Origin of the sequence: Pseudomonas sp. R45(2017) (genome assembly GCF_002112305.1) — a bacterium.
Lineage (GTDB): Bacteria > Pseudomonadota > Gammaproteobacteria > Pseudomonadales > Pseudomonadaceae > Aquipseudomonas > Aquipseudomonas paraglycinae.
On sequence record NZ_NEHH01000004.1, the window covers coordinates 226,439 to 284,109 of the forward strand.

Consider the following 57,671-nt stretch of genomic DNA (forward strand, 5'->3'; position numbering starts at 1 on the left):
AAGATCGAAGTCAAAAACGTCTTCAAGATTTTCGGCAACCGCGCCAAGGACGCCCTGGCGATGGTCGGCCAGGGCAAGACCAAGGATCAGGTGCTGAACGAAACCGGTTGCGTGGTCGGGGTCAACGACTTGTCCCTGAGCATCGGTACCGGCGAGATCTTCGTGATCATGGGCCTGTCCGGCTCCGGAAAATCGACGCTGGTGCGCCACTTCAACCGCCTGATCGACCCGACCAGCGGCGCGATCCTGGTGGACGGCGTGGACATCCTGCAATACGACATGGAAGCCCTGCGCGAATTTCGCCGGCACAAGATCAGCATGGTGTTCCAGAGCTTCGGCCTGCTGCCGCACAAGACCGTCCTCGACAACGTCGCCTACGGCCTGAAAGTGCGCGGCGAGAGCAAGCAGCTGTGCGCCGAACGTGCGTTGCACTGGATCAACACCGTGGGCCTCAAGGGCTACGAAAACAAATACCCGCACCAGCTCTCCGGCGGCATGCGCCAGCGTGTGGGTCTGGCCCGGGCATTGGCGGCGGATACCGACATCATCCTGATGGACGAAGCCTTCAGTGCGCTGGATCCGCTGATCCGCGCCGAGATGCAGGACCAGTTGCTGGAGCTGCAAAAGACCCTGCACAAGACCATCGTCTTCATCACCCACGACCTCGACGAGGCCGTGCGCATCGGCAACCGCATCGCGATCCTCAAGGACGGCCGCCTGATCCAGGTCGGCACGCCGAAAGAGATCCTGCATTCGCCGGCGGACGAGTATGTCGACCGTTTCGTGCAGCGGCGGGCGGCGGTGGTCTGATCTGAGTTTTGCAGTGCACAGACTGGCCTCATCGCGGGCAAGCCCGCTCCCACAGGGATTGTGTGAGCAGCGGAGATTCTGTGGGAGCTGGCTTGCCAGCGATGAGGCCGGTGAAGCTGCATCAAAATTATGGTTGAGGTAAGTGATGTCCCAGGCTGAAAAAGTCGTTATCGCCGACGCTACGATGCGTTGGCAGGATGTGGTCGCAGTCGCCCGTCACGGAGCGCAGCTCGAGCTGTCGGCGCAGACCTGGGCGCGCATTGAAAACGCGCAGGGCATCGTCCAGCGTATCGTTGCCAGCGGCGAGCGCGCCTATGGTGTGAACACCGGTCTCGGTGCGCTGTGCAACGTTTCGCTGAAAGACGAGCAGCTCAGTCAGCTGTCGCGCAACACCTTGCTCAGCCATGCCTGCGGCGTCGGTCCGGTACTGGCCGACGAGCAGACCCGGGCAATCATGTGCGCTGCGATCCGCAACTACAGCCACGGCAAATCCGGCATTCATCGCCGGGTGGTCGAAGCGCTGCTGGCGCTGCTCAATCGCGGCATCACCCCGCAAGTGCCGTCGCAGGGTTCGGTGGGTTACCTGACCCACATGGCGCACATCGGCATCGCGCTGCTGGGCGTGGGCAATGTCAGTTATCGCGGGCAAGTGGTTTCCGCGCAGCAGGCGCTGGCCGAAGAGGGCCTGCAACCGGTGCAGCTCGGGGCGAAGGACGGTCTGTGTCTGGTCAACGGCACGCCGTGCATGACCGGCCTCGGTTGCCTGGCGATTGCCGACGCCACGCGTCTGCTGCAATGGGCCGACGTGATCGGCGCCATGAGCTTTGAAGCACAACGCGGCCAGATCGCCGCTTTCGATGCCGAGATCATCGCGCTCAAGCCGCATCCGGGCATGCAGCAGGTCGGCGTCAACCTGCGCGCCTTGCTCGATGGCAGTGAAGTGATTGAGTCGAGCAAAGGCATTCGCACTCAGGATGCCTTGAGCATCCGCTCGATCCCGCAGGTGCACGGTGCTGCGCGCGATCAACTGGAACACGCGATCAAACAGATCGAAACCGAGCTCAACGGCTGCACCGACAACCCGTTGCTGCTGGGCACGCCGGATGACTTCCGGGTGATGTCCCAGGCCAACCCGCACGGACAATCGGTGGCGCTGGCGGCGGATCTGCTGGCGATTGCGATGGCTGAAATCGGCTCGATTGCCGAGCGGCGTCTGGATCGCCTGATCAACCCGCACGTCAGCGGTCTGCCGGCGTTTCTGGTGGCCAATCCGGGGGTGAACTCCGGGATGATGATCGTGCAATACGTCGCCGCGTCGCTGTGCGCGGAAAACCGCCAGTTGGCGCAACCGGCGGTGCTCGACAACTACGTCACCTCGGGCCTGCAGGAAGACCATCTGAGCATGGGCACCAACGCCGCGCTGAAGCTGCATCGCGCGCTGGAAAACTGCACGCAGATCCTCGCCATCGAGTACCTGCTGGCGGCCCAGGCGTTTGAATTCCTCAAGGAACAGCGCTTCGGCGCGGGCACCGATACCGCCTGGCGACTGCTGCGCGAAAAAGTCCCGGCCTACGATCAGGACCGCTGGCTGGCGCCGGACATCGCCGCTGCTGCAGGCGTTCTGAAAGACCCGGATCTGCTGCACAACGCATTACCCAATCTGCACTGACAACTACCCATACCAGCGTGCCAAGGCGCGGATCGTCCAAAAGACGAGAGGCGACGGATAACGGAATGCTCCGGAGCGACTGGTAGTTAATAACAATGCCTCAAAAGGAGCATTTAAATGACTGCGCTGAACCTGATCCCCGGCCAACTGAGCCTGGCCCAACTGCGTGACGTTTATCAGAACCCGGTCAAGCTGACCCTCGACAACAGCGCCAGCGCGCAGATCGAAGCCAGCGTGGCCTGCGTCGAGCAGATCCTCGCGGAAAACCGCACCGCCTACGGCATCAATACCGGTTTCGGCCTGCTGGCCTCGACCCGCATCGCCAGCGAAGACCTGGAAAACCTCCAGCGCTCGCTGGTGCTGTCCCACGCCGCGGGTGTCGGCCAGCCGATCAGCGATGAGCTGGTGCGCCTGATCATGGTGCTCAAGGTCAACAGCCTCAGCCGTGGTTTCTCCGGGATCCGTCGGGTGGTGATCGATGCGCTGATCGCCCTGATCAACGCCGAGGTTTACCCACACATTCCGCTGAAAGGTTCGGTCGGTGCCTCCGGCGACCTCGCGCCATTGGCGCACATGTCGCTGGTGCTGCTGGGCGAGGGCAAGGCGCGTTACAAGGGCGAGTGGATGGAAGCGACCGAAGCGCTGAAAGTCGCCGGTCTGACCCCGCTGACCCTGGCGGCGAAAGAGGGTCTGGCGCTGCTCAACGGCACTCAGGTGTCCACCGCATTCGCGTTGCGCGGTCTGTTCGAAGGTGAAGACCTGTTCGCCGGCGCGCTGGCGCTGGGCGGTCTGACGGTGGAAGCGGTGCTCGGCTCGCGTTCGCCGTTCGATGCGCGCATCCACGCCGCCCGTGGCCAGAAAGGCCAGATCGACGCCGCTGCCGCTTACCGCGATCTGCTGGGCGAGCGTAGCGAAGTCTCCGACTCGCACCAGAACTGCGAAAAGGTGCAGGACCCGTACTCGCTGCGTTGCCAGCCGCAAGTCATGGGCGCGTGCCTGACCCAGTTCCGTCAGGCCGCCGAAGTGCTGGCTGTCGAGGCCAACGCCGTATCCGACAACCCGCTGGTATTCGCGGCCGAAGGCGACGTGATTTCCGGCGGCAACTTCCACGCCGAGCCGGTGGCCATGGCCGCTGACAACATGGCGTTGGCCATTGCCGAAATCGGTTCCCTGAGTGAGCGTCGCATCTCGTTGATGATGGACAAGCACATGTCGCAGCTGCCGCCGTTCCTGGTGGCCAATGGCGGCGTAAATTCCGGCTTCATGATCGCCCAGGTGACCGCTGCGGCCTTGGCCAGCGAAAACAAGGCACTGTCGCATCCACATTCGGTGGACAGCCTGCCGACTTCCGCCAACCAGGAAGACCACGTGTCGATGGCCCCGGCCGCTGGCAAGCGCCTGTGGGAAATGGCTGAGAATACCCGCGGGATTCTTGCGGTGGAGTGGCTGGCGGCGGTGCAGGGGCTTGATCTGCGCAACGGCCTGAAAACTTCGGCCAAACTGGAACTGGCCCGAGGGATTCTGCGTCGCGAAGTGCCGTTCTACGAGAAGGACCGCTTCTTCGCGCCGGATATCAACGCGGCGACCGAACTGTTGGCTTCGCGGGTCCTGACTGAACTGGTTCCGGCGAAGTTGCTGCCTAGTTTGTAAGCGTTTTTTCAGGGGGATTTTTGTCGTCCGGGAAACCGATCCCCCTCACCCCAGCCCTCTCCCCCAAGGGGGAGAGGGGGAAAGGGAGCAGATCTTCATCGTTTTCAGAACCTGAGTTCGACTCAAGAATTTCAGGTCGATGTACCTCGAAAGAGCAACCCGGTCAGTCCCCTCTCCCTCCGGGAGAGGGTTAGGGTGAGGGGGCTTTTGAAGGCTGCCCACCAAACAGAATCCAACGGAGGCTCACAGTGAAAACCCTCTGGCAACACTGCCACGTCGCAACCATGGCGCAAGGCGTCTACTCGATCATCGAGGATGCGGCCATCGTGACGTCCGGTGCACTCATCGAGTGGATTGGCCCGCGCAGCCAATTGCCGTCAGGCGAATACCCGGCGGTCAATGACCTGCAAGGCGCGTGGGTCACCCCCGGCCTGATCGATTGCCACACTCACACCGTGTTCGGCGGCAACCGCAGCGGCGAGTTCGAGAAGCGCCTGCAAGGCGTCAGCTATGCCGAAATCGCAGCGGCCGGCGGCGGCATCGCCAGCACCGTGCGTGCCACGCGTGAGGCCTCGGAAGACGAGCTGTTCGCCAGCGCCGCCAAACGTCTGAAAAGCCTGATGCGAGACGGCGTGACCACGGTCGAAATGAAGTCTGGCTACGGCCTCGATCTGGCCAGCGAGCGCAAGATCCTGCGGGTCATCCGTCGCCTCGCCGCCGAACTGCCGATCAGCGTGCGCAGCACCTGTCTGGCCGCCCATGCATTGCCGCCGGAGTACAAGGATCGCGCCGACGACTACATCGATCACATCTGCGCCGAGATGCTCCCGGCGCTGGCCGCCGAAGGCCTGGTGGATGCGGTGGATGCGTTCTGCGAATACCTGGCGTTCTCCCCGGAGCAGGTCGAGCGGGTGTTCATCGCCGCGCAAGAACTCGGTCTGCCGGTGAAGCTGCACGCCGAACAATTGTCGTCGCTGCATGGCTCCAGCCTGGCCGCGCGCTATCACGCATTGTCCGCCGATCACCTGGAGTTCATGGACGAAGCCGACGCCATCGCCATGGCCGAATCCGACACCGTCGCAGTGCTGTTGCCGGGCGCGTTCTACTTCCTGCGCGAAACCCAGTTGCCGCCGATGGACGCCCTGCGCAAACACAAAGTGAAAATCGCCATCGCCAGCGACCTCAACCCCGGCACCTCGCCGGCGCTGTCGTTGCGCCTGATGCTGAACATGGCCTGCACTTGTTTCCGCATGACCCCGGAAGAAGCCCTGGCCGGCGCCACGATTCACGCGGCGCAAGCCTTGGGCATGGCCGATACCCACGGTTCGCTGGAAGTCGGCAAGGTCGCGGATTTTGTCGCCTGGCAGATCGACCGCCCGGCGGATCTGGCGTACTGGCTGGGTGGTGAACTGGATAAACGCGTCGTCCGTCACGGCGTTGAATCAAGTCTGTAGGAGAGCGGTTGTGGATAAGGTTCTGAACTTCAAACAAGGTCGCGTGCCGCTGCTGATCAGCATGCCCCACGCCGGTGTGCGCCTGACTCCGGCGGTCGAGGCCGGGTTGATCCCGGACGCGAAAAGCCTGCCGGACACCGACTGGCACATTCCGCAGCTCTACGACTTCGCCGCCGAACTGGGCGCCAGCACCCTGGCGGCCGAGTACTCGCGGTTCGTCATCGACCTCAACCGGCCGTCCGACGACAAACCGCTGTACGCCGGCGCCACCACCGGTCTGTTCCCGGCGACGCTGTTCGATGGCATTCCGTTGTTCAAGGAAGGCAAAGAGCCGTCGAAAGAAGAGCGTGCGACGTACCTGGAGCAGATCTGGACGCCGTACCACCGCACCTTGCAGGAAGAGCTGGCGCGGCTGAAGGCCGAGTTCGGTTACGCGCTGCTGTTCGATGCACACTCGATCCGTTCGATCATCCCGCACCTGTTCGACGGCAAGCTGCCGGATTTCAACCTTGGCACCTTCAATGGCGCCAGTTGCGATCCACAACTGGCCACACAACTGGAAGCGATCTGCGCCCGCCACGACGCTTACAGCCATGTGCTGAACGGACGCTTCAAGGGCGGCCACATCACCCGTCACTACGGCAACCCGGCCGAGAACATCCACGCCGTGCAACTGGAGCTGGGCCAGTGCACGTATATGGAAGAGTTCGAACCGTTCCGCTACCGCGCCGATCTGGCGGAGCCGACGCGGGTGGTGTTGAAGGAGTTGCTGCAAGGGCTGCTCGCCTGGGGCACAAAGCACTACAGCTGAGTCTGCTCTGATCGTTCCCACGTCGAGGCGTCGAACCGTCCGCGTGGGAATGCAGCCCGTGACGCTCTGCGTCACTGGACGCGGAGCGTCCCTTGAGGCATTCCCACGCAGAGCGTGGGAACGATCTGCGGTGAGTGAGCAATCTGGGGGGGCGTCCTCAAACAGTCGCCACCGTGCAAATCCCGGTCGCCACAGGTCGCTTTTCCGTCTCGCCTGCTGCGTAATGTTTCGGCCACGGTGCAAGAAGACACCGATCCGAACAATAACCCGCTGCCGCACGAGACGATCCCTCATGAAAAAACTGTTCACTCGTTGTGCGTTAATCCTCACCGGCAGTGCGCTGCTCAGCGCCGGCGCCCTGGCTTCCGACGATGCATCCTGCAAAACCGTGCGCATGGGCGTGGTCAACTGGACCGACGTGATCGCCACCAGCGGCATGGCCGACGTGCTGCTCAACGGCCTCGGCTACGAAAGCAAACAGACCAGCGCCGTGCAGCAAATCATCTTCGCCGGCATCCGCGACAAGCGTCTGGACATCTTCCTCGGCTACTGGAAACCGGCGATGGACAAGAACATCGCGCCGTTCCTCGCCGCCAATCAGGTCAAAGTCATGGACAAACCAAGCCTGGCCGACGCCCAGGCGACGCTGGCGGTTCCGGATTACGTGGCGGCGGCGGGGCTGAAGACCTTTGGCGACATCGCGAAATTCAAGGATCAACTCGGCGCCAAAATCTACGGCATCGAGCCCGGCAGCGGCGCCAACACCACGATCAAGACCATGATCGAAACCAACCACTTCGGCCTGAAGGATTTCAAGATCATCGAATCCGGTGAGGCCGGCATGCTCGCCGCCGTGCAGCGAGCGGTGAACCGCAAGGAATTCGTGGTATTCGTCGGCTGGACGCCGCACCCGATGAACATCAACATGAAAATCACCTACCTGACCGGCAGCGAAGACGTCTACGGCCCGAACGAAGGCGCCGCCACCGTTTCCACCGTCACCGCGCCGGACTACGCCGAGCGCTGCCCGAACGTCCATCGACTGCTGGAAAACCTGACCTTCACCGCCGCCCAGGAAAGCCAGTTGATGGTGCCGATCATGGAGCGCAAGACCCCTCAGGAAGTGGCGAAGACCTGGCTGCGTGAGCATCCCGAAGATCTGCAACGCTGGCTGGCGGGTGTCAGCAGTTTTGACGGCAAGGACGGCGTGGCCACGGTTCAGGCCAGCCTGAAAAACTGATGGGCACTTATCCACTCTCGCCGTCGATGGCGGCGTTCGTCGCCAGAACCGAAAGCTTCGCCAGCGATGACAGCAGCCTCGGCGGATTGCGCAAATCCTATGACGCCATGTGCCGCGCGTTCACGCCCGAACGGCCGACGGGTCTGGAGGTGGTGGATTTCCAGTTGAGCGGGGTGGCGGTGCGTTCGTATCGCCCGCCTGTCCGGCCATCGGCCAGTGGCTGGCCGTGCGTGTTGTATCTGCACGGCGGCGGTTGGGTGGTCGGCGGGCTGGATTCCCATGACTTCATCTGCTGCGAGCTGGCGATGGCGCTCGGGGCAATGGTGGTGGCGGTGGATTACCGGCTGGCGCCGGAGCATCCGTTCCCGGCCGGTTTCGAGGATTGCCTGAGCGTCTGGCGCGCGTTGCGCAGCGGACCGTTCTGGTTCGATCCCGGACGGATGCTGGTGGCGGGCGACAGCGCCGGCGGCAATCTGGCGGCGGCGCTGTGCCTGGCGCTGCGCGATGCCGGCGAGCCGCTGCCGGGCGCGCAGGTCTTGATCTATCCGGGGCTGGGAGGCGACGCACAGTTAGCGTCACGCAGCGAATGCGCCGATGCGCCGTTGCTCGCCAGCAGCGATGTCGATTGTTATCACGCCTTGTACCTGCGCGGCACCGCGAATCCTAACGCCTATGCGATGCCGTTGCTGGCCGGGGACTTCAGCGGTTTGCCACCGGCCTGGATCGCCGTGGCGCAGTTCGATCCGCTGCGTGACGACGGCGTGTGCTACGCCGAACGGCTGAACGCGGCGGGCGTCGACGCGGCGCTGTATTACGGCGAAGGGCTGGTTCATGGTTGCCTGCGGGCGCGACATCAGGTCGCCGAGGTCGATCGTCTCTTTGAGAACCTGCTGGGGTTCATGGCTGACAAAATGTGACAGCGCACGGGCATGCTCATTGACGTAAATCGGGTTTATGATGCCGGACGGCAGAATAATAGAAGTCCCCCCAGGGATGACCTCGACCCCTTACGGAGCGCGCAATGCAGACTTTGTTTCCGCAGATCAAACCTCACGCACGGCACGATCTGGCCGTCGATGACACCCATACACTGTACGTCGACGAAAGCGGTTCACCGGAAGGTTTGCCGGTGGTGTTCATCCACGGAGGTCCCGGCGCCGGGTGCGACGCCCAGAGTCGCCGCTATTTTGATCCGAACCTGTATCGCATTGTCACCTTCGACCAGCGCGGTTGCGGTCGCTCCACGCCCCACGCCAGTCTGGAAAACAACACCACCTGGGATCTGGTCGAAGACCTCGAGCGTATTCGTAAACACCTGGGCATCGACAAATGGGTGCTGTTCGGCGGCTCCTGGGGTTCGACCCTGGCGCTGGCCTACGCGCAGACCCACCCGGAACGCGTGCATGGGCTGATCCTGCGCGGGATCTTTCTCTGCCGTCCGCAGGAAATCGAATGGTTCTACCAGGCCGGCGCCAGCCGTCTGTTCCCCGATTACTGGCAGGACTACCTCGCGCCGATTCCGCTGGACGAGCGCGACGACCTGCTCAGCGCGTTCCACAAACGCCTGACCGGCAACGACCAGATCGCCCAGATGCACGCGGCCAAGGCCTGGTCGACCTGGGAAGGGCGCACCGCGACCCTGCGTCCGAATCCGCTGGTGGTCGACCGCTTCTCCGAGCCGCAGCGCGCCTTGTCGATTGCGCGGATCGAATGCCACTACTTCACCAACAACGCGTTCCTTGAGCCAAACCAGCTGATCCGCGACATGGGCAAGATCGCCCATCTGCCGGGCGTGATCATCCACGGCCGCTACGACGTGATCTGCCCGCTCGACAACGCCTGGGAACTGCATCAGGCCTGGCCGAACAGCGAGCTGCAGGTGATCCGCGATGCCGGCCACGCCGCGTCCGAACCGGGCATCACCGATGCACTGGTGCGCGCCGCCAGCAAAATGGCCCGTCGTCTGCTCGACCTGCCGCCCGAAGAAGCATGAAGGGACTGTTGCAGCGCGTGAATGGCGCGCGGGTCGAAGTGGCGGGCGAGGTGGTCGGCAGTGTCGATCAGGGTTTATTGGTGCTGGTGGCGGTCGAACCCGACGACACGCCGGCCAGCGCCGACAAACTTCTGCATAAGCTGCTTAACTATCGAGTGTTCAGTGACGCCGAGGGCAAGATGAATCTGTCCCTGGCGGATGTGGGCGGCGGGTTGCTGCTGGTCTCTCAGTTCACCCTCGCTGCCGACACCAAAAGCGGGTTGCGCCCGAGTTTTTCGACCGCCGCCCCTCCGGCGCTGGGCGAAGAATTATTCGACTATCTATTAAGCAGAGCGAAACAGATGCATGGCACAGTGGCATCAGGTAGATTCGGCGCGGATATGCAGGTGCACCTGGTCAATGATGGCCCGGTAACCTTCCTGTTACAGACATGAAAGCGCTTGAAACATCTTTTTAAGGGCTTTTCGACTGAAAACAGGGAATTTTCGCGATAAATACTTTGTTACCCCTGATGCGTTGTCACGCGGGCTACTAGATAATCGCGCGCTACGGGGATCAGCGTTCGTTGGTCCATTTTGACTTAGGTAGAGACTTGTCCGGATCCGATTGGGGAATCATTTTGACCCAGCGGAGTCGGAACAATGCTCGCCAACTTGGCAAGGGTGCCCTGAAAGGTCGGTTTTTTTGTACCGAATCCCTCACAGGCACTTCATCTGGCCGTTGGTTTATTGATCTGTTTTCGGCGAGGGTTGCTCGTGATTGTTAGTCCCTGTAATGCAGCAAAATTGTCTGCCAAACGCTTGCGCAGCGCTCTGGTAGCGGGCTCGGCAGTACTCTGCCTGCTCAGCGCCGGCCAGCTTTGGGCATTCAATCTTGACGATGTGTCGGCCAAGGCCAAAGAGCTGGCCGGGCAGAAGTTCGAAGCCCCGCGCAGCAACCTGCCAAACGAATTCCGTGAAATGAAATTCGCGGACTATCAAAAGATTCGTTTCCGCACCGAAAAAGCCGAATGGGCCGACCAGAAGACCCCGTTCAAGCTGTCCTTCTATCATCAGGGCATGCACTTCGATACGCCGGTGAAAATCAACGAAATCACCGCGAACACCGTCGAAGAGATCAAATACGATCCTAGCCGTTTCGATTTCGGCGACCTGCAGTTCGATCCTAAGGCCACCGAACAACTGGGCTACGCCGGTTTCCGTGTCCTGTACCCGATCAACAAGGCTGACAAGCAAGACGAAATCATGACCATGCTGGGCGCGAGCTACTTCCGCGTTGTCGGCAAGGGTCACACCTACGGTCTGTCGGCCCGTGGTCTGGCGATCGATACCGCTTTGCCGTCCGGCGAAGAATTCCCGCGTTTTCGCGAGTTCTGGATTCAGCAGCCGAAGCCGGGCGACAAGCACCTGGTGATCTTCGCCCTGCTGGATTCGCCACGTGCGACCGGCGCCTACCGTCTGATCCTGCGTCCGGGCAGCGACACCATCGTCGACGTCAAGGGCCAGATGTACCTGCGTGACAAGGTCGGCAAGCTCGGCATCGCGCCGCTGACCAGCATGTTCCTGTTCGGCGCCAACCAGCCGTCGAAAGTGCTCAACTACCGTCGTGAACTGCACGACTCCAGCGGTCTGTCGATCCATGCCGGCAACGGCGAGTGGATCTGGCGCCCACTGAACAACCCGAAACATTTGGCTGTCAGCCAGTTCAGCGTCGAAAACCCGCGTGGTTTCGGTCTGCTGCAACGTGGCCGTGACTTCAGCCACTACGAAGACCTCGACGACCGCTACGACAAGCGCCCAAGCGCCTGGATCGAGCCGAAGGGCGACTGGGGCAAAGGCACCGTCGATCTGGTCGAGATCCCGACCGCCGACGAAACCAACGACAACATCGTTGCGTTCTGGAACCCGGAAAAACTGCCGGAGCCAGGCCAGCCGCTGGACTTCGCCTACCGCATGCACTGGACCATCGACGAAGCCGCGCTGCACGCGCCGGACAGCGCCTGGGTCAACCAGACCCTGCGTTCGACCGGTGACGTCAAGCAATCGAACCTGATCCGTCAGCCGGATGGCAGCGTTGCCTACCTGGTCGACTTCGAGGGCCCGTCCCTGGCCGCCCTGGCCCCGGATGCAGACGTTCGCAGCCAGGTCAGCGTCGGCGACAACGCCGAACTGGTCGAGAACAGCGTGCGCTACAACCCGGAAACCAAGGGCTGGCGCCTGACCCTGCGGATGAAGATCAAGGACGCGAGCAAGTCCACCGAGATGCGCGCAGCCCTGGTGCAGCCAGTGGTCACCGCTGATCTGGCCAAGTCTTCGGTACCGACGTCCAATTCGTCGGTAGCCAAGGCCGACAAGGTTGCCGCCAAGCAACAAGAGAAAGCCGACAAGGAAGCCAAGGCCGCCGAGGCCAAACAGGCCGACGCCAAGCCGGTTGCAGATGCCAAGGACAAGGCCAACAAAGACGCCAAGCAGCCAGCCGCTGCGGACGCGGCCCCAGCCACACCGGAATCGGCACCGACTGAAGAAGTCCTGACCGAGACCTGGAGCTATCAGTTGCCTGCCGATGAGTAACTCTCAAGTACAGCCAGAGACTCTGTCCGAGTACCTGGCGCATCTGCCGATGACCGACGAGCAGCGCGCGGAACTCGCGGGCTGCCAGTCCTTCAGCGAATTGCATGAACGCCTGTCGTCCAAGACCTTTGACGCGCCGACCGAAGCCGCCCAGGCTTCGGTCGGCCAGCGCCTGATCCTGAGCACCGCCGAAGAGCTTCAAGACGCGGAAATGCTGGTGCTCGACGCCAGCGGCCGGGTCAGCATGAAGGCCACGCCGCCGATCCGTCGGACCAAGGTCGTGCCGGAGCCGTGGCGCACCAACATTCTGGTGCGTGGCTGGCGCCGCCTGACCGGCCGGACCAACCCGCCGCAACCGCCGAAGGACGCCAATGTGCTGCCGGCGGCGCGGTGGCGCACGGTCGGTTCGATCCGTCGCTACATTCTGCTGGTGCTGATGCTGGGTCAGACCATCGTCGCCGGCTGGTACATGAAAGGCATCATGCCGTACCAGGGCTGGTCGTTCGTCGATCTGGAAGAGGTCCTGCATCAACCGCTGCTGCAAACCGCCACGCAAGTGCTGCCATATGCGCTGCAGACCAGCATCCTGATCATGTTCGGGATTCTGTTCTGCTGGGTGTCGGCCGGTTTCTGGACCGCGCTGATGGGCTTCCTCGAATTGCTTACCGGCCACGATAAATACCGGATCTCCGGTAAAAGTGCCGGCAACGAGCCGATTCCGAAAGACGCGCGCACCGCACTGGTGATGCCGATCTGCAACGAAGACGTGCCTCGGGTGTTCGCCGGTCTGCGCGCGACCTTCGAGTCGGTCGCCGCTACCGGCGACCTGGACCGTTTCGACTTCTTCGTCCTCAGTGACAGTAACGACACCGACATCTGCGTTGCCGAGCAGCAGGCCTGGCTGGACGTCTGCCGTGAAGCGAAGGGCTTCGGCAAGATCTTCTATCGCCGCCGTCGCCGTCGCGTCAAACGCAAGAGCGGTAACCTCGACGACTTCTGCCGTCGCTGGGGCGGTGACTATAAGTACATGGTCGTACTCGACGCCGACTCGGTCATGAGCGGCGAGTGCCTGACCAGTCTGGTGCGCCTGATGGAGGCCACTCCGGACGCCGGCATCATCCAGACCGCGCCGCGCGCTTCGGGCATGGACACGTTGTATGCACGCATGCAGCAGTTCGCCACTCGCGTGTACGGTCCGCTGTTCACCGCCGGCCTGCACTTCTGGCAGCTGGGTGAATCCCACTACTGGGGTCACAACGCGATCATCCGCATGAAGCCGTTCATCGACCACTGCGCTCTGGCGCCGTTGCCGGGCAAGGGTGCGTTCTCCGGTGCGATCCTCTCTCACGACTTCGTTGAAGCGGCGCTGATGCGCCGTGCCGGCTGGGGCGTGTGGATTGCCTACGATCTGCCGGGCAGCTACGAAGAACTGCCGCCGAACCTGCTCGATGAACTCAAGCGTGACCGTCGCTGGTGCCACGGCAACCTGATGAACTTCCGTCTGTTCCTGGTAAAAGGCATGCACCCGGTGCACCGCGCGGTGTTTCTTACTGGCGTGATGTCTTACCTGTCGGCGCCGCTGTGGTTCTTCTTCCTGGTGTTGTCGACCGCGCTGCTGGCGGTGAACACGCTGATGGAGCCGCAGTACTTCCTCGAACCGCGTCAGCTCTATCCGCTGTGGCCACAATGGCACCCGGACAAGGCGATCGCGCTGTTCTCGACGACCATCGTGCTGCTGTTCCTGCCGAAGCTGTTGAGCATCATCCTGATCTGGGCCAAGGGCGCGAAAGAGTTCGGCGGCAAGTTCAAGGTGACCCTGTCGATGCTGCTGGAGATGCTGTTCTCCATGCTGCTGGCGCCGGTGCGGATGATTTTCCACACCCGTTTCGTTCTGGCCGCGTTCCTCGGCTGGGCCGCGACCTGGAATTCTCCGCAGCGTGACGACGACTCGACGCCATGGAGCGAAGCGGTCAAGCGTCACGGTCCGCAGACCCTGCTGGGCTTCTTCTGGGCGCTGCTGGTGATCTGGCTGAACCCGAGCTTCCTGTGGTGGCTGGTGCCGATCGTCGGTTCGCTGATGCTGTCGATTCCGGTGTCGGTGATTTCCAGCCGCGTCGGTCTGGGCCTCAAATCCCGTGACGAGAGCCTGTTCCTCATCCCCGAGGAATACAATCCGCCACAGGAGCTGCTGGCCACCGATCAGTACACCCACGAAAACCGCTGGCACGCGCTGAACGACGGCTTCGTCCGCGCCGTGGTCGATCCACAGCAGAACGCCCTGGCGTGCTCGCTGGCGACCTCGCGTCACGGTCAGGCCGAGCCGATCGAATGGCTGCGCCAGGAACGTGTGCGTCACGCGATCAAGGTCGGCCCGGCCGGGCTGAACAACCATGATCGTCTGCAACTGCTGAGCGATCCGGTGGCCCTGGCCCGTCTGCACGAGCAGGTGTGGGCCGAAGGTCATGCCGAGTGGCTGGACGCATGGCGGGCTTCGGTGAAAGCTGATCCTCATGCACCGCTGCTGCCGCTCAAGCCTGTGAGCTTGCAGGCGCAACCGGCCTGATGAAGAAACCCCGCTAACTGGCGGGGTTTTTTTATGCTCGCTGAAAAGCCCCCCTCACCCTAACCCTCTCCCGGAGGGAGAGGGGACTGACCGGGTTGAATGTTCGAGTTACGCCGACGTGAGATACCGAGTTGAACTCTGGTCTGGAAAACGACGGAGATCGGCTCCCTTTCCCCCTCGCCCCCTTGGGGGAGAGGGTTGGGGTGAGGGGGTAAATCTTGAATGTTAAACAAATCGTCCATTAAACCTTGTGCAAAAAATCGAGTGCGTTAGCATCCGTCCCCGAATTGGCGCACCCGGACAATCTTGTCCATTTCTGTCGGTTTTCGCGCCGCAAACGCAATGGTTTTGGGGACTTGAAGATGAAGAAGTATCTGTCGATGCTGCTGGTCGGCGTCACGGCACTGGTTGCAGTCAATGCGGCGCAGGCCGGCGCAATCGATGACGCGGTCAAGCGCGGCTCGTTGAAAGTCGGCATGGATCCGACCTACATGCCGTTCGAAATGACCAACAAGCGCGGCGAAATCATCGGTTTCGAAGTCGACATCCTCAAAGCCATGACCAAGGCGATGGGCGTCAAGCTGGAGCTGGTCTCCACCGGCTACGACGGGATCATCCCGGCGCTGATGACCGACAAGTTCGACATGATCGGCAGCGGCATGACCCTGACCCAGGAGCGCAACCTGCGCCTGAACTTCAGCGAACCGTTCATCGTGGTCGGCCAGACCCTGCTGATCCGTAAAGAGCTGGAAGGCACCATCAAGTCCTACAAAGACCTGAACACCGCCGACTACCGCATCACTTCCAAGCTCGGCACCACCGGCGAGATGGTCGCCAAGAAGCTGATCTCCAAGGCCAAGTACCACGGTTACGACAACGAGCAGGAAGCCGTGCTCGACGTGGTCAACGGCAAGGCTGACGCCTTCATCTACGACGCCCCGTACAATGTGGTCGCGGTGAACAAGGTCGGCGCCGGCAAGCTGGTGTTCCTCGACAAGCCGTTCACCTACGAGCCACTGGCCTTCGGTCTGAAGAAGGGTGACTACGACAGCATCAACTTCATCAACAACTTCCTGCACCAGATCCACGAAGACGGCACCTACGATCGCATCCATGACAAGTGGTTCAAGAGCACCGAGTGGCTCAAGGACATGGAATAAGGCCCGCCCGCTGATCGTTCCCACGCTTTGCGTGGGAACGCCGCCCGGGACGCTCCGCGTCCCTTAGCAAGCGTGACGCAGAGCGTCACAGGATGCATTCCCACGCAGAGCGTGGGAACGAGCGAATCAGAGAAACATTCAATGAAACAGAAAAAAGCCCAATGGCCCTGGCACGTCCTGACTGTGCTGGTGCTGGTCGGCCTGGCTGGCGCGTTGTATTACGCCACGTCGCTGATGTCCTACGAATGGCGCTGGAACCGTGTGCCGCAGTACTTCGCCTATCAGGCCGAGGAAACCCAGCGCGCGACCGACATTTCCACCGTCAGCGAACTGGTGCGCAAGGGCGGCAGCGCGCAGGTCACCCTGCGCAACGATGCCGGTGACGAGCAGCACCTGACCGTCGACGAAAACAGCCTGCAATTCGCCCAGGGCGACGATGTGGCCGAAGGCGACGTCGTGGGTGTGACGCGGCATTGGGCGGCGGGTCCGCTGTTGTGGGGCCTGTGGACCACGCTTTGGCTGTCGGTGGTGTCCGGCGTGCTGGGCCTGCTGATCGGTCTGGCGACCGGGCTGTGCCGGCTGTCGAGCAACCCGACCCTGCGCGACCTGTCGACGATCTATGTCGAACTGGTGCGCGGCACGCCGCTGCTGGTGCAGATCTTCATTTTCTATTTCTTCATCGGCACGGTAATGAACCTGTCCCGGGAGTTCGCCGGGATCGCCGCGCTGTCGCTGTTCACCGGTGCCTATGTGGCGGAAATCATCCGTTCCGGCGTGCAGTCGATTGCCCGCGGCCAGAACGAAGCAGCGCGTTCGCTGGGTCTGAGCGCCGGCCAGTCGATGCGTCATGTGGTGCTGCCGCAGGCGTTCAAGCGCGTGCTGCCGCCGCTGGCCGGGCAGTTCATCAGTCTGGTCAAAGACACTTCGCTGGTGTCGGTGATCGCAATCACCGAGCTGCTGAAAAGCGGTCGTGAAGTCATCACCACGTCGTTCTCGCCGTTCGAGATCCTGTTCTGCGTCGCCGGCCTGTACCTGTTGATCAACCTGCCGCTGTCGAAAATCGCCAGCCGGCTTGAGCGGAGGCTCGCGCAAAGTGATTGAAGTCCGCGATCTGGTAAAAGTCTTCGACACCCGTGGGCAAGTGGTGCGCGCGGTGGATAACGTCAGCACCAGTGTCGCCAAGGGTGAAGTGCTGGTGGTGATCGGCCCGTCCGGTTCCGGCAAGTCGACGTTCCTGCGTTGCCTCAACGGTCTGGAAGAGTTCGATTCCGGCTCGGTGAGCATCGACGGCCTGCAACTGGCCGACCCGAAAACCGACGTCAACGCCTACCGCCGCGAAGTCGGCATGGTGTTCCAGCATTTCAATCTGTTTCCGCACATGACCGTGCTGGAAAACCTGTGCCTGGCGCAGAAAGTCGTGCGCAAACGCGGCCAGAAAGAAAGCGAGGCCAAGGCTCTGGCATTGCTGGAGAAGGTCGGCATCGCCCAGAAGGCCCGCGAATATCCGTCGCGCCTGTCCGGCGGTCAGCAGCAGCGCGTGGCGATTGCCCGGGCGCTGGCGATGGATCCGAAGGTCATGCTGTTCGACGAACCGACCTCGGCCCTCGACCCGGAAATGGTCGGCGAAGTGCTGGACGTGATGAAGAACCTGGCCGTGGAAGGCATGACCATGGTCTGCGTGACCCACGAAATGGGCTTTGCCCGGGAAGTGGCGGATCGGGTGCTGTTCTTCGATCACGGCAAACTGCTGGAAGACGCCTCGCCGGCGGAGTTCTTCGATGCACCGAAGGATCCGCGAGCTCAGGCGTTCCTTCGACAGGTTCTGTAACTGCGGCGTCCGCTCGGACGTCATCGCTGGCAAGCCAGCTCCCACAGTTAATGGGGCTGAACACAAACTTCGTGGTCGACTACAAACCCTGTGGGAGCTGGCTTGCCAGCGATAGCATCACCTCGGTCCCAAGCGAACCGAGGTGGGTGAATCACCTCAAACCTTGAACCGGCCCACCAGCGTTTGCAGGTGAGTGCCCAGGCGCGCCAGCTCGACGCTGGAGGCCGCCGTCTCTTCACTGGCCGCCGAGGTCTGGTCCGAGACATCACGCACGTTCAGCACGCTGCGGTTGATCTCTTCGGCCACGGCGCTCTGCTGCTCGGCCGCTGCAGCGATCTGCTGGTTCATCGCCTGAATCGCCGAGACGGTGCGGGTGATGCTTTCCAGCGAGCCACCGGCACGCCGGGTCAGCTCGACACTGCTGTCGGTCAGGGTGCGGCTGTTGTCCATGATCGTCGCCACTTGCTGGGTGCCGTTCTGCAGACCGACGATCAGCTCTTCAATCTCTTCCGTGGACTTCTGAGTGCGCTGGGCGAGGCTGCGGACTTCGTCGGCAACCACCGCAAAACCACGTCCGGCTTCACCGGCACGGGCGGCTTCGATGGCGGCGTTGAGGGCCAGCAGGTTGGTTTGTTGGGCCACGGACTTGATCACGTCGAGCACGCTGCCGATCTTGTCGCTTTCGCGCTTGAGCTCGCCCATGGCTTCGGTGGAGTGGCCGACTTCGGCAGCCAGACGTTCGATCTGGGCAATGGCCTCGCCAACCACCTTGTCGCCTTCACGGGCCTGCTGGTCGGCGGCGACCGCTGCTTCCGAAGCTTCCTCGGCGTTGCGCGCGACTTCCTGCACGGTGGCGGCCATTTCGTTCATGGCGGTCGCGACCTGGTCGGTCTCGATTTTCTGATTGTTCACCCCGGCGCTGGTCTGCTCGGTCACGGCCGACAGTTCTTCGGCGGCGCTGGCGATCTGGGTCACGCCGTCGCTGATGCCGCCGATCAATTCGCGCAGGCCCTGGGTCATGCTCTGCATCGAGCGTTGCAGTTGACCCAGTTCGTCGCGGCGCAGGGACACCAGGTTGTGGGTCAGATCACCAGCGGCGACGCGCTCGGCAACTTTCAGGGTTTGCTCCAGCGGAATGATGATCTGGCGGGTGATCGCCCAGGCGGCGAGCAGACCGAAAGCCACAGCCAGCAGAGTGGCGATCAGCAGCTGATTCTTGGCGCTGGCGGCATCGGTGTCGCGGACGATGGTCTGGGACACCGTGAGCTTCTTGCTGACGTCGAGCAGGATGTCACCCTGGGCCGACATGCGAGCCAAGGCCTTGGCGTTGTTCACCTGGGAGTCGCGGAACTGGCTGACGGCAGCGCGGTAAGCCTTCAGCGATTCGGTGGCCTGCTGCAGGTTGGCGATGTGTTGCTCGGGCAGTTTGCTCGGCAGGCTTTCCAGATTGTTCAGGGCGGCGGCGATGGCATCCAGCGCCGGCTGTTCGGCCTCGGCCTTGCCGCTGTAAGTGTAGCCGCGCACCTGATAGCGCGCCTGCTGCAGCAGTTTGCTCAGTTCGATCACGCTGTTGAATTGCGCGACGCTGTCGCCTTGCAGCAGGGATTTCTCGACTTCACTGACCTTGGCCACGGCATTGTCGGCGCTGGCGCCGAGTTTGCTGCGGGCGTCTTCACGCTGCACGGTTGCCTGGGTCATGTCGCCAAAGGCGCGTTTGTACTCGGCGACCGCCGCCAGTTGTTGATCGATCATGGCCACGTCGGACGGTTGCTCGATCATGTTGCGGGCGCTTTGCAGGCCGCTGTCGAGTTTGCCGAGCAGGTCGTTGACCGCGCCAGGACCCTGTTCGCCACGGCGGGCTTCATAGTCCAGGCGCGCAAGGCGCAGGTCTTTGGTCAGCTCGTTGAGGCCGGAGATGAACCCGAGCTTGTCGCCCCGGCTGATGATGCCGCTCATGCCGGTCCAGCCGGTGAAGGTGATCAACAGGGTCAGCAGCAGCACCAGGCCGAAACCGATTCCAAGCTTACGTTTAACGCTGACGTTTCCAAGACTCTCGGCTAACCAACGGTACATGCGACGACTCCCTCGGACCACTAATTGGACTTATGGGGAGGGTATCGGCCGAATGATGGCAATCTGTAACGCCTTTTGTCTGGCGAAGACTTCAGAACAGCCGGGCGAGCAGCGCGGTGACGGCGGTTTCGACCCGCAGGATTCGCTCGCCAAGCTGCACGGGTTGCAGCCCGGCCTTGGCCAGCAGATCGATTTCGTAGGGAATCCAGCCACCCTCGGGGCCGATGGCCAGGGTCACCGGTTCGTTCAGAGCGCGGGGGCAGGGCGGGAAATTGCCCGGATGGCCGACCAGGCCGAGGGTGCTGTCGGTGATGGCCGGCAGGCGATCTTCGACGAACGGCTTGAAGCGCTTCTCGATGATGATTTCCGGCAGCACGGTATCGCGGGCCTGTTCGAGGCCGAGGATCAGCTGTTCGCGAATCGCTTCCGGCTCCAGGAATGGCGTCTGCCAGAAGCTTTTCTCGACCCGGTAGCTGTTGACCAGAATCACCTTCGACACGCCCATGGTCGCCACGGTCTGGAACACCCGGCGCAGCATTTTCGGGCGGGGCAGGGCGAGTACCAGGGTCAACGGCAGTTTGGCCGGCGGCGGTTGATCGAGGGTGACCCGCAGCTCTGCTTCGCCCGCGTCCAGGCGCAGCAGCTCGGCCGAGCCCATCAGCCCGTTGATGCGCCCGACCCGCAGGCTGTCGCCGACTTCCGAGCGGTGGACTTCCTGCATGTGGGTCAGGCGCCGATCACGCAGCACGACGCGGTCGGCCGCGATGAAGTCGGCCTCTTCGAGCAGCAGCAGGTTCATGGCTGAGTCGCTGGCGGCTGGTCGTTGTGATCGTCGGCGGTTTCTTCCGGGCGCTCGCGTTTGCTGACCAGACTGCCGAACAGGATGCCGACTTCGAACAGCATCCACATCGGCACGGCCAGCAGGGTCTGGGAGAAGATGTCCGGCGGGGTCAGGATCATGCCGACCACGAAGCAGCCGATGATCACGTACGGACGGATCTTCTTCAGGTATTTGACGTCGACCACGCCGATCCACACCAGCAGCACCACGGCCACCGGGATTTCGAACGCCACGCCGAAGGCGAAAAACAGCGTCATGACGAAGTCGAGGTAGCTGGTGATGTCGGTCATCATTTCCACGCCGGCCGGGGTGGCCGAGGCGAAGAACTTGAAGATCAGCGGGAACACGAAGAAGTAGGCGAACGCCATGCCGGTGTAGAACAGCAGGATGCTGGAAATCAGCAACGGCACTGCGACACGCTTCTCGTGCTTGTACAGGCCCGGTGCGATGAAGCCCCAGATCTGATGCAGGATTACCGGAATCGCCAGGAACAGCGAGACCATCATCGTCAGCTTCAACGGTGTCAGGAACGGCGACGACACGTCGGTGGCGATCATCGTCGCGCCGGCTGGCAGGTATTCGCGCAACGGCGTCGAGACGAAGGTGTAGATCTGCTGGGTGAAGGCAAACAGCCCGGCGAAGATGATGAAGATCGCCGCCACGCAACGCAGCAGGCGGGTGCGCAACTCGGTGAGGTGCGAAACCAGCGGCATGTGCTGGTCGTTTTCGGGGAGATCGCTCATGGGGCTCGCGGCGGCAATGTTGGGTCTTGAGGCGCTGGTGTGGTCGGCGCGGCGGTTGGTGTTACGTGTTCAACCGAGGCTGGCGCGACGACAGGCGCTGGTTCGATTGGCGCTACAGCAGGTGCCGCTGGCGTTGGAGCGGCAGGGCTGTGAATCGTCTGCTCACCCACATGCTCGACCGGCGTCGGCTCCTGCTGAACCGGCGTGAAAATCTTTCGCGCCTCCTGTTCCAGCGACAGGATGTGCTCGTTGTGCAGTTGCCGACGGATTTCGTCGGCACCGATTTCACGCTCAACTTCCTGTTTGATCGCGTTGAAGCTGCGCTTCAGCCGTCCGACCCACAGGCCGGCGGTGCGTGCAGCGCCCGGCAGACGCTCGGGACCCAGCACCAGCAGGGCAACGAGGCCGACGAGCAGCAGTTCAGAGAAGCTGATACCAAACATTAGTCAGTGCTCACACGTCTTTGCGGATCGGCTCTTCGACTTTCTGCGCCTGCACGTCGATGGTGTGCGGCGGGTTGGCCTGAGCGGTGGCTTGCGGCTGGACCGGCGGTACCGGTTGCGCAGGCGTGACGGTCGGATCGGCCGGTTTCTCGTCGTCGTTCATGGCTTTACGGAAGCCCTTGATCGACTCGCCGACGTCGGTGCCGAGGTTTTTCAGTTTCTTGGTACCGAACACCAGTACCACGACCACCAGGATGACGATCCAGTGTTTCCAGTCAAAAATGCCCATGTTGCTGTTCCTCTCTAATAGTTGTTCAGGCGGACGGGCGCGAGGCTTTCTCGACGTGTCCGGACAGGCCGAAACGGCGATCCAGTTCATCCAGCACCGCCTGCGGATGCTGCCCCAGCTGGGCAAGCATGACCATGCTGTGGAACCACAGGTCGGCGGTCTCGTAGATCACGTCGCTGCAGTCGCCGCTGACGGCGGCGTCCTTGGCGGCAATGATCGTTTCAACCGACTCTTCGCCGACCTTCTCCAGAATCTTGTTCAGACCCTTGTGGTACAGACTGGCGACATACGAGCTGTCGGCGGCTGCGCCTTTGCGCTCTTCCAGCACCTGAGCAAGGCGGGTCAGAGTGTCACTCATGTTTGTGTCCTGCGGAATAGATGGCGTGCGGGTCTTTCAGGACCGGGTCGACCGTTTTCCAGTCGCCGTTTTCGAAGACGCGGTAGAAGCAGCTTTGACGGCCGGTATGGCAAGCGATGTCGCCGATCTGTTCGACCATCAGGATGATGACGTCGGCGTCGCAGTCCAGACGCATTTCATGCAGCGTCTGTACGTGGCCGGACTCTTCGCCCTTGCGCCACAGCTTGCCACGGGAACGTGACCAATAGATGGCACGGTTTTCCGCCGCGGTCAGCTCCAGGGCTTCGCGGTTCATCCAGGCCATCATCAATACGCGTCCGGTCTTGTGATCCTGGGCAATCGCCGGCACCAGGCCATCGGCGTCCCACTTGATCTCGTCCAGCCAGTTTTTCATCTTCGACTCCGACAGCGAACCCACACTTCAATAGTCGGGTTCAGGCGTTGAAACAGTGTGCCAGCCGATCACGGAACTGGCTATCGGCGAACGACCAGATACAAGCCGACGGCCACCATGATCCCGGCGGGCCAATGCCCCAGTTCGTGCATCGGGCCACCGGCGGCGAGGATCGTACCGCCCGCCAGATGGGCGCTGCCGAGCAGGCGCAGGAACCAGTCGTCCTTGCGCTTTTTCCACGGCGGTGGCGGGTCGTTGGCGTGAGGTTGGGACATGCGTTCGAGCAGGTCACGGGCCATGTTGGCCAGGTGCGGCAGTTGTTCGAACTGGCTCTGGACGTTGCCGATCAAGGCTTTCGGGCTGACGCGCTCGCGCATCCAGCGTTCGAGGAACGGCTGCGCGGTGTTCCACAGATCCAGATCCGGATACAGCTGACGGCCCAGGCCTTCGATGTTCAGCAGGGTCTTTTGCAGCAATACGAGTTGCGGCTGCACTTCCATGTTGAAGCGGCGCGCGGTCTGGAACAGGCGCATCAGCACCTGGCCAAATGAAATATCTTTTAATGGTTTTTCGAAGATCGGCTCGCACACGGTACGGATCGCCGCTTCGAATTCGTTGAGCTTGGTTTCCGCCGGCACCCAGCCCGAATCGATGTGCAATTGCGCCACGCGGCGGTAGTCGCGCTTGAAGAAGGCGAACAGGTTGCGCGCCAGATAGTCCTGGTCTTCCGGGGTCAGGCTGCCGACGATGCCGCAGTCGATCGCGATGTACTGCGGGCTCCACGGGTTGACGGTGCTGACGAAGATGTTGCCCGGGTGCATGTCGGCGTGGAAGAAACTGTCGCGGAATACCTGGGTGAAGAAGATCTCCACGCCGCGCTCGGCGAGCATTTTCATGTCGGTGCGCTGGTCGGCGAGGGTCGCCAGATCCGTCACCTGAATCCCGTAGATGCGCTCCATCACCAGCACTTTCGGCCGGCACCAGTCCCAATAGACTTGCGGCACGTACAGCAGCGGCGAGCCTTCGAAGTTGCGTTTCAACTGGCTGGCGTTGGCTGCCTCGCGCAACAGGTCGAGTTCGTCGTAGATGGTTTTTTCATAGTCGCTGACCACGTCCACCGGGTGCAGCAGACGAGCGTCGGCGGAGACCTTTTCGGCGGCGCGGGCGAGGATGAACAGCCACGCCAGATCCTGGGCAATGATCGGTTTCAGGCCCGGGCGGATCACCTTGACCACTACTTCTTCACCGGTCTTCAACTGCGCGGCATGCACCTGCGCCACCGAGGCCGAGGCCAGCGGTTCGACGTCGAAACGGCTGAACACTTCGCTGATCTTCTTGCCCAGTTGCTCTTCGATCAGCTTGACCGACAGCTGCGAATCGAACGGCGGCACGCGGTCCTGCAACCGCATCAGCTCATCGGCGATGTCTTCTGGCAGCAGGTCGCGGCGGGTCGAAAGGATCTGCCCGAACTTGATGAAGATCGGCCCCAGGTCCTGCAAGGCCAGGCGCAGGCGTGCGCCACGGCTCAGGTCCAGCGGCTTGCGCGGGAACCAGCGCCACGGCAAGACGTAGCGCAGCGCCAGCAAAAACCACGGCAAAGGCAGATCGAACAGCAGGTCATCGAGGCGGTAGCGGATCACGACGCGCTGGATGCGCAACAGACGGCGGACGGCGAGCAGCTTCATGCGTTATCGCTTGGGTCGAGGGATCGGGAAAGGCGCTCGAAGCGCGCCTCAAGACGTTCCAGATCGAGTTTGATCCGGTCCAGTTCGCTGAAGCGGGCTTCGGCTTCGCGCTGCCCGACGAGGGTGCGCGATTCTTCGGCCAGGTATTCGGCGAGGTTCTGGTTGAGGCTGGCAAATCCTTGTTGATACCAGCGGGCGCGGCTGCGCAGGTGACCGCCGACCAGTTGCGTGGCGACAGGTCCCAGCCAGCGTGAGAGTTCGTACTCCCAGTCCAGCTCCAGATCCTGCAGCACGCCGGCCAGTTCCAGCAGCACGCCGCTGTCGCCGTCGAGTTCGACTTCCGGCGCGTGCAGCACCGCGGTCTTGTCCTTGCTCAGGGCCAGTTTCACCAGGCTTGAGGCCGGGGCGCGCAGGGTGCAGTCGACGCCGGTTTCCCAGTGGGATGCCAGCATCAGGCCTTCGTCGCTCGGCAGGATGAACAGTTGCAGCGCCGGGCTGCGGCAATCCACGGCAATGACTTTGCCGGTCAGATGCGCCAGTCGCGGCAGCGCCGTGCTGTCGAGACGCAGCACGCGGTTGAGGCCGAGTTCGACGCTGGCGAGCAGCCCGGTCAGCAGCATCAGGGTTTGATGCCGCGGTGCAGGGCGACGATGCCTGCGGTCATGTTGTGATAGGTCACGCGGTCGAAACCGGCGTCGACCATCATCGACTTCAGGGTTTCCTGATTCGGGTGCATGCGGATCGATTCGGCCAGGTAGCGATAGCTTTCCGAGTCGTTGGTGATCAGCTTGCCCATCAGCGGCATGAAGGCGAACGAGTAGGCGTCGTAGGCCTTGGACATCAGCGCGTTGGTCGGCTTGGAGAATTCCAGCACCAGCAGGCGGCCGCCCGGCTTGAGTACGCGCAGCATCGAACGCAGGGCGTCTTCCTTGTGCGTCACGTTGCGCAGGCCGAAGGCGATGGTCACGCAGTCGAAATGGTTGTCCGGGAACGGCAGCTTTTCAGCGTCGGCCTGGACGAACTCGACGTTGCCCGACACGCCGACATCCAGCAGGCGGTCACGACCGACCTTGAGCATGGATTCGTTGATATCGGCCAGCACCACCTGACCGGTCGGGCCGACCAGGTGCGAGAATTTTTTGGTCAGGTCGCCCGTGCCGCCGGCGATGTCCAGTACGCGGTTGCCGGAGCGCACGCCCGACAGTTCGATCGCGAAGCGCTTCCACAGACGGTGCATGCCGCCCGACAGAAGGTCGTTCATCAGGTCGTACTTGGCGGCCACGGAGTGGAACACCTCAGCGACTTTTTCCGCTTTCTGGCTTTCCGGAACGTTTTTGAAGCCGAAGTGAGTGGTGGGTTCGGCATCGCTGCCTTTGCGCTGATCAGTCATATCGCTGTCACCAAAAGAGAATGCGCGACATTCTAATCCCCAAGCCATGCTTTGTCTTGGAATGGCTAAAGGTAAGATGGGCAACCTTCGGGACGATTTGCCGCAGTGGCGGTCAAGATTCGTTGCAGGCATTCATAGCCCCATTCAAAAAGCAGGAGTCATTCAATGGCCCATATCAGTGTTGAGCGTGCCCACAGCCTGGGCAAGGAAGCGGCCCGCGAGAAAGCCGACAAACTGGCGCAGAAACTCTCCGATCAATATGGCCTTGAGCCGCAGTGGTCGGGCGATGTCCTGAACCTTAAGCGTTCGGGCGTGAAAGGCGCGGTGCATGTGGCCGAGGATTCGATCCGGGTCGACGTGGAGCTGGGCCTGATGATGTCGGCCATGAGCGGCATGATCAAAGCCGAGATCGAAAAGGCGCTGGATAAAGCGCTGGTCTGATCAGGACAAACGGGGAGCTTCGGGCTCCCCGTTTTTTTTCCTGCGCCTGCCTTTTATGTCAGTTGTTAGGGTGCCGTTTCTAATTTTTCTCCCTACTTTGTGCCTGAGCCCGACACTCGTCAGGGCAGTTCCTCAAACCTTCTGCGCGTGAGGTGCACCATGGCCAAAGTCATTTTGAAGAAAAAAATCGACGCTTCGACTTCCGCTCTGAGCGACGTCAAATCCTATGCCCGCAAGATCTGGCTGGCAGGCCTGGGTGCCTACACCAAGGTCGGTCAGGAGGGCAGCGAGTACTTTCAGGAGTTGATCAAGGCTGGTCAAACTGTTGAAAAGAAAGGCAAAAAAGCCGTCACCGAAAAACTCGAAGCGGCCAACGCCGAGATCGATGAAGCCAAGAGCGAAGTCAGCTCTTTCAAAGGCCGGGTCGAAGTTCAGCTCGACAAGGTCGAGAAGGCGTTCGACACGCGTGTCGCCAGTGCCTTGAATCGTATCGGCATTCCGTCTAAACATGACGTTGAGGCACTCTCTGCTAAGCTCGATGAGCTGACGGCATTGCTCGAACGCGTCGCGCGTAAATCTTAAGGAGAACGGGATGGCTGGTAAAAAGAACACCGATAAAGAAGGCAGCTCGTGGATCGGAAAAGTCGAAGACTATTCCCGCAAGATCTGGCTGGCTGGTTTAGGCGTGTACTCGAAGATCGACACTGACGGCAGCAAGCTCTTCGATACATTGGTCAAAGACGGCGAGAAAGCCGAGAAGCTCACCAAGGCTGCAGTCGGCAAGAAAGTCGATGCTGCCAAGGATTCTGCAAGCTCGGCAAAATCGCGCATCAGCGGCGTGAAAGATCGCGCACTGGGCACCTGGGATCAGCTGGAAGGGGCTTTCGACAAGCGCCTGAACAGTGCGATTTCGCGCCTGGGCGTACCGAGCCGCAACGAGGTGAAGGATCTGCACAAGAAGGTCGATACCCTGACCAAGCAGATCGAAAAACTCACCGGCCTGAAAGCTCAGCCTGTCGCGGCGAAAACCGCAGCAGCCAAGCCTGCGGCCAAAACCGCTGCCAAGCCACTGGCTAAAGCCGCCGCCAAACCGGCCGCAAAACCAGCAGCCAAAACTGCTGCCGCCAAGCCTGCAGCGAAAGCCGCGGCCAAACCGGTTGCCGCCAAGGCCGCCGCCAAGCCGGCTGCAAAATCAGCCGCCAAACCTGCGGCCAAGCCAGCAGCGAAAACCGCTGCCGCCAAGCCTGCCGCCAAACCGGCTGCGGCGAAAAAACCGGCAGTGAAAAAACCGGCCGCGCCGAAAGCCGCTGCGCCGAAAGCTGCAGCACCAAAACCGGTGACCACACCGCAAGCACTGGCAAGCACGTCGAACTCCGCCTCGGCTCCAACCCCGGCGCCTGCTCCGACTGCTGCATCGACGCCGTCGACGCCAACCAGTCAGTCCTGATTTTTCAGGGCTCAAAAAAACGCCCGGCCTGTGAAGGTCGGGCGTTTTTTATGTCTGATCCAAGAGCCCCTCACCCCAGCCCTCTCCCGGAGGGAGAGGGGGCCGATTGGGGGATGCTTCAGTCTTACGTCGGCCTGAAAGTGAAGCATTGAATCCATAATCGATAAGGTCTTTCAGGTCGATGTCTAGCGTAAGACAACTCCGTAGGTTCCCTCTCCCTACGGGCGGTCCGACGTTTCGGGAGGGCTAGGGTGAGGGCAGCGATCTACCTGACTCACTCGTGATCTTCGAGGTACTGCAAAGCCATCCTCTCCGTCGCCACCTTCACCGGCGGCAACAAATGCGGCGCCACCAGCATCATGATCTGGTACACCACCAGCCGCACTTCCCCTTCGCGATCGAGAATCCGCTGATAGTCCAGCGAGAACAGCAGCGTCATGGTGATCTGCTCCACCAGTTGCCCCAGCGCCTGGGTGTCGCTGACCAGCTGCCCCGACGCCTTCAACCGCGCCAGCAATGACGCCAGCGTGCGCTTGAGCACGTTGAGGAACTGGCGAATGCCCTTGGCCAGTTTCGGCAGGCGCCCGGCCAGGTTCGACAGGTCCTGGAACAGAAAACGGTACTGCGCCAGCCGTTCGACGATCAGGTGCAGGAACAGCCAGTAATCCTCCGGCGCCAGTTCGACATCGGCGGGCGGGTCGAGCAGCGGGGCGAGGTCGTTCTGGAAGCGCTCGAACAGTCCGAGAATCAGCGGTTCCTTGCCGTGGAAGTGGTAGTAGAGGTTGCCGGGGCTGATCCCCATTTCATTGGCAACCTCCATGGTGGAGACGTTCGGCTCGCCCTTTTCATTGAACAACTGCAGGGCACATTCGAGGATCCGTTCGCTTGTTTTCATCCAGTCTTCTTAAAAGGGCTTGAGTCAGTCAGCGCACACGCACATAGGTGCCGGGTGCCGCTTCCATCGGTGGATAATTGGCGTTGCCGAGGGTCATCTGGGTTTCGCGCAGGGTGCCGGAGCGCTGCTGCACCCACTCCAGCCATTGCGGCCACCAGCTGCCGTCGACTTTCTTGGCGTCGTAGTACCAGGCGCGCGGATCACCGCTGAGCTTTCCGTTCTCGACGTAATGGGCTTTCGGGTTGCCCGGCGGGTTGAGGATGCTCTGCACGTGGCCGCTGTTGGACAGCACGAAGCGCCGCTCACCGCCCAGCAACAGCGTCGAGCGATACACCGCGTCCCACGGCGTGATGTGGTCGTTCATGCCGGCCACGCTGAAGCTGTCGACCGTGACCTTTTGCAGATCAATCGGCGTGCCGCACACTTCCAGGCCACCCGGGTGGGTCAACGGGTTGTGCTTGAAGAAGTCCAGTATGTCACCGTGAAACGCGGCGGGCAGGCGGGTGCTGTCGTTGTTCCAGTAGAGAATGTCGAACGCCGGTGGCTCCTTGCCCAGCAGGTAGTTATTGACGAAATAACTCCAGATCAGATCGTTGGGGCGCATCCAGGCGAACACCTTGGCCATATCGCGACCGTCCAGCACGCCTTTCTGATAGGAGCGCCGCTTGGCCGCTTCGAGCGTCTGCTCATCGGCGAACAGGGTGGCCGGGGTGTTCATTTCACTGTCGAGCAGGCTCACCAGATAGGTGGCGCTGGAGACCCGCCGCAACTGCCGCTTGGCCTGCAGATGCCCTTGCAGCGCCGCGATGGTCAGCCCGCCGGCGCAGGCGCCCATCAGGTTGACCTCACGGGCGCCGGTGATCGCCCGGCAGATGTTCATCGCTTCTTCCACGGCTTCGACGTAGGTCGACAGGCCCCATTCGCGATGGCGCACATCCGGGTTGCGCCAGCTGATCATGAAGGTCTGCAAGCCGTTCTTCAGGGCGAACTGGACGAAGCTGTTGCTCGGGCTGAGGTCGAAAATGTAGTACTTGTTGATTTGCGGCGGCACCACCAGCAGCGGTTTCGAATACTGCTTTTCGCTCATCGGCCGGTACTGGATCAGCTCGAGCATTTCGTTGCGAAACACCACCGAGCCGGTGGTGGTGGCGACGGTCTTGCCGACTTCGAATGCCTGTTTGGTCACCTGGCGCGGCAGGCCGTCGTTGTGCAACAGGTCGTCGATCAGATGGCTGAGACCGCGCACCAGACTGTGGCCGCCAGAGTTGAACAGTTCCTTGACCGCCAGCGGATTGAGCAGCGTGTTGGAAGGCGCCACGGCGTCGTTGAGCAGGGTGAAGGCGAAGTGTGCGCGGGCGCGGTCGTCGTCGCTCATGCTGCTCTCGTCGATCCAGCTCTTGACCTGTTTCTGCCAGGCCAGATAAGCCTGAAGGCTGCGCCGATAGAACGGGTTCAGGCTCCACGCCGGATCGGCGAAGCGACTGTCCTGCGGATTGGTCGGGTGGAGGGTTTCGCCGAGCAGCACGCGTCCGAGCGCGCCTCCCAGCTTCAAGGCGTGTTTTGCACTGTGGATCGGATTGCGCAGCCCGTGGGCCGCAACGTTGCGCAAGGTCGAGATCAGGTCCCGGCCGCGCAGACCGGTCATGGCACTCTGTGCATTGATGAACACGGCGGGGCTGGGCACGACGCCCGTCGCTGGTTTGTCACGCATGACTCAACACTCCTTCGTCTTCAGGCCAAAAACAAACACACCGAACCAGAACACCATAGACGCTGTTGCGGGTTGCTGCCTGCGTGGCCTCCTGCCACGCACCTGTCCAGACGCGTTGCAAAACGCTGTCCAGAAATCCGTGCCGGGACGGTTATCCGCCCAGCGGTGTCGGGTGCGGATGCATCACCGCACGCTGACGTTCCTCCTGGAGGAATTTCATGATGATCGGCGCCACCGCCTCGGCCCGGGTAATCAGGAACAGGTGCCCGTCGTCGATGATGTGCAGCTGCGCGTTGGGGATTCGCCAGGCGAGCATGCGCATGTTGATCAGCGGGATCAGCGGGTCGTCATCGCCGGCCAGCACCAGCGTCGGCTGGTGGATCTTGTGCAGCCAGTGAATGCTGGTCCAGCCCAGGCCCGCGAACAGTTGCCAGTAGTAACCGAGCTTGCCCGCCGAACGCACCTTGGCCGCATGGCTGGCGGCGAGTGTCGGGTCGCGGCGGAACGAGCCGCCGTAGATCATCGGGGCGATGCGGATCACATGGGACGGCTGGATATAGCGCCGCGGGCTGGCCATCATCCACAGCACTTTCGGCTTGCCCGGCACCATCACCGCACCGGCAGCGGTCGCCGCCAGCACCAGCTTCTTGCAGCGCTCGGGATAGTCGTAGGCGAACTGCTGCGCCAGCGCGCCACCCCAGGACACGCCGATCACGTTGACCTGTCCGTAGTCGAGGTAATCGAGCATCCGCGCGGTGAGTTTCGCCAGCCCCGGAAAGCGATACGGTCGGCTCGGCGTCGAGGAACCACCGACACCGGGCACGTCGAAGGCGATCACTTCCAGATCCGGATCCAGCGCCGCGACAAAAGGAAACACCAGCTCCAGGTTGGCGCCGATGCCGTTGAATATCAGCAAGGGCGTCAAGTGAGGCTTGCCGGGGCGGACCGCCGTACGGATGGTCTGGCCATCCAGCTCGACGGTTCGAAAGATGAACGGGTGCGGCATGCTTCAAGGCCCTGTGGGTCGATCTCAATGTCAGCCTCAATCCCCTGTGGGAGCGAGCCTGCTCGCGATAGCGGTGTATCAGTCAGCACATTGTTCCGGCTGTCGACGCCATCGCGAGCAGGCTCGCTCCCACAGTGTGGGGCGAGGTGTGTCGGTTACCGCTCGTGAACGTAAGTGCCCGGTGAAGCTTCGCCTGCCGGATACGCCTTGTTGCCCAGCTTGGTCGGCGCCTTTTTCAGCTCGCCCGAACGCGCGGCCTGCCACGCCTGCCAGTACAGCCACCAGGAATCGGCGTGCTTGGTCGAGTTTTCCTGCCAGTCATCGGCATTGGCGGTCATTTCATCGCTGGTCATGTAGCGCGATTTCGGGTTGCCCGGCGGGTTCAGAATGCTCTGGATATGCCCGCTGCTCGACAGCACGAATTCGACCTTGCCACCAAACAGCTGCGCCGACTTGTAGCAGGACTTCCACGGGGTAATGTGGTCGTTGGTGCCGGCCAGCGAGAAGATGTCGGCGGTTACCTGCTTGAGGTCGATCGGCGTGCCGCACACTTCCAGTGCATTGGGGCGGATCAGTGGGTTGTTTTTGAACATCTCGATCAGGTCGCCGTGGAACGCGGCCGGCAGTCGAGTCGTATCGTTGTTCCAGAACAGGATGTCGAACACCGGCGGCTCGTTGCCGAGCAGGTAGTTGTTGACCCAGTAGTTCCAGATCAGATCGTTCGGGCGCATCCAGGCGAAGACCTTGGCCATGTCTTTGCCTTCGAGCACGCCGGCCTGATACGAATGGCGCTTGGCGGTTTCCAGGGTCTGCTCGTCGACGAAGAGCGCGACGTCGCTGTCCAGCGTTGTATCGAGCACGCTGACCAGCAGGGTCAGGGCGTTGACCTTGTTCTCGCCGATCGCCGCGTAGTGGCCGAGCAGGGCGGTGCAGGTGATGCCGCCGGAGCAGGCACCGAGCATGTTGACGTCCTTGCTGCCGGTGATCGCGGTGACCACGTCGACCGCTTCCTTCAGGGCTTCGATGTAGGTCGAGAGGCCCCACTCACGCTGTTCCTTGGTCGGGTTGCGCCAGCTGACGATGAAGGTCTGCACATTGTTGCGCAGGCAGAAACGCGCCAGGCTCTTATCCGGGCTCAGGTCGAATACATAGAACTTGTTGATCTGCGGCGGCACCACCAGCAGCGGGCGCTCGTGCACTTGCTCGGTGATCGGCTTGTACTGGATCAGTTCCAGCACATCGTTGCGAAACACCACCGCGCCTTCGGTCACGCCAAGGCTCTTGCCGACCTCGAACGCGCCCATGTTGACCTGGCTCGGCATGCCGCCGTTGTGCACCAGATCCTTGGCCAGATGCGAGAGGCCGTCGAGCAGGCTCTTGCCGCCGGTCTCGAAGAAGCGTTTGACCGCCGCCGGGTTGGCCGCCGTGTTGGTCGGCGCCATGGCCTCGGTCATCAGGTTGATCACGAAGTGGCCGCGCGCGATGTCCTTGGGCGAGAGGCTGCTGTCGTCGATCCAGGCATGGAGTTCCTTGCGCCATGCCAGGTAGGTTTGCAGATAACGTTTGTACAGCGGGTTCTGACTCCACGCCGGATCGACGAAGCGACGGTCATCGCCCGCCGGTTGCAGGTCTGATTTGCCGAACAGCACGTTCTTCAGTTCGAGGCCGAACTGGGTGACGTGTTTGACACTATGGATCGGTTGTTTGATGGCCTGGGTCAGCACCATTCGAGCAGAGGCCAGCAGATCCTTTCCGCGAAGCCCAACGACAGGATTCAGCCCCAGGGTGTTTTCCGAGGCCTGGTACTTCAAATCATCGTTATTCTTGTTACTCATCTACGACGCTCCATTGTCCTGAGACGAGTACCCGGTTTTCTGCTGTGCAGTTCCACAGCCAATGCCAGGTACTACTGCTCGGGTGACCGTTGATTCTGCATAGCTGCTTTACAGTCGTAGAGCACTGCAGGGAACTTGCCAGTTCCATTGGTTACCCGAGATTGATTTTTTTCGCAAGCAGCCGATCCCGGGCCGCTTTAGCGGAGCATTCAAACAGATGAATCTAGAAAATGCCCTCTAAACAGTCCGAGGCGCGGACTAGAGCATCAGCTTGACGACGGACTGGTCCGGGTCGCGGGTTTTGCCGGCAGCTTTGAGTTCGGCCAGATAATCCGCCCAGAGTGCGTCATGACGTCGCCCCAGCTCGTACAGATAATCCCAGGTGAAAAGACCGCTGTCGTGACCGTCGTCGAAGGTCAGTTTCAGTGCGTACTGACCGGCCGGTTCTACCTTGGTCAGGCCGACGTTCAGCTTGCCGAATTGCAGGATCGGTTTGCCGTGGCCCTGAACCTCGGCGGAGGGGGAATGCACGCGCAGGAATTCGGCGGGCAGGGTGTATTCCTCGCCGGACGCGTATTTGAGCGACAGGGTTTTCGAGGCTTTGTGCAGTTTGATGTCGGTGGGAAGCATAGAAAAAAGCCTTTAGCTGCAAGCTACAAGCGGCAAGCTTAACTCAGCTTGCCGCTTGTAGCTCGGAGCTGGCAGCTCTACAGAATATAACGGGACAGGTCTTCGTTCTGCGCCAATTCGCCCAGGTGGCTGTTGACGTATTCGGCGTCGATCTGGATCGCCTTGTCGTCGTGGGCGCTGGCCAGATCGCCGGCACTGAACGATACCTCTTCCAGCAGACGCTCGAGCAGTGTGTGCAGGCGACGGGCACCGATGTTCTCGGTCTTCTCGTTGACCTGCCAGGCGATTTCCGCCAGACGCTTGATACCTTCCGGCTGGAACTGGATGTTCAGGCCTTCGGTTTTCAGCAGCGCGCAGTATTGCTCGGTGAGCGAGGCATGCGGTTCGCTGAGGATGCGTTCGAAGTCCTGCGGGCTCAGGGCCTTGAGTTCGACGCGGATCGGCAGACGGCCTTGCAGCTCCGGAACCAGATCGCTCGGCTTGCTCAGGTGGAACGCACCGGAGGCGATGAACAGGATGTGGTCGGTCTTGACCATGCCCAGCTTGGTGTTGACGGTGCAGCCTTCGATCAGCGGCAGCAGGTCACGCTGCACGCCCTCGCGGGACACATCGGCGCCGCCGACATTGCCGCGCTTGGCGACCTTGTCGATCTCGTCGATGAACACGATGCCGTGCTGCTCGACCGCTTCCAGGGCCTTGGCCTTCAACTCTTCTTCGTTGACCAGACGACCGGCTTCTTCATCGCGTACCAGCTTCAGCGCTTCCTTGACCTTGAGCTTGCGGGCCTTCTTCTTGCCCTTGCCCATGTTGGCGAACAGGTTTTGCAACTGGTTGGTCATTTCTTCCATGCCCGGAGGCGTGGCGATCTCGATGCCGGCCATTTCGGCGACTTCGATCTCGATTTCCTTGTCGTCCAGCTGACCTTCGCGCAGGCGCTTGCGGAACAGTTGGCGAGTGTTGGAATCCTGGGTCGGCGCTTCTTCGTTGCTGAAACCCATGCGTGCCGGTGGCAGCAGGGCGTCGAGAATACGGTCCTCGGCGGCGTCTTCGGCACGGTGGCGAACGCGGGTCATTTCCTGCTCGCGCAGCATCTTGATCGCGGCGTCGGCCAGATCACGGATGATCGATTCGACGTCACGGCCGACATAGCCGACTTCGGTGAACTTGGTCGCTTCGACCTTGATGAACGGTGCGTTGGCCAGCTTGGCCAGACGACGGGCGATCTCGGTTTTACCGACACCGGTCGGGCCGATCATCAGGATGTTCTTCGGGGTCACTTCAACGCGCAGCTCTTCAGGCAGCTGCATGCGGCGCCAGCGGTTGCGCAGGGCAATCGCGACGGCGCGCTTGGCATCGTCCTGGCCGATGATGTGGCGGTTGAGTTCGTGGACGATTTCGCGGGGAGTCATGGACATAATAATTGACGGTCCTCAAGCAGAAACAAGCCGTGGCACAGGGGCCGCGTCAGGCTTATTCAGCGAGATCCTGCTCCTCAATGGTCTGGGTGTGGTTGGTGAATACACAGATGTCGCCGGCGATGCCGAGAGCGGTCTCGACGATTTCGCGGGCCGACAGGTCGGTCTTCTTCAGCAGCGCGCTGGCGGCGGCTTGCGCGTAGGCGCCACCGGAACCCATGGCGATCAGGCCGTCTTCGGGTTCGACCACGTCACCGTTGCCGGTGATGATCAGGGATGCGTCCTTGTTGGCGACCGCGAGCATCGCTTCGAGGCGGCTCAGGGAACGGTCGGTGCGCCACTCTTTGGCGAGTTCGACGGCGGCGCGAACCAGGTGACCCTGGTGTTTTTCAAGCTGGCCTTCGAAACGTTCGAACAGGGTAAAGGCGTCGGCGGTGGCACCGGCGAAACCGGCGATGACTTCGCCGTGGTACAGGCGACGAACTTTCTTCGCGTTGCCTTTCATCACGGTGTTGCCGAGAGAAACCTGGCCGTCGCCGCCCATGACGACTTTGCCGTGGCGGCGGACTGAAACGATGGTGGTCAAGGGAAGAGTCTCCACACTGCGGGGCGAAAATGCCTTATGCCCATTCATATGGGGGTGGTGGAGAGGATTTCAACTGCGGGGCGGGAGAGGGGACGAGCGGTGGTTTGCAAGTGATCGCTCCCACGCAGAGCTACATGATCGTTCCCACGCTCCGCGTGGGAATGCCTCAATGGACGCTCCGCGTCCCTGCGGCAAGGGACGCGGAGCGTCCCGGGCTGCATTCCCACGCAGAGCGTGGGAACGATCGGTGGGGGAGGATCAGCGGCTCTGGCGTTGTTGTAACAACAGGTTGCTGAAGCCCGCGCCCGCCAGTTGTTTCTGGGCGGTGGTCAGCTGTTCGCGGTTGCTGAACGGGCCGACCAGTACGCGGTACCAGGTTTCATCCTTGACCGTCCCGGACTCAACCGCGACCGCCTGGCCGAGCAGAATGATCTGCGCGCGGACCTTGTCGGCATCTGTCTCTTTGCGGAACGAGCCGGCCTGCAGGAAGAACTTGGTCACCGGTGCAGCCTTGGTCACCGGTGGCGCTGGTGGCGGGGTGATCCCGGCCAGTGCAGCCTGTGCGCGTGCGGTGTCGATTTTTGCCGCTTCCGCCGGGGTCACCGGCGTGGTCGGGATTGCCGGCACTTGTGGCGTCGGCAGGGTTTTCTCCGGCACGGCATCAGGCGGCACGATCACTTCCGATTCCGGCAGCAGGGTGTAGAAGTCGTACTTCGGCTTCACCGGTTGCGTCGGGCTCGGCGGGGTCTTGTTGGCCTCGGCGATCTTGCTGGCTTTCTGTTGTTGCTGTTGCTCGACCTTCTCGCGCTTGACCGTGTCGCTGCCCTTGCCCGGCTCCAGTTTCATCAGGAACACGATGAACGCGCCGACCGTCAGGCCGATGGCCATCCACAGCCAGCCCGGAATCGGCTGCTTCGCTGGAGCTTGGTAACGGCTGGCGCCACGCTTGGGTGCAGGTTTTTTCTTGGCAGCCAACTTACATGCGCTCCAGGGTTTCCAGGCCGAGCAGTTCCAGGCCTTGCTTGAGGGTACGGCCGGTCAGCGCGGCAAGGCGCAGACGGCTTTGCATTTGTGCCGGGGTGTCGGCGGCGAGGATCGGGCAGTTCTCGTAGAAGCTGGAGAACAGACCGGCCACGTCGTACAGGTAGGTACACAAGGTATGTGGCGTGCCCTTTTCCGCAACGTTGTTCAGCACTTCACCGAACTGCGCCAGTTTGGCTGCCAGTTCCTGCTCGTGCGCGGCTTCGAGGACGATCTGGCCGTCGACTTCGCTGAAATCCTTGCCCAGTTTGCGGAATACGCCGGCCACGCGGGTGTAGGCGTACAACAGGTATGGCGCAGTGTTGCCTTCGAAATTGAGCATCAGGTCGAAGTTGAAGCTGTAGTCGCTGGTGCGGTGCTTCGACAGGTCGGCGTACTTCACCGCGCCGATGCCGACCACTTTGGCGATCGCGCGCAGTTCGTCTTCGGCCAGTGTCGGGTTTTTTGCCTTCACCAGGCTGTAGGCACGTTCCTGCGCTTCGGTCAGCAGATCGATCAGCTTCACGGTGCCGCCATCACGGGTCTTGAACGGACGGCCGTCGGCGCCGTTCATGGTGCCGAAGCCCATGTGTTCCATTTCCATCGGATGGGTCACGAAGCCGGCCTTGCGCGCCACGGCGAACACTTGCTGGAAATGCAGGGCCTGACGCTGGTCGACGAAGTACAGCGCGCGGTCGGCCTTCAGCTTGCCGCTGCGATAACGCACGGCCGCCAGGTCGGTGGTGGCATACAGGTAGCCGCCGTCAGCCTTGACGATGATCACCGGCAGCGGCTCGCCTTCGGCGTTCTTGAATTCGTCGAGGAACACGCACTGGGCGCCGTTGCTTTCGACCAGCATGCCGGCGGCTTTCAGGTCGTTGACCACGTTGATCAGGTCGTCGTTGTAGGCGCTTTCGCCCATCACGTCGGCCATGGTCAGTTTGACGTTGAGCAGTTCGTAGATCTTCTGGCAGTGCGACAGCGAGATGTCCTTGAACTTGGTCCACAGCGCCAGGCACTCGGCATCGCCAGCCTGCAACTTGACCACCAGACCACGGGCGCGGTCGGCGAATTCCGGAGATTCGTCGAAGCGTTGCTTGGCGGCGCGGTAGAAGTTTTCCAGGTCCGACAGTTCGTCGCTGGTGATCGGGTTTTCCTGCAGGTACGCCATCAGCATGCCGAACTGGGTGCCCCAGTCGCCGACGTGGTTCTGACGGATCACGGTGTCGCCGAGGAATTCGAGTACCCGCGCCACGCCGTCGCCGATGATGGTCGAGCGCAGATGGCCGACGTGCATCTCTTTGGCGAGGTTCGGTGCCGACAGGTCGACCACGGTGCGTTGCGCCGGGCCGGCCTTGCGCACGCCAACGTGAGCGTCGGCCAGTGCGGCGTCGAGGCGCGAGGCCAGCGCTTGAGTGTTCTGGAAGAAGTTGATGAAGCCGGGCCCGGCGATTTCGGCCTTGGTGACGTTCTCGTCAGCCGGCAGGGCGGCGATGATTTTCTCCGCCAGGTCGCGGGGCTTCATGCCCGCAGGCTTGGCCAGCATCATCGCGATGTTGCTGGCGAAGTCGCCATGGGTCTTGTCCCGGGCGTTTTCCACCTGGATCGCCGGCGTCAGGCCTTCAGGCAACACACCTTCGTTGACGAGTTGGGTGAGGGCTTGTTGGATCAGCTGGCGAATGGTGTCTTTCATGGTCTTCTCTTTCGACCGCAAGCGCGGCGGCGCATCGATGCGCGGGTGGAAAAACTGGGCATTATCCGTTGCGAAGACGGGCTTGCCAACCTTAGCAGGCAGGATGTGGATGTGTGGTGACAATTCGGCCGGTTTTGCCCGGTCAGTACAGATCCACCGGATCGACATCCAGCGACCAGCGCACCGCACGGCCGCTTGGCATCTGCTCCAGTACCAGCAGCCAGCTCGCCAGCAATCGGTGCAGCGGCGCCCGGGCCGTGGCCTGCAACAGCAGCTGCGCGCGGAAGCGTCCGGCCCGGCGCTCCATCGGCGCTGGCACGGGTCCCAACAGTTCAATGCCGGTCAGGTTCTGTTCGACCAGCAAACGCTCGGCCTCGCTGCACGCCTCATCAAGAAAGCCTTCGGCCTGCCCCGGCTTGTGCGCTTCGGCGCGCAGCAGGGCGAGGTGGGCGAACGGCGGCAGGCCGGCGGCGCGGCGTTCGCTCAGGGCCTGCTCGGCGAAGGCGAAGTAACCCTGCTCGGTCAGTTGCACCAGTAAAGGATGGTCTGCGAGGTGGGTCTGGATGATCACCTTGCCCGGTTCTTCCGCCCGCCCGGCCCGGCCGGCAACCTGCACGATCAACTGCGCCATGCGCTCGCTGGCGCGGAAGTCACCGGAAAACAATCCGCCGTCGGCATCGAGGATCGACACCAGCGTCACCCGAGGGAAATGGTGACCCTTGGCCAACATCTGGGTGCCGACCAGAATGCACGGCTGACCTTTCTGGATCGTGGCGAACAACTGGTTCATCGCGTCCTTGCGCGACGTGCTGTCCCGGTCGACGCGCAACACCGGATAGTCCGGGAACAGAATCGCCAGCCGTTCCTCGGCCCGCTCGGTACCGGCGCCCACGGGCCGCAGATCGACCTTGTTGCACTTCGGGCACTGGCGCGGCACGCGCTCGACGTAACCGCAGTGGTGGCAGCGCAGTTCGCCGTAGCGCTGATGCACGGTCATCCGCGCATCGCAGCGCTGGCATTCGGACATCCAGCCGCAATCGTGGCACAGCAGAGTCGGGGCAAACCCCCGGCGGTTGAGGAACACCAGCACCTGCTGGCCGGCGGCGAGGGTCTGGCCGATGGCTTGCTGCATCGGCCCGGAAATGCCGCTGTCCAGTGGGCGACTTTTCACATCGAGGCGCAGGAAACGTGGCTGCTTGGCGCCGCCGGCCCGTTCGTTCAGGCGCAGGAGTCCGTAGCGGCCGGTGTAGGCGTTGTGCAGGCTTTCCAGGGATGGCGTCGCGGAGCCGAGCACGATCGGGATGTTTTCCTGCCGCGCCCGCACCAGCGCCAGATCCCGCGCGTGATAGCGCAGGCCTTCCTGCTGTTTATAGGAGCCGTCGTGTTCTTCATCGATGATGATCAGCCCCGGATTTTTCATCGGGGTGAACAGCGCCGAGCGGGTGCCGATAATAATGTCGGCCTCGCCGTCACGGGCGGCGAGCCACGCGTCCAGACGATCACGGTCGTTGACCGCCGAGTGCAGCAGGGCGATGCGTGCATTGAAGCGTTGTTCGAAACGGGCGAGGGTCTGCGGGCCGAGGTTGATCTCCGGAATCAGCACCAGCGCCTGCTTGCCGGCCTCGAGGGTTTCGCGGATCAGCTGCAAATAGACTTCGGTCTTGCCGCTGCCGGTGACCCCGGCGAGCAGGAACGCGTGATAACTGTCGAACCCGGCGCGGATCGCCTCGTACGCGGCGCGCTGCTCGCTGTTGAGCGGCAGTTCGGGCTGGGCCAGCCAGTGTTCATGGCGCGCGCCGGGGGCGTGGCGGCGCACTTCGACTTGCACCAGATCCTTGGCCAGCAGCAAATCGAGGCTGTCCTTGCTCAGCATCAGTTTGCTCAGCAACTGATGGGCGACGCCGTGAGGATGCTGGGCCAGCGTCGCCAGGGCTTCGCGCTGGCGCGGGGCGCGAGCGATGCGCGGGTCATCGAGGCTGGCGCCGGGAGCGGCGGACCAGAAGCGTTCCTGCCGAACCTCGGCCAGTTCGCCCTGACGCAACAGCACCGGCAGCGCCCAGCTCAGCGTGTCGCCGAGGCTGTGCTGATAATACTGAGCCGTCCACAGGCATAGCTTGAACAGCGCCGGCGGTAGCGGAGCGGTGGCGTCGAGCAGGGCCAGCGCCGGTTTGAGCTTTTCCACCGGCACTTCGCTGGTGTCGGTGACTTCCACCAGAATCCCGATCATCTCCCGCCGACCGAACGGCACCCGCAGGCGCATGCCCGGTTGCAACTGCGAACGCAGCACACCGGCCGGGGCCCGATAGTCGAACAGGCGGCGCAGGGGCGAAGGCAGGGCGAGGCGCAGAATGGCGTCGGGCACGCGGAGGATTCTCATAGGCGGGGCGGTGGAGAAGGCCGGGAGCCTAGCAGACGGTCGGTCTCAGTGACAGCTTGCGTGATCGGGATTGTCTGGTAGAATCCGCGGCCTAATTACGTGCGGTATTCAACAATCGTGTTGGATGGCGGCACGCCAGCTGAGGAAAACACCATGAAAGCCGATATCCACCCGAATTACCCAGAAGTTGCAGTAACTTGCAGCTGCGGCAACAAGTTCGAAACCCGTTCGACCTTCGGCAAAGCCCTGTCGATCGACGTTTGCAACGAGTGCCACCCGTTCTACACCGGTAAGCAGAAGACTCTGGACACCGGTGGTCGCGTTCAGAAGTTCGCCGACCGTTTCGGTGCTTTCGGCGCGAAAAAGGCCTAAGGCCCTTCATTCTGGAAAACCTCAGCGGCTTTTCCGGTCTGATGAAAAAGGCGTCCCTTGCGGGCGCCTTTTTTGTGTCCGCGATTTGGCTCTCCTCCGTTCAGGCCTTCTGCCCGGCGCCGACCGGTCTGGACAGCGCCACGGTTCAGCGGGTGGTCGACGGCGACACCCTGCGCCTGATCGACGGGCGCAATGTGCGGATGATCGGCCTCAATACGCCCGAACTCGGCAAGCAGGGCCGCAGCGACGAGCCGTTTGCAGTGGCCGCGCGCAAGCGCCTCGAAGCCCTGGTCGCCGAGAGCGACGGGCGGGTAGGCCTGCGACTCGGCGTCGAGTCCAGGGACCGTTACGGGCGAACACTGGCCCATGTTTTCAGCGCCAGGGGTGAGAATCTCGAAGCGCAGATGCTCGCCGATGGCCTCGGTTTCCAGGTTTCGGTAGCGCCAAATGTAGATCTGGTCGATTGTCAGCAAGCCGCTGAACGCCGCGCGCGACAGGCCGGGCTTGGCCTGTGGAAACGCTCACCTGTACTGAAAGCGGAGCAGATCGAGCGCTCGGGTTTCGCGCTGGTCAGCGGGCGTGTGAGCAAGGTTCAACGCAATCGCGGCGGAATCTGGATCGAGTTGCAGGACAAGCTTGTACTGCGCGTTGCACCCAATCTGCTGCATCGCTTCGATGGCGCCTCTCTGCAGGCATTGAAGGGCAAGCAGATCGAGGCTCGTGGCTGGGTGGTCGACCGTTCCCGGCGCGGTGGACTGAAATCAGGTCAGGCGCGCTGGTTGCTGCCGCTGACCGATCCTTCGATGCTCCAGCCGTCCCGCTGAATAAAAAAGTTGTAGACATTTTTTCTGTCAATTGTGAACAGTCTAACCCTTGTGCGCCGTGGCTCTTGGCCCAAAGTCGTAGGGCAGGGCGCTTGACAGGGGTGACCGGGCAGTCTTGTGGGGACTTTGCGAGGCGCGTATCCTCGCTGACCAGTCTGTCCAACAGTAAAAAGCGGAATGCCAAAATGTCTGATCTGAAAACTGCCGCTCTCGAATATCATGCCAATCCTCGTCCAGGAAAGCTGAGTGTCGAGCTCACCAAGGCCACTGCTACCGCCCGCGACCTGTCGCTGGCCTACAGCCCCGGCGTAGCTGAACCAGTGCGCGAGATCGCCCGCGATCCTGAACTGGCCTACAAGTACACCGGCAAGGGCAACCTGGTTGCAGTCATTTCCGATGGCACCGCGATTCTGGGCCTGGGTAACCTCGGCCCACTGGCTTCCAAGCCAGTGATGGAAGGTAAAGGCGTGCTGTTCAAGCGCTTCGCCGGCATCGACGTCTTCGACATCGAAGTCGACTCCGAAAGCCCGCAAGCCTTCATCGACACCGTAAAACGCATTTCCATCACCTTCGGTGGCATCAACCTGGAAGACATCAAGGCGCCTGAGTGCTTTGAGATCGAGCGCGCTCTGATCGAGCAGTGCGACATTCCGGTATTCCACGATGACCAGCACGGCACCGCGATCGTGACCGCTGCGGGCATGATCAACGCCCTGGAAATCGCTGGCAAAACCCTTGCCGACGCCAAGATCGTCTGCCTGGGCGCTGGCGCAGCCGCCATCTCCTGCATGAAATTGCTGGTGAGCATGGGCGCCAAGGTCGAGAACATCTTCATGGTTGACCGTACTGGCGTGATCCACGCTGGCCGTGACGACCTGAACCAGTACAAGGCTGTGTTCGCTCACCCTACCGAGAAACGCACCCTGGACGACGCCATCGAAGGCGCTGACGTATTCGTCGGCCTGTCGGGTCCGAACCTGCTGAGCGCCGAGCAACTCAAGCGCATGGCGGCCAACCCGATCGTCTTCGCATGCTCCAACCCGGATCCGGAAATCTCCCCGGAACTGGCTCACGCCACCCGTAACGACGTGATCATGGCCACCGGCCGTTCGGACTACCCGAACCAGGTCAACAACGTACTGGGCTTCCCGTTCATCTTCCGTGGTGCCCTGGACGTTCGCGCCAAGCGCATCAACGAAGAAATGAAGATCGCTGCCGCCAACGCCCTGCGCGAACTGGCCAAGCTGCCGGTTCCTCAGGAAGTCTGCGACGCCTACGGCGGTATCTCCCTGGAATTCGGCCGTGAGTACATCATTCCGAAGCCAATGGACAAGCGCCTGATCACCGTGATCTCCGACGCCGTGGCCAAGGCCGCGATCGAGACCGGTGTGGCGACCCTGCCGTATCCGAAGAACTACCCGCTGAAAAGCGTGGATGACGTGTTCAACGGCTAAGTCGTTGTAGCGCTTCATGAAGAGCCCCGCTTTTTAAGCGGGGTTTTTTTGTCCGTGAAAATGCGTTCCAGCTTCAAGGGCGGCCCTCACCCTAACCCTCTCCCAGTGTATGTACCGGAGACATAGTGGACAGGTGTTAGGAGACATGGTGGACACTTTTAATAGACACATCGCTCATCGCGAAGGAGATGGCCTGTGTCTTGGGAAGAGGTGTCTACCGTGCAGCTACGTACAGAATTCGTGCTTTTGGCTCGGCAAGAAGGGGCCAATGTTCGGCAGCTTTGCCGTCGATTCAACATCAGCCCAAGCACTGCCTACAAATGGCTCAGCAGGTTTGAAAAATCAGGGGCCGAGGGGCTGAACAATCAGTCACGACGACCGAAGACGTCACCCAAACGTTGTGCTGACGAGGTGGAGAAGCAGATTCTGAACGTGAGTCAGGAGTACGCGGCTTGGGGCGCTCGCAAGCTCAAACGCGTGCTGGAAGACAAGGGTTTAGTGATGCCTTCCGTCAGCACCGTGCATGCGGTTTTACAGCGTCATTCGCGCGTTGATCCAAAGGCCGCCGAGATCAAACCGTTCATCCGTTTCGAGCATGACGCACCCAATGATTTGTGGCAGATGGACTTCAAGGGACACGTCGGTATGCGTCATGGCCGCTGCCACCCTTTGACGATATTGGATGACCATTCCCGCTTCTCGTTGTGCATCGCCGCTTGCGCCAATCAACAACGCCAAACCGTGGAAGAACAGCTTGTTGGAGTGTTTCGCCGATACGGTCTGCCGCAACGCATGACCATGGATAACGGTTCGCCATGGGGTGACCAAACCGGGGTCTACACCGCCCTGGAAGTCTGGCTGATGAGACAGGGCATCCGGGTCAGCCACTCCCGGCCCTACCATCCACAAACGCAGGGCAAGATTGAGCGATTCCATCGCAGCTTGAAGGCCGAAGTTCTGCAGAGTCAGTGCTTTATCGACCTCGTCGGAGCACAAAAAGCCTTCGATATCTGGCGAGAAACTTACAATCAGAAGCGCCCGCATCAAGCCTTGGGAATGGGGGTTCCAGCGAGCCGCTACAGCAGTAGCCCGCTTGAATACCAAGAGACCCGGCCTGTCCTGGAGTACGCGGAAGGAGATTTGGTCAGGAAAGTTCAGGGCAATGGCGAGATGTACTGGAGAAGCAGCCAATTCCTGATCGGAAAGGCCTTCATCGGGGAGCTGATAGCGATCAGGGGAACGACAGAGGATGGCATCTACGATGTCTACTGGAGCAGACATCGCATTGCCCGAATTGACTTGATTCAACAGACCGTTGTATCAGGTAAGCGGATTTGAAAACCGTCCACCATGTCCCCGAACATGTGTCCACCATGTCTCCGGTACATACACTGGGAGAGGGCTAGGGTGAGGGCGGCCTTTGATGTGAAACGCCATTCTCGGTACGACAGAAAACAAAAAGCCCCGCACTTCTCACGAAGGCGGGGCTTTTTGGCAGTTGAGGATCAGAACAGATCGATCGGCGCCTGTTCATCCGCCGGCAGCGGACTGCCCGGAACTGTGCCGTTGCCGATCTCATTGACCGACGGTGGCGTGTCCTCAGCCTTGAACAGCTCGAAGTACGCGCCTGGTGTGCTCGGCGATGCCGCGCGACCGCTGACCGGATCGACCCGCAGGCTGAGGATGCCTTCCGGCTCCGGCTGGACATGCGGTGGCTTGTCCTTGAGCGCGGCGGCCATGTAGTTCATCCAGATCGGCAGTGCCACGGTGCCGCCGAACTCCCGGCGACCGAGGCTTTCCGGCTGGTCGAAACCGGTCCACACGGTGGTCACGTAGTCCGCGTTGTAGCCGGAGAACCACGCGTCCTTGGATTCGTTGGTGGTACCGGTCTTGCCGGCGATGTCGCTGCGGCCCAGGGCCAGTGCGCGACGGCCGGTGCCGAGCTTGATCACGTCCTGCAGCATGCTGTTGAGGATGTAAGTAGTACGGCCATCGACGATACGCTCGGCGACTGCTGGAGCTTGCGGCACAGCCGCGCTGCCCGGCGCTTCACCCGGAACCGGCGCGGCATTGACGGTAAACGATTCGGTAGCGGGTGCCGCGATGCCATCGGTGGCCGCGCCGCCCTGCGGTACGGTCGGCGGATTGGCGACGAACAGCGTGTCGCCATTGCGGCTTTCGATCTTGTCGATGATGTACGGGGTGATCTTGTAGCCGCCGTTGGCGAAGGTGCTCCAGCCGGTGGCGATCTCCATTGGCGTCAGGGTCGCGGTGCCCAGCGCCAGGGACAGGTTTGGCGGCAGGTCCTGCTTGTTGAAGCCGAAACGGGTGATGTAGTCGATGGTCTTACCCACGCCCATCGCCTGCAGCAGGCGGATCGACACCAGGTTGCGCGACTTGTACAGCGCCTCACGCAGACGGATCGGGCCGAGGAAGGTGTTGGTGTCGTTCTTCGGACGCCAGACCTTGTCCAGGTACTCGTCGACGAACACGATCGGCGCGTCGTTGACCAGACTGGCGGCGGTGTAGCCGTTATCCAGTGCGGCGCTGTAGACGAACGGCTTGAAGCTCGAGCCCGGCTGACGCTTGGCCTGCATCGCGCGGTTGTAGTTGCTCTGCTCGAAGGCGAAGCCGCCGACCAGCGAACGGATCGCGCCGTTCTGCGGGTCCAGCGACACCAGCGCGCCTTGCGCCTGCGGAATCTGGCTGAATTTCAGCGAATTGTTCGGCTGGCGCTGCACGCGAATCAGGTCGCCGATCTGTGCCACATCCGACGGCTGACGCGGGTTGGCGCCCATGCTGTTGGTATTGAGGAACGGACGGGCCCATTTCATGGTGTCCCACGCCACGTGCTCTTCGCCCGTGCGGGTCAGCACTTGCAGGCCGTTCTTGTCGACCTGAGTGACGATGGCCGGCTCGAGGCTGCTGATGGTGCGTTGCTTGGTCAGTTCGGTGGCCCAGGCTTCGCGGGTCTTGCCCGGCAGGCGCGATTCAGGACCACGGTAGCCGTGACGCTGGTCGTAGGTCATCAGGCCTTCGTGCAGCGCGGTGTTCGCCATTTCCTGGAGGTTGCTCGGCACCGTGGTGGTAACGCGGAAACCTTCGGTATAGGCGTCGCTGCCGTAGCGACCAACCATTTCCGCACGGGCCATCTCGGCGATGTACGGCGCGTTCACTTCCGGTGTCGGCACGTGATAGCTGGCGTTCAGCGGTTCGTTGATCGCGGCGGTGTAGTCGGCCTCGGTGATCTTGCCGAGCTTGTACATGCGGCCGAGGATCCAGTCGCGCCGCTCCTTGCTGCGCGCCGGGTTGGCCAGCGGATTGAAGCGCGACGGGGCTTTCGGCAGGCCGGCGATCATCGCCATCTGCGCCAGGCTGACTTCGCGGATCGACTTGCCGTAATACACCTGTGCCGCCGCCTCGATGCCGTAGGCGCGGTTGCCCAGATAGATCTTGTTCACGTACAGCTCAAGGATCTCGTCCTTGGTCAGCTGGCGTTCGATCTGCAGGGCGAGAAGGATTTCAGTGGTCTTGCGCGAGAAGCTGCGCTCGCTGGTCAGGAAGAAGTTCTTCGCCACCTGCATGGTGATGGTGCTGCCGCCGGACTGGATGTGCCCGCTCTTGACCAGTTGCGTCGCGGCACGCATCAGGCTGCTCGGATCAACGCCATAGTGATTGGCGAAGTTGTCGTCTTCAGCACTTAGTAACGCATTGATGAAATTGGGGGGAATGTCGGCGAAACGGATCGGTGTGCGGCGCATTTCGCCAAATTCTGCGATCAACTTGTTGTCGCTGCTGTAGACCCGGAGCGGAATCTGCAACTGAATGCTTCTCAGCGCCTCCACAGATGGCAAACCCGGACTAAGGTAAAGAAACGCGCCGCTGAGACCTAAAAGCAGTCCGCAGAAAACGGCGACGATGGACCAACCGAAAAATTTCAGCAGACGAATCAAGGCTTTTGGACATCCACGGCAAAGAATGAATTGGGCGACAGGGTCCCGGCTAACACACAGAACGACCCGCGCCGGCAGTAAAAAGCGGAAAAAAACGCTGGGCATTATAAGCACTTTTCCGCTGGGGGCGTCATTTGCGCTTCTGTCAAGACGGGGCGAGGGAACGCAATGCGCATTACAGAGTCCGTAACTCACGGAAAGTCATAGGGAATTGGTAGTGCTAGGACTCTTCAATAAAAAGGCCAATACGTTACTGGGGATCGATATCAGCTCCACGTCGGTGAAGCTACTGGAGCTGAGCCGTCAGGGGGAGCGCTACCGGGTCGAGGCGTACGCGGTGGAGCCGTTGCCGGCCAACGCCGTGGTCGAAAAGAACATCGCCGAGCTCGAGGGCGTCGGCCAGGCCCTGTCCCGGGTGCTGGTCAAGGCGCGTACCGGGTTGAAAACCGTGGCGGTGGCGGTGGCTGGATCTGCGGTGATCACCAAGGTCATCGAAATGGACGCCGGGCTGTCCGACGACGAACTGGAAAACCAGCTCAAGATCGAGGCCGATCAATACATTCCCTATCCGCTGGACGAGGTCGCCATCGACTTCGAAGTCCAGGGCGTTTCGCCGCGCAACCCCGAGCGGGTCAACGTGCTGCTGGCCGCCTGTCGCAAGGAAAACGTCGAAGTCCGCGAAGCGGCGCTTGCACTGGCCGGGCTGACGGCGCGGGTGGTGGATGTCGAGGCTTATGCGCTGGAGCGCTCGTTCGGCCTGCTGGCCACGCAACTGGCCGCGTCACAGGATCGGCTGACGGTGGCCGTGGTCGACATCGGCGCCACCATGACCACCCTCAGCGTCCTGCACAACGGCCGGATCATCTATACCCGCGAACAGCTGTTCGGCGGTCGACAGCTGACCGAGGAAATTCAGCGCCGTTATGGCCTGACCCTTGAACAGGCGGGACTCGCCAAAAAGCAGGGCGGCCTGCCGGACGATTACGTCAGCGAGGTGCTGCAACCGTTTCGCGAGGCGCTGGTGCAGCAGGTGTCGCGCTCCCTGCAGTTCTTTTTCGCCTCCGGCCAGTACAACGCCGTCGACCATATTCTGCTGGCCGGCGGCACGGCGTCGGTGCCCGGGCTCGATCGGCTGATCGAAGAGCGTCTGAACACCCCGACCCAGGTCGCCAACCCGTTTTCCGACATGGCCTTGAGCAGCAAGGTCAACGCCGGGGCCCTGGCGAGCGATGCGCCGGCCCTGATGATTGCCTGCGGGCTCGCGCTCAGGAGTTTCGACTGATGGCGCGGATCAACCTTTTACCCTGGCGCGAGGAGCGCCGCGAAGAACGGCGCAAACGCTTCCTGCTGGCCTTGACCGGCGTGGTGGTCGGCTCGGTGGGGGCGGTGCTCATTGCCGACCAGATCATCAGCGCCGCCATCGCGCGGCAGGTTGCGCGCAATGACTACATCGGCAAGCAGATCGCCGTGGTCGACGAACGGATCAAGCAGATCAGCGAGCTCAAGGCCCATCGTCAGCAACTGGTAGAGCGCATGCGCATCATCCAGGACTTGCAGGGCAACCGGCAGATCAGCGGGCGGATCTTCGATCAGCTGGCGCGCACCTTGCCCGACGGGGTGTATTTCACGGACGTGAAAATGGTCGGCAATACCCTGTCGATCAGCGGCGCGGCGGAGTCGAACAATCGGGTGTCCGACCTGATGCGCAACCTTGATGCCTCCGACTGGTTCGATGCGCCCAACCTCAATGAAGTGAAAGCCACCACCGCTGGCCAGGTGGATCAGGCCAACGTCTTCCAGCTGACCGTTCGCCAGACTCGACCCCGGATCGAGGAGGACGACCAATGAAGCCGTCCGAGTGGCTGGACAGCCTGCGCAATGTCGATTTCAACGACCTGGACACCAGCAACATCGGCTCCTGGCCGCCAGTGGTCAAAACCCTGGCCGGCGGGCTGTTGATGGTGCTGGTCCTGGCGCTTGGCTATAACTTTTTCATCAGTGACCTGGAGAACCAGCTCGAGCTCAAGCGTGAGGAGGAGGTCACCCTCAAGGAGCAATTCGCGAGCAAGGCGCGCATGGCGGCCAATCTGGAGCTGTACACCCAGCAGATGAAGGAGATGGAAAACTCGTTCGGTGTGCTGTTGCGGCAATTGCCCAGTGACACCGAAGTGCCGGGGTTGCTGGAAGACATCACCCGCACCGGGCTGGGCAGTGGTCTTGAATTCGAAGAGATCAAACTGCTGCCGGAGGTCACCCAGCAGTTCTACATCGAGCTGCCCATCCAGATCACTGTGACCGGTGCCTATCACGACCTTGCGACTTTCGTCAGCGGCGTGGCGGGGTTGCCTCGGATCGTCACTCTGCACGATTTCGAGTTGGCGCCAGCCAATCCCGAAGGCGGGCCGAAGCTGCGCATGAGCATTCTCGCCAAGACCTACCGCTACAACGACAAGGGGCTGCAAAAATGAGCCCGATCCGTTTTATCGCCTTGTCGGCATTGTTATTGATGCTCGGTGGCTGTGGCGGCGATGACTTCAGTGACCTCGACGCCTACATGAATGAAGTGCGCCTGCGTCCGCCGGGCAAGATCGAGCCGACCCCGACCTTCCGCTCCTACCCGACATTCACCTACAGCGCCGCCAACCTGCGCAGTCCGTTTTCGCGTCAGCTACGGGTCGATCTGGCCGGGCAGAAACACGGCTCGCGGGACGTGAAACCCGATCCCAACCGGGTCAAGCAATACCTCGAAGGTTTCAACATCGAGCAGTTCGAAATGGTTGGCACGATTGCCAACGCCTCCGGTTCCTTCGCTTTGCTGCGGGGGGCGGGCGGGGTTCATCGGCTCAAGGTCGGCGATTACCTGGGGCGCAACGACGGGCGGATCGTTGCGATCAGCGCTTCACAGGTCGAGGTGGTGGAAATCGTTCCGGATGGCCAGGGCGCCTGGCTTGAGCGGCCGCGCACCATTCCTTTGAAAGAGCACTCATAAGTGGAAGTCGAATAATGAACAGGATTTTTTCCACCCTCGGTTTTTCGCTATGGATGGCGCTGCTTTCACCGATGGTACAGGCAGCCAATCTGAAGGCGCTGGACGTCGCGGCACTGCCGGGCGACCGGGTCGAGCTGAAGCTGTCATTCGACGGCCCGCCTCCGCAGCCCAAGGGCTACACCACCGACTCGCCGGCACGGATTGCCCTCGATCTGCCGGGTGTCGCCAGTCAGCTGGCGAGCAAGACTCGCGATCTGGGCAGTGGCAATGCCCGCACGGCCACGGTGGTCGAGGCCAATAACCGGACGCGGCTGATCATCAGCCTGACGCAACTGGCGCCGTACGACACCCGGGTCGAAGGCAATACGGTGTTCGTGGTGGTCGGGCAAGGCAGCAAAGCCGTTGCCCAGCGTACGGCGGCTCGTGCGCCGCGCGCAGCACCTGCGGCAGCGCCGGTCCGCACGTTTGCGCCGACCGCCAGGGCCATTCGCGGCGTCGATTTCCAGCGTGGTACGGCAGGTGAGGGCAATGTGGTCATTGATCTGTCCGACCCGGCCATTGCCCCGGACATTCAGGAACACGACGGCAAGATCATCCTCAATTTCGCGCGTACCCAATTGCCCGAGCCGCTGCGGGTGCGCCTCGACGTCAAGGATTTCGCCACCCCGGTGCAGTTCGTCAATGCCGGTGTCAGCGGTGATCGGGCGACGATCATCGTCGAACCCAGCGGTACGTTCGACTATTCCACTTACCAGACCGACAACAAGCTGACCGTCAGCATCCGGCCGTTAACCGTCGATGACCTGCAAAAGCGCAACGCCGACCGCAACAGCTATAACGGCGAAAAGCTCTCTCTCAACTTTCAGGACATCGATGTGCGTTCGGTGCTGCAACTGATCGCCGACTTCACCAACCTCAATCTGGTGGCCAGCGATACGGTGCAGGGCGGCATTACCTTGCGCCTGCAGAACGTGCCGTGGGATCAGGCGCTGGATCTGGTGCTCAAGACCAAAGGCCTGGACAAGCGCAAGGTTGGCAACGTGTTGCTGGTGGCGCCGGCCGATGAAATCGCTGCGCGCGAGCGGCAGGAACTGGAATCGCAGAAACAGATCGCCGAACTGGCGCCGCTGCGCCGCGAACTGCTGCAAGTGAACTACGCCAAGGCTGCGGACATCGCCAAGCTGTTCCAGTCGGTCACCAGTGCCGAGGCCAAGGTCGACGAACGGGGTTCGATCACCGTCGATGAACGGACCAACAACATCATTGCCTACCAGACCCAGGATCGCCTCGACGAGCTGCGGCGGATCGTGGCGCAGCTGGATATCCCGGTGCGTCAGGTGATGATCGAGGCGCGGATCGTCGAAGCCAACGTCGATTACGACAAGAGCCTGGGTGTGCGTTGGGGCGGCTCGATCCAGAACAAGGGCAACTGGAACACTTCCGGGGTCAGCAATGGCTCGTCGACCACCATCGGCACGCCGGGCAGCACCAGCACCAATTCGCCGTTCGTCGACATGGGCACGGTCAATAACACGTCCGGGATCGGCATCGCGTTCATCACCGACAACGTCTTGCTCGACCTTGAGCTGACCGCGATGGAGAAGACCGGCAACGGCGAAATCGTCTCGCAGCCCAAAGTGGTCACCTCCGACAAGGAAACCGCGAAGATCCTCAAGGGCACCGAGATTCCGTATCAGGAAGCCAGCTCCAGCGGCGCTACGTCGGTGTCCTTCAAGGAGGCGTCGCTGTCGCTGGAAGTGACGCCGCAGATCACCCCGGACAACCGCATCATCATGGAGGTCAAGGTCACCAAGGACGAACCGGACTACCTGAACAAAGTGCAGGATGTACCGCCGATCAAGAAAAACGAGGTCAATGCCAAGGTGCTGGTGAACGACGGCGAGACCATCGTGATCGGGGGCGTTTTCTCAAATACTCAGAGCAAGGTTGTAGATAAGGTGCCATTTCTTGGCGATGTGCCGTATCTTGGCCGCCTTTTCCGGCGTGATGTGGTTTCGGAGAAAAAATCCGAGCTGCTGGTATTTCTCACTCCGCGTATCATGAATAACCAGGCGATTGCTGTGAGTCGTTGATTCTGTGCGAAATTTGATTCTTGTAGGACCGATGGGGGCTGGAAAAAGCACCATCGGCCGATTACTGGCCAAAGAGCTGCGCCTGCCGTTCAAGGATTCCGACAAGGAAATTGAACTGCGTACGGGCGCCAATATCCCGTGGATCTTCGACAAGGAAGGCGAGCCCGGCTTTCGTGACCGTGAGCAGGCGATGATCGCCGAGCTGTGCGCGTTCGACGGCGTGGTGCTGGCGACCGGCGGCGGCGCCGTGATGCGCGATGCCAACCGCAAGGCCCTGCACGAGGGCGGGCGCGTCGTGTATCTGCACGCCTCCGTCGAGCAGCAGGTCGGCCGCACCTCTCGCGACCGCAACCGGCCGTTGCTGCGCACCGCCAATCCGGAGAAAACCCTGCGCGACCTGCTGGCGATCCGTGATCCGCTCTATCGGGAAATCGCCGATCTGGTGGTGGAAACCGACGAGCGGCCACCGCGCATGGTCGTGCTCGATATTCTCGACCGCCTGCAGCAACTTCCGCCCCGTTAAAGCGCCGCACGAAATGCGCTATCCTCGGCGACCTGTAATGGCCGCCAAGGGTTGTGGCGGATGGCGTGCGAGTGGCGTCACACCAGCACATGCCGTGAACATTCGATAATTCCAGGCAGGACGCCTGCTTCATCTTCATCGTGGGGACACATGCAGACACTCAAGGTCGACCTAGGCGAGCGCAGCTACCCGATTCACATTGGCGAAGGATTACTGGACCAGCCTGAACTGCTGGCCCCGCATATCCACGGGCGGCAAGTGGCAATCATCTCCAACGAGACCGTTGCGCCGCTCTATCTCGAACGTCTGACCCGCAGCCTGGCGCAGTTCTCGGTGGTTTCCGTGGTGCTGCCCGACGGCGAAGCCTTCAAGAACTGGGAAACTCTGCAACTGATCTTCGACGGCCTGCTGACCGCCCGTCATGACCGTCGCACCACGGTGATCGCCCTCGGCGGCGGTGTGATCGGCGACATGGCCGGTTTCGCGGCCGCCTGCTACCAGCGCGGCGTCGATTTCATCCAGATTCCTACCACGCTGCTGTCCCAGGTCGATTCGTCGGTGGGCGGCAAGACCGGGATCAACCATCCGCTGGGCAAGAACATGGTCGGCGCGTTCTATCAGCCGAACGTGGTGCTGATCGATACCGCGTCCCTGAAAACCCTGCCAGCGCGCGAGCTGTCGGCTGGTCTGGCGGAAGTCATCAAGTACGGCCTGATCTGCGACGAGCCGTTCCTGACCTGGCTCGAAGACAACGTCGACGCCCTGCGTGCTCTGGATCAAACGGCCCTGACCTATGCCATCGAGCGCTCCTGCGCCGCCAAGGCTGCAGTGGTCGGCGCCGACGAGAAGGAAACCGGCGTACGGGCCACGCTCAATCTCGGCCACACCTTTGGCCACGCCATCGAAACCCACATGGGCTATGGTGTCTGGTTGCATGGTGAAGCGGTCGCCGCTGGCACCGTGATGGCGCTGGAAATGTCCGCGCGCCTGGGCTGGATCAGCGAGCAGGAGCGCGATCGCGGCATCCGCCTGTTCCAGCGTGCCGGTCTGCCGGTGATCCCGCCGGAAGAGATGACTGAAGCCGATTTTCTTGAACACATGGCAATTGACAAAAAAGTGATCGACGGTCGCTTGCGCCTGGTGCTGCTGCGCCGGATGGGCGAAGCGGTGGTGACCGACGATTATCCGAAAGAGGTTCTACAGGCCACGCTGGGAGCGGATTACCGCGCTCTGGCTCAGCTTAAAGGTTAATAAGATTCCGATGACTAGTTTGCATGCCGACGAGGCGTTCCTCGGCCATTTCCAGTTAAGTCACGACCCTTTCGCACCGCGGGTGCCGGGCTTCAAATTCTTCCCGGCCCAGCGCAAGCCGGTGCTGGGTCAGTTGCATCATCTGGCGCGTTACAGCCAGTTGCTGCTGGTGGTCACCGGCCCGCAGGGCAGCGGCAAGACCCTGCTGCGTCAGGCGCTGGTTGCCAGCACCAACAAGCAATCGGTGCAGAGCGTCGTCGTTTCCGCCCGTGGCGCCGGCGATGCAGCTGGTGTGCTGCGCCAGATCGCCCAGGCGCTGGACGTGGCCCAGGCCGAAGTCGGGGCGATCCTCGATCAGGTCGTGCAGCTGGCGCTGACCGGTCAGGAAGTCTATCTGCTGGTGGACGATGCCGAGCAGCTCGACGAGTCCGCGCTTGAAGCGCTGATGGCGCTGGGCGCCGGCGCGCCGGAAGGCCGTCCGCATGTGTTCCTGTTCGGTGAGTCGTCGCTGATCGCCCAGCTCGAGGCTTTGCACCTTGAGGAAGAGCGCTTCCACGTCATCGAATTGCAGCCGTACACCGAAGAAGAAACCCGCGAGTATCTCGACCAGCGGCTTGAAGGCGCCGGCCGGGGTGTCGAACTTTTCACCGCGGATCAGATCTCTGATATTCACGAAAGCTCCGAGGGTTGGCCGGGCAACATCAACCAGGTTGCTCGCGATGCTCTGATCGAAGTCATGATTGCCAGCCGCTCTGCGGTCAAGCGTCCAAGTATGGGGTTCAACATGCCGAAGAAACACGTATTGGCGATTTCCGCCGTCGTTGTGGTCGCGGTCGCTGCCGCCTGGCTGATGCCGGGTCGCAACAAGGCACCGACCACCGGTGCGCCGGCCAACGAGCAGGCGCAACTGCCCTTGGGCCAGGGTACGCCGCAAGCGGGTGGCGCACCGTCCGTCGAATTCAACGGCAATACCCAGCCGATGCCGCTGCCATTGGTCGGCAACTCGCAGCCGGTAATGCGCGGTCCGCTGGCTGAAGCCGCTGGGGGCATCACTGAAGGCGACGACGGCGTGCCGGTCGAAGGTTCCAGCAACACGCCACCGACCGTGACCACCACCGCGCCACCCGCGGGCGTTCAGGCCGGTCCGGCTCCTACGCCAGTTCCGGTTCCAGTCCCGTCAGCCAAGCCGACCCCGGCGCCGACCCAGGTAGCTACCGCCAAGCCTGTGCCTGCTCCGGCAGCTCCAGCGGCCAAACCGGCTCCGGCGCCTGCCAAGCCTGTTGCCGCCGCCAAACCGGCCGAGAAGCCGGTCACCGTCGCCAAGGCCGCCGGTGGCAGCTGGTACGCCGGTCAGCCGACCAGCAACTACGTGGTGCAGATCCTCGGTACCAGCTCCGAAGCGACCGCGCAAAACTTCGTCAAGGAGCAGGGCGGCGAGTACCGTTATTTCAAGAAAGTCCTCAACGGCAAGCCTCTCTACGTGATCACCTACGGCAACTTCGCCAATCGTGATGCAGCCGTTTCTGCCATCAAGGCCTTGCCAGCGAAGGTTCAGGCTGGTAAACCTTGGCCTCGCACTGTCGCCAGCGTCCAACAGGAACTGGCAACAACTCGCTGAAGATTCGGCGGCCTTACCCAGGCCGCCTCTCCAAGCACCTCAAAATCTCTACAAGTGCGCGCCGTCTCTACAGACCGCGTGCCTTGTGGTGTCTGCGTCACAGTAGTCTTTGAGTCGTTGCGGTCAAAATTAAAAAAAGTTTTGACTAGCACAGCAGATCGCTTTAAACCTTTCACAAATGCGACATGAATTTGCGACATTTCGTCGTCAAATTTGTGAGCCTCTGTGTCGCTGTGTACAATGACCACCCTTTTGCCCCCGCAAAGCCGGCGTACGTTCGGCGCGGCAAGCAAGTGGTTGAATTGAAAAGAAATTTGCCTCGTTAAGAGGCAGCCTGGTGAGAAAGTGTCTATGAAAGCAGGTCTGTACCAACCAGATGAATTCAAGGATAACTGCGGTTTCGGCCTGATAGCCCATATGCAGGGCGAACCCAGTCATACCCTTTTGCAAACGGCCATCGAGGCCCTGACCTGCATGACCCACCGCGGTGGGATTAATGCCGACGGCAAGACCGGTGACGGTTGCGGTCTGCTGATTCAAAAGCCCGACGCGTTCCTGCGTGCCATTGCCCAGGAAACCTTCAGCGTCGAGCTGCCCAAGCAATATGCCGTGGGCATGGTCTTCTTCAATCAGGATCCGGCCAAGGCCGAAGCCGCTCGCGAGAACATGAACCGCGAGATCCTGGCCGAAGGCCTGCAATTGATCGGCTGGCGTAAAGTGCCGATCGACACCAGCGTCCTCGGCCGCCTGGCCCTTGAGCGCCTGCCGCAAATCGAGCAGGTGTACATCGGTGGTGAAGGCCTGAGCGATCAGGACATGGCGGTCAAGCTGTTCAGCGCCCGTCGTCGTTCGTCGGTGGCCAACGCCGCCGACACCGATCACTACATCTGCAGCTTTTCCCACAAGACCATCATCTATAAAGGCCTGATGATGCCGGCCGACCTGGCCGCGTTTTATCCGGACCTGAGCGACGAGCGCCTGCAAACCGCAATCTGCGTGTTCCACCAGCGCTTCTCCACCAACACCCTGCCGAAATGGCCGCTGGCCCAGCCATTCCGCTTCCTCGCCCATAACGGCGAGATCAACACCATCACCGGCAACCGCAACTGGGCCCAGGCCCGTCGCACCAAGTTCACCAACGATCTGATGGATCTGGAAGAACTCGGCCCGCTGGTCAACCGTGTCGGTTCTGACTCCTCGAGCATGGACAACATGCTTGAGCTGATGGTCACCGGCGGCATCGACCTGTTCCGTGGCGTGCGGATGATCATTCCGCCAGCGTGGCAGAACGTCGAAACCATGGACCCGGATCTGCGTGCGTTCTACGAGTACAACTCGATGCACATGGAGCCGTGGGACGGCCCGGCCGGCGTGGTAATGACCGACGGTCGCTACGCGGTGTGCCTGCTCGACCGTAACGGTCTGCGCCCGGCGCGCTGGGTCACCACCACCAACGGTTTCATCACCCTCGCGTCGGAAATCGGCGTGTGGGACTACAAGCCTGAGGACGTGATTGCCAAAGGCCGTGTCGGCCCGGGCCAGATCTTCGCCGTGGACACCGAAACCGGGCAGAT

Annotated in this window: 51 protein-coding genes and 1 pseudogene (2 of these 52 running past the window's edge); 30 read left to right on the forward strand and 22 right to left on the reverse strand. The window is 61.7% G+C overall.

The window, feature by feature from the left end; translation table 11 throughout:
- The 14 genes from CAF74_RS11155 to CAF74_RS11220 all read left to right on the forward strand — a co-directional run.
- Positions 1–810, forward strand: partial view of a glycine betaine/L-proline ABC transporter ATP-binding protein gene (locus CAF74_RS11155; protein WP_052266509.1) — the 3' portion only. 21 nt of this gene lie to the left of the window's left edge; 810 of the gene's 831 nt are visible here — the last part of the coding sequence; its start codon lies beyond the left edge, outside the window; its stop codon occupies positions 808–810.
- Between the two features lie 145 nt (positions 811–955).
- Positions 956–2,479 (forward strand): histidine ammonia-lyase, encoded by a 1,524-nt coding sequence (gene hutH / locus CAF74_RS11160; protein WP_085746395.1) that lies wholly within the window; start codon positions 956–958, stop codon positions 2,477–2,479.
- Positions 2,480–2,596: 117 nt separating this feature from the next.
- Positions 2,597–4,129, forward strand: coding sequence for a histidine ammonia-lyase (gene hutH / locus CAF74_RS11165; RefSeq protein ID WP_085746396.1), 1,533 nt, complete (start codon positions 2,597–2,599; stop codon positions 4,127–4,129).
- A gap of 248 nt (positions 4,130–4,377) precedes the next feature.
- Complete coding sequence (gene hutI, locus CAF74_RS11170) at positions 4,378–5,583, forward strand: imidazolonepropionase (RefSeq protein WP_085746397.1); 1,206 nt, start codon at positions 4,378–4,380, stop codon at positions 5,581–5,583.
- Positions 5,584–5,593: 10 nt separating this feature from the next.
- The gene (hutG, locus tag CAF74_RS11175) at positions 5,594–6,394 is read left to right on the forward strand and encodes an N-formylglutamate deformylase (protein WP_085746398.1); all 801 of its coding nucleotides are present in this window, start codon (positions 5,594–5,596) and stop codon (positions 6,392–6,394) included.
- A 292-nt stretch (positions 6,395–6,686) separates the two neighbouring features.
- Positions 6,687–7,634, forward strand: a complete 948-nt coding sequence (locus CAF74_RS11180) for a choline ABC transporter substrate-binding protein (RefSeq protein ID WP_085746399.1) — start codon at positions 6,687–6,689, stop codon at positions 7,632–7,634.
- A complete protein-coding gene (locus tag CAF74_RS11185; protein ID WP_085746400.1) occupies positions 7,634–8,551 on the forward strand; it encodes an alpha/beta hydrolase in 918 nt (305 codons plus the stop codon). The genes CAF74_RS11180 and CAF74_RS11185 overlap by 1 nt, the downstream gene beginning before the upstream one ends.
- Positions 8,552–8,655: 104 nt before the next feature.
- The gene (pip, locus tag CAF74_RS11190) at positions 8,656–9,627 is read left to right on the forward strand and encodes a prolyl aminopeptidase (protein ID WP_007952436.1); all 972 of its coding nucleotides are present in this window, start codon (positions 8,656–8,658) and stop codon (positions 9,625–9,627) included.
- Complete coding sequence (gene dtd / locus CAF74_RS11195; protein WP_085746401.1) at positions 9,624–10,061, forward strand: D-aminoacyl-tRNA deacylase; 438 nt, start codon at positions 9,624–9,626, stop codon at positions 10,059–10,061. Before pip ends, dtd begins: the two co-directional genes overlap by 4 nt.
- 321 nt (positions 10,062–10,382) lie before the next feature.
- Entirely contained in the window at positions 10,383–12,197 is a 1,815-nt protein-coding gene (locus CAF74_RS11200) for a glucan biosynthesis protein G (RefSeq protein WP_085611241.1), read from the forward strand.
- On the forward strand, positions 12,190–14,760 hold the full coding sequence (gene mdoH / locus CAF74_RS11205; protein ID WP_085746402.1) for a glucans biosynthesis glucosyltransferase MdoH: 2,571 nt from the start codon (positions 12,190–12,192) through the stop codon (positions 14,758–14,760). Before CAF74_RS11200 ends, mdoH begins: the two co-directional genes overlap by 8 nt.
- Before the next feature lie 362 nt (positions 14,761–15,122).
- A complete protein-coding gene (locus CAF74_RS11210; protein WP_039772466.1) occupies positions 15,123–15,920 on the forward strand; it encodes a transporter substrate-binding domain-containing protein in 798 nt (265 codons plus the stop codon).
- A gap of 141 nt (positions 15,921–16,061) precedes the next feature.
- Entirely contained in the window at positions 16,062–17,021 is a 960-nt protein-coding gene (locus tag CAF74_RS11215) for an amino acid ABC transporter permease (RefSeq protein WP_007952431.1), read from the forward strand.
- Positions 17,014–17,748: an amino acid ABC transporter ATP-binding protein gene (locus CAF74_RS11220; protein WP_064592877.1), complete on the forward strand. Its 735-nt coding sequence runs from the start codon at positions 17,014–17,016 to the stop codon at positions 17,746–17,748. Before CAF74_RS11215 ends, CAF74_RS11220 begins: the two co-directional genes overlap by 8 nt.
- Positions 17,749–17,904: 156 nt before the next feature.
- On the opposite strand, the gene CAF74_RS29625 is transcribed toward CAF74_RS11220, so the two are convergent.
- The 11 genes and pseudogenes from CAF74_RS29625 to ubiE all read right to left on the reverse strand — a co-directional run bounded on the left by CAF74_RS29625 (position 17,905) and on the right by ubiE (position 25,964).
- Positions 17,905–18,777, reverse strand: a complete 873-nt coding sequence (locus CAF74_RS29625; RefSeq protein ID WP_371850981.1) for a methyl-accepting chemotaxis protein — start codon at positions 18,775–18,777, stop codon at positions 17,905–17,907.
- A pseudogene (locus CAF74_RS29630) lies at positions 18,760–19,821 on the reverse strand (methyl-accepting chemotaxis protein); the annotation flags it as partial. The gene CAF74_RS29625 and the pseudogene CAF74_RS29630, both read right to left, overlap by 18 nt.
- A gap of 91 nt (positions 19,822–19,912) precedes the next feature.
- The gene (locus CAF74_RS11230; protein WP_085746404.1) at positions 19,913–20,620 is read right to left on the reverse strand and encodes a 16S rRNA (uracil(1498)-N(3))-methyltransferase; all 708 of its coding nucleotides are present in this window, start codon (positions 20,618–20,620) and stop codon (positions 19,913–19,915) included.
- Complete coding sequence (gene tatC, locus CAF74_RS11235; RefSeq protein ID WP_007952425.1) at positions 20,617–21,405, reverse strand: twin-arginine translocase subunit TatC; 789 nt, start codon at positions 21,403–21,405, stop codon at positions 20,617–20,619. The genes CAF74_RS11230 and tatC overlap by 4 nt, the downstream gene beginning before the upstream one ends.
- On the reverse strand, positions 21,402–21,848 hold the full coding sequence (tatB, locus tag CAF74_RS11240) for a Sec-independent protein translocase protein TatB (RefSeq protein ID WP_085746405.1): 447 nt from the start codon (positions 21,846–21,848) through the stop codon (positions 21,402–21,404). The genes tatC and tatB overlap by 4 nt, the downstream gene beginning before the upstream one ends.
- Before the next feature lie 10 nt (positions 21,849–21,858).
- Entirely contained in the window at positions 21,859–22,137 is a 279-nt protein-coding gene (locus tag CAF74_RS11245; protein WP_007952423.1) for a twin-arginine translocase TatA/TatE family subunit, read from the reverse strand.
- A gap of 25 nt (positions 22,138–22,162) precedes the next feature.
- A complete protein-coding gene (locus CAF74_RS11250) occupies positions 22,163–22,495 on the reverse strand; it encodes a phosphoribosyl-ATP diphosphatase (protein WP_007952422.1) in 333 nt (110 codons plus the stop codon).
- Positions 22,488–22,889 carry a phosphoribosyl-AMP cyclohydrolase gene (gene hisI / locus CAF74_RS11255; RefSeq protein WP_007909357.1) on the reverse strand — a complete coding sequence of 134 codons (402 nt, stop codon included), beginning with the start codon at positions 22,887–22,889 and terminating at the stop codon, positions 22,488–22,490. Before hisI ends, CAF74_RS11250 begins: the two co-directional genes overlap by 8 nt.
- 80 nt (positions 22,890–22,969) lie before the next feature.
- A complete protein-coding gene (gene ubiB / locus CAF74_RS11260) occupies positions 22,970–24,574 on the reverse strand; it encodes a ubiquinone biosynthesis regulatory protein kinase UbiB (protein WP_007952420.1) in 1,605 nt (534 codons plus the stop codon).
- Positions 24,571–25,194: an SCP2 domain-containing protein gene (locus tag CAF74_RS11265; protein ID WP_007952419.1), complete on the reverse strand. Its 624-nt coding sequence runs from the start codon at positions 25,192–25,194 to the stop codon at positions 24,571–24,573. Before CAF74_RS11265 ends, ubiB begins: the two co-directional genes overlap by 4 nt.
- Positions 25,194–25,964, reverse strand: a complete 771-nt coding sequence (gene ubiE, locus CAF74_RS11270) for a bifunctional demethylmenaquinone methyltransferase/2-methoxy-6-polyprenyl-1,4-benzoquinol methylase UbiE (protein ID WP_085746406.1) — start codon at positions 25,962–25,964, stop codon at positions 25,194–25,196. The genes CAF74_RS11265 and ubiE overlap by 1 nt, the downstream gene beginning before the upstream one ends.
- A 165-nt stretch (positions 25,965–26,129) precedes the next feature.
- On the opposite strand from ubiE, the gene CAF74_RS11275 reads away from it, so the two are divergent.
- From CAF74_RS11275 to CAF74_RS11285, 3 genes are all read left to right on the forward strand, one after another.
- The gene (locus CAF74_RS11275; RefSeq protein WP_007952417.1) at positions 26,130–26,405 is read left to right on the forward strand and encodes a polyhydroxyalkanoic acid system family protein; all 276 of its coding nucleotides are present in this window, start codon (positions 26,130–26,132) and stop codon (positions 26,403–26,405) included.
- 159 nt (positions 26,406–26,564) lie between these two features.
- Entirely contained in the window at positions 26,565–26,987 is a 423-nt protein-coding gene (locus CAF74_RS11280; protein ID WP_007952416.1) for a phasin family protein, read from the forward strand.
- Positions 26,988–26,997: 10 nt separating this feature from the next.
- Positions 26,998–27,852, forward strand: a complete 855-nt coding sequence (locus CAF74_RS11285) for a phasin family protein (RefSeq protein ID WP_085746407.1) — start codon at positions 26,998–27,000, stop codon at positions 27,850–27,852.
- 274 nt (positions 27,853–28,126) lie between these two features.
- On the opposite strand, the gene CAF74_RS11290 is transcribed toward CAF74_RS11285, so the two are convergent.
- From CAF74_RS11290 to CAF74_RS11340, 10 genes are all read right to left on the reverse strand, one after another.
- Entirely contained in the window at positions 28,127–28,747 is a 621-nt protein-coding gene (locus tag CAF74_RS11290) for a TetR/AcrR family transcriptional regulator (RefSeq protein ID WP_007952414.1), read from the reverse strand.
- Positions 28,748–28,775: 28 nt separating this feature from the next.
- Positions 28,776–30,458, reverse strand: a complete 1,683-nt coding sequence (gene phaC, locus CAF74_RS11295; protein WP_085746408.1) for a class II poly(R)-hydroxyalkanoic acid synthase — start codon at positions 30,456–30,458, stop codon at positions 28,776–28,778.
- Between the two features lie 151 nt (positions 30,459–30,609).
- Entirely contained in the window at positions 30,610–31,464 is an 855-nt protein-coding gene (gene phaZ / locus CAF74_RS11300) for a poly(3-hydroxyalkanoate) depolymerase (protein WP_007952412.1), read from the reverse strand.
- 155 nt (positions 31,465–31,619) lie between these two features.
- Positions 31,620–33,299: a class II poly(R)-hydroxyalkanoic acid synthase gene (gene phaC, locus CAF74_RS11305; protein ID WP_039772445.1), complete on the reverse strand. Its 1,680-nt coding sequence runs from the start codon at positions 33,297–33,299 to the stop codon at positions 31,620–31,622.
- A 258-nt stretch (positions 33,300–33,557) separates the two neighbouring features.
- Positions 33,558–33,929 carry a gamma-butyrobetaine hydroxylase-like domain-containing protein gene (locus CAF74_RS11310; protein WP_085746409.1) on the reverse strand — a complete coding sequence of 124 codons (372 nt, stop codon included), beginning with the start codon at positions 33,927–33,929 and terminating at the stop codon, positions 33,558–33,560.
- 77 nt (positions 33,930–34,006) lie between these two features.
- On the reverse strand, positions 34,007–35,344 hold the full coding sequence (gene hslU, locus CAF74_RS11315; RefSeq protein ID WP_007952406.1) for an ATP-dependent protease ATPase subunit HslU: 1,338 nt from the start codon (positions 35,342–35,344) through the stop codon (positions 34,007–34,009).
- 55 nt (positions 35,345–35,399) lie between these two features.
- Positions 35,400–35,930: an ATP-dependent protease subunit HslV gene (gene hslV, locus CAF74_RS11320; protein WP_003196958.1), complete on the reverse strand. Its 531-nt coding sequence runs from the start codon at positions 35,928–35,930 to the stop codon at positions 35,400–35,402.
- Between the two features lie 258 nt (positions 35,931–36,188).
- A complete protein-coding gene (locus tag CAF74_RS11330) occupies positions 36,189–36,905 on the reverse strand; it encodes an SPOR domain-containing protein (RefSeq protein ID WP_039772438.1) in 717 nt (238 codons plus the stop codon).
- Position 36,906: 1 nt separating this feature from the next.
- Entirely contained in the window at positions 36,907–38,643 is a 1,737-nt protein-coding gene (gene argS / locus CAF74_RS11335) for an arginine--tRNA ligase (protein ID WP_085746411.1), read from the reverse strand.
- A gap of 142 nt (positions 38,644–38,785) precedes the next feature.
- Complete coding sequence (locus CAF74_RS11340; protein ID WP_085746412.1) at positions 38,786–41,005, reverse strand: primosomal protein N'; 2,220 nt, start codon at positions 41,003–41,005, stop codon at positions 38,786–38,788.
- Positions 41,006–41,173: 168 nt separating this feature from the next.
- Between CAF74_RS11340 and rpmE the strand changes: the two genes are divergently transcribed.
- From rpmE to CAF74_RS11360, 4 genes are all read left to right on the forward strand, one after another.
- Positions 41,174–41,392, forward strand: a complete 219-nt coding sequence (gene rpmE, locus CAF74_RS11345; RefSeq protein WP_064592895.1) for a 50S ribosomal protein L31 — start codon at positions 41,174–41,176, stop codon at positions 41,390–41,392.
- Positions 41,393–41,433: 41 nt separating this feature from the next.
- Positions 41,434–42,216 carry a thermonuclease family protein gene (locus CAF74_RS11350; protein WP_085746413.1) on the forward strand — a complete coding sequence of 261 codons (783 nt, stop codon included), beginning with the start codon at positions 41,434–41,436 and terminating at the stop codon, positions 42,214–42,216.
- 185 nt (positions 42,217–42,401) lie between these two features.
- Positions 42,402–43,670 (forward strand): malic enzyme-like NAD(P)-binding protein, encoded by a 1,269-nt coding sequence (locus tag CAF74_RS11355; protein WP_007952395.1) that lies wholly within the window; start codon positions 42,402–42,404, stop codon positions 43,668–43,670.
- Between the two features lie 195 nt (positions 43,671–43,865).
- The gene (locus CAF74_RS11360) at positions 43,866–45,008 is read left to right on the forward strand and encodes an IS481 family transposase (RefSeq protein WP_085746414.1); all 1,143 of its coding nucleotides are present in this window, start codon (positions 43,866–43,868) and stop codon (positions 45,006–45,008) included.
- A gap of 167 nt (positions 45,009–45,175) precedes the next feature.
- Here the strand turns inward: CAF74_RS11360 and CAF74_RS11365 are convergent, their stop codons facing one another.
- Positions 45,176–47,620 carry a penicillin-binding protein 1A gene (locus tag CAF74_RS11365; protein ID WP_371857333.1) on the reverse strand — a complete coding sequence of 815 codons (2,445 nt, stop codon included), beginning with the start codon at positions 47,618–47,620 and terminating at the stop codon, positions 45,176–45,178.
- Between the two features lie 220 nt (positions 47,621–47,840).
- On the opposite strand from CAF74_RS11365, the gene CAF74_RS11370 reads away from it, so the two are divergent.
- The 9 genes from CAF74_RS11370 to gltB form a co-directional block, all read left to right on the forward strand.
- On the forward strand, positions 47,841–48,905 hold the full coding sequence (locus CAF74_RS11370; protein ID WP_085746416.1) for a pilus assembly protein PilM: 1,065 nt from the start codon (positions 47,841–47,843) through the stop codon (positions 48,903–48,905).
- Positions 48,905–49,471 (forward strand): PilN domain-containing protein, encoded by a 567-nt coding sequence (locus tag CAF74_RS11375; protein WP_085746417.1) that lies wholly within the window; start codon positions 48,905–48,907, stop codon positions 49,469–49,471. Before CAF74_RS11370 ends, CAF74_RS11375 begins: the two co-directional genes overlap by 1 nt.
- Entirely contained in the window at positions 49,468–50,091 is a 624-nt protein-coding gene (gene pilO, locus CAF74_RS11380) for a type 4a pilus biogenesis protein PilO (protein ID WP_085746418.1), read from the forward strand. Before CAF74_RS11375 ends, pilO begins: the two co-directional genes overlap by 4 nt.
- Entirely contained in the window at positions 50,088–50,612 is a 525-nt protein-coding gene (locus CAF74_RS11385) for a pilus assembly protein PilP (RefSeq protein WP_007952383.1), read from the forward strand. Before pilO ends, CAF74_RS11385 begins: the two co-directional genes overlap by 4 nt.
- Positions 50,613–50,626: 14 nt before the next feature.
- On the forward strand, positions 50,627–52,705 hold the full coding sequence (gene pilQ, locus CAF74_RS11390; protein WP_085746419.1) for a type IV pilus secretin PilQ: 2,079 nt from the start codon (positions 50,627–50,629) through the stop codon (positions 52,703–52,705).
- A gap of 4 nt (positions 52,706–52,709) precedes the next feature.
- On the forward strand, positions 52,710–53,228 hold the full coding sequence (aroK, locus tag CAF74_RS11395; RefSeq protein ID WP_045121685.1) for a shikimate kinase AroK: 519 nt from the start codon (positions 52,710–52,712) through the stop codon (positions 53,226–53,228).
- 150 nt (positions 53,229–53,378) lie between these two features.
- Positions 53,379–54,479, forward strand: a complete 1,101-nt coding sequence (gene aroB / locus CAF74_RS11400) for a 3-dehydroquinate synthase (protein ID WP_011332082.1) — start codon at positions 53,379–53,381, stop codon at positions 54,477–54,479.
- Between the two features lie 10 nt (positions 54,480–54,489).
- Positions 54,490–56,097 carry an AAA family ATPase gene (locus CAF74_RS11405; RefSeq protein WP_085746420.1) on the forward strand — a complete coding sequence of 536 codons (1,608 nt, stop codon included), beginning with the start codon at positions 54,490–54,492 and terminating at the stop codon, positions 56,095–56,097.
- Positions 56,098–56,448: 351 nt separating this feature from the next.
- Positions 56,449–57,671: the 5' end (the start) of a glutamate synthase large subunit gene (gene gltB / locus CAF74_RS11415; protein ID WP_085746421.1), read on the forward strand. 3,223 nt of this gene lie beyond the right edge of the window; only the first 1,223 of its 4,446 coding nucleotides appear in the window; it begins with the start codon at positions 56,449–56,451; its stop codon lies off the right edge, out of view.

Excerpts from the sequence above, each read along its gene's own strand:
- CAF74_RS11405 (WP_085746420.1), top strand. The coding sequence starts at position 54,490 with ATGACTAGTTTGCATGCCGACGAGGCGTTCCTCGGCCATTTCCAGTTA.
- phaZ (WP_007952412.1), bottom strand. The coding sequence starts at position 31,464 with ATGCCGCACCCGTTCATCTTTCGAACCGTCGAGCTGGATGGCCAGACC.
- CAF74_RS11310 (WP_085746409.1), bottom strand. The coding sequence starts at position 33,929 with ATGCTTCCCACCGACATCAAACTGCACAAAGCCTCGAAAACCCTGTCG.
- dtd (WP_085746401.1), top strand. The coding sequence starts at position 9,624 with ATGAAGGGACTGTTGCAGCGCGTGAATGGCGCGCGGGTCGAAGTGGCG.
- hslU (WP_007952406.1), bottom strand. The coding sequence starts at position 35,344 with ATGTCCATGACTCCCCGCGAAATCGTCCACGAACTCAACCGCCACATC.
- CAF74_RS11280 (WP_007952416.1), top strand. The coding sequence starts at position 26,565 with ATGGCCAAAGTCATTTTGAAGAAAAAAATCGACGCTTCGACTTCCGCT.
- CAF74_RS11180 (WP_085746399.1), top strand. The coding sequence starts at position 6,687 with ATGAAAAAACTGTTCACTCGTTGTGCGTTAATCCTCACCGGCAGTGCG.
- aroB (WP_011332082.1), top strand. The coding sequence starts at position 53,379 with ATGCAGACACTCAAGGTCGACCTAGGCGAGCGCAGCTACCCGATTCAC.
- phaC (WP_085746408.1), bottom strand. The coding sequence starts at position 30,458 with ATGCGTGACAAACCAGCGACGGGCGTCGTGCCCAGCCCCGCCGTGTTC.
- mdoH (WP_085746402.1), top strand. The coding sequence starts at position 12,190 with ATGAGTAACTCTCAAGTACAGCCAGAGACTCTGTCCGAGTACCTGGCG.
- tatB (WP_085746405.1), bottom strand. The coding sequence starts at position 21,848 with ATGTTTGGTATCAGCTTCTCTGAACTGCTGCTCGTCGGCCTCGTTGCC.
- CAF74_RS11265 (WP_007952419.1), bottom strand. The coding sequence starts at position 25,194 with ATGCTGCTGACCGGGCTGCTCGCCAGCGTCGAACTCGGCCTCAACCGC.
- pilO (WP_085746418.1), top strand. The coding sequence starts at position 49,468 with ATGAAGCCGTCCGAGTGGCTGGACAGCCTGCGCAATGTCGATTTCAAC.
- rpmE (WP_064592895.1), top strand. The coding sequence starts at position 41,174 with ATGAAAGCCGATATCCACCCGAATTACCCAGAAGTTGCAGTAACTTGC.
- CAF74_RS11230 (WP_085746404.1), bottom strand. The coding sequence starts at position 20,620 with ATGAACCTGCTGCTGCTCGAAGAGGCCGACTTCATCGCGGCCGACCGC.
- CAF74_RS11215 (WP_007952431.1), top strand. The coding sequence starts at position 16,062 with ATGAAACAGAAAAAAGCCCAATGGCCCTGGCACGTCCTGACTGTGCTG.
- hutH (WP_085746396.1), top strand. The coding sequence starts at position 2,597 with ATGACTGCGCTGAACCTGATCCCCGGCCAACTGAGCCTGGCCCAACTG.
- CAF74_RS11285 (WP_085746407.1), top strand. The coding sequence starts at position 26,998 with ATGGCTGGTAAAAAGAACACCGATAAAGAAGGCAGCTCGTGGATCGGA.
- CAF74_RS11350 (WP_085746413.1), top strand. The coding sequence starts at position 41,434 with ATGAAAAAGGCGTCCCTTGCGGGCGCCTTTTTTGTGTCCGCGATTTGG.
- CAF74_RS11185 (WP_085746400.1), top strand. The coding sequence starts at position 7,634 with ATGGGCACTTATCCACTCTCGCCGTCGATGGCGGCGTTCGTCGCCAGA.
- CAF74_RS11245 (WP_007952423.1), bottom strand. The coding sequence starts at position 22,137 with ATGGGCATTTTTGACTGGAAACACTGGATCGTCATCCTGGTGGTCGTG.
- CAF74_RS11250 (WP_007952422.1), bottom strand. The coding sequence starts at position 22,495 with ATGAGTGACACTCTGACCCGCCTTGCTCAGGTGCTGGAAGAGCGCAAA.
- tatC (WP_007952425.1), bottom strand. The coding sequence starts at position 21,405 with ATGAGCGATCTCCCCGAAAACGACCAGCACATGCCGCTGGTTTCGCAC.
- argS (WP_085746411.1), bottom strand. The coding sequence starts at position 38,643 with ATGAAAGACACCATTCGCCAGCTGATCCAACAAGCCCTCACCCAACTC.
- CAF74_RS29625 (WP_371850981.1), bottom strand. The coding sequence starts at position 18,777 with ATGCAGAGCATGACCCAGGGCCTGCGCGAATTGATCGGCGGCATCAGC.
- pip (WP_007952436.1), top strand. The coding sequence starts at position 8,656 with ATGCAGACTTTGTTTCCGCAGATCAAACCTCACGCACGGCACGATCTG.
- ubiE (WP_085746406.1), bottom strand. The coding sequence starts at position 25,964 with ATGACTGATCAGCGCAAAGGCAGCGATGCCGAACCCACCACTCACTTC.
- hisI (WP_007909357.1), bottom strand. The coding sequence starts at position 22,889 with ATGAAAAACTGGCTGGACGAGATCAAGTGGGACGCCGATGGCCTGGTG.
- phaC (WP_039772445.1), bottom strand. The coding sequence starts at position 33,299 with ATGAGTAACAAGAATAACGATGATTTGAAGTACCAGGCCTCGGAAAAC.
- ubiB (WP_007952420.1), bottom strand. The coding sequence starts at position 24,574 with ATGAAGCTGCTCGCCGTCCGCCGTCTGTTGCGCATCCAGCGCGTCGTG.
- pilQ (WP_085746419.1), top strand. The coding sequence starts at position 50,627 with ATGAACAGGATTTTTTCCACCCTCGGTTTTTCGCTATGGATGGCGCTG.
- CAF74_RS11375 (WP_085746417.1), top strand. The coding sequence starts at position 48,905 with ATGGCGCGGATCAACCTTTTACCCTGGCGCGAGGAGCGCCGCGAAGAA.
- CAF74_RS11210 (WP_039772466.1), top strand. The coding sequence starts at position 15,123 with ATGAAGAAGTATCTGTCGATGCTGCTGGTCGGCGTCACGGCACTGGTT.
- CAF74_RS11355 (WP_007952395.1), top strand. The coding sequence starts at position 42,402 with ATGTCTGATCTGAAAACTGCCGCTCTCGAATATCATGCCAATCCTCGT.
- CAF74_RS11290 (WP_007952414.1), bottom strand. The coding sequence starts at position 28,747 with ATGAAAACAAGCGAACGGATCCTCGAATGTGCCCTGCAGTTGTTCAAT.
- hutH (WP_085746395.1), top strand. The coding sequence starts at position 956 with ATGTCCCAGGCTGAAAAAGTCGTTATCGCCGACGCTACGATGCGTTGG.
- CAF74_RS11385 (WP_007952383.1), top strand. The coding sequence starts at position 50,088 with ATGAGCCCGATCCGTTTTATCGCCTTGTCGGCATTGTTATTGATGCTC.
- CAF74_RS11275 (WP_007952417.1), top strand. The coding sequence starts at position 26,130 with ATGGCCCATATCAGTGTTGAGCGTGCCCACAGCCTGGGCAAGGAAGCG.